Source organism: Taibaiella chishuiensis, assembly GCF_003014535.1.
Classification (GTDB): Bacteria; Bacteroidota; Bacteroidia; order Chitinophagales; family Chitinophagaceae; genus Taibaiella; species Taibaiella chishuiensis.
Window position 1 is genome coordinate 1 of the sequence record NZ_PYGD01000017.1, and the last position, 49,474, is coordinate 49,474.

General features: G+C 50.6%; 47 protein-coding genes, 2 tRNA genes, 1 pseudogene and 1 riboswitch. Of the genes and pseudogenes, 24 read left to right on the forward strand and 26 right to left on the reverse strand.

What is annotated here, in order from left to right; all coding sequences use genetic code 11:
- Nucleotides 1–772 precede the first annotated feature (772 nt).
- The 6 genes from B0I18_RS24470 (at nucleotide 773) to B0I18_RS24495 (ending at nucleotide 6,580) form a co-directional block, all read left to right on the forward strand.
- A complete protein-coding gene (locus tag B0I18_RS24470) occupies nucleotides 773–1,690 on the forward strand; it encodes an ABC transporter ATP-binding protein (RefSeq protein WP_106525411.1) in 918 nt (305 codons plus the stop codon).
- On the forward strand, nucleotides 1,677–2,441 hold the full coding sequence (locus B0I18_RS24475) for an ABC transporter permease (protein ID WP_106525412.1): 765 nt from the start codon (nucleotides 1,677–1,679) through the stop codon (nucleotides 2,439–2,441). Before B0I18_RS24470 ends, B0I18_RS24475 begins: the two co-directional genes overlap by 14 nt.
- Before the next feature lie 28 nt (nucleotides 2,442–2,469).
- A complete protein-coding gene (locus B0I18_RS24480) occupies nucleotides 2,470–4,236 on the forward strand; it encodes a serine hydrolase domain-containing protein (protein ID WP_106525413.1) in 1,767 nt (588 codons plus the stop codon).
- Nucleotides 4,237–4,272: 36 nt separating this feature from the next.
- The gene (locus tag B0I18_RS24485; RefSeq protein ID WP_106525414.1) at nucleotides 4,273–5,340 is read left to right on the forward strand and encodes a sensor histidine kinase; all 1,068 of its coding nucleotides are present in this window, start codon (nucleotides 4,273–4,275) and stop codon (nucleotides 5,338–5,340) included.
- On the forward strand, nucleotides 5,330–6,025 hold the full coding sequence (locus tag B0I18_RS24490; protein ID WP_106525415.1) for a LytR/AlgR family response regulator transcription factor: 696 nt from the start codon (nucleotides 5,330–5,332) through the stop codon (nucleotides 6,023–6,025). Before B0I18_RS24485 ends, B0I18_RS24490 begins: the two co-directional genes overlap by 11 nt.
- Before the next feature lie 117 nt (nucleotides 6,026–6,142).
- Nucleotides 6,143–6,580, forward strand: a complete 438-nt coding sequence (locus tag B0I18_RS24495; protein WP_106525416.1) for a hypothetical protein — start codon at nucleotides 6,143–6,145, stop codon at nucleotides 6,578–6,580.
- 225 nt (nucleotides 6,581–6,805) lie between these two features.
- On the opposite strand, the gene B0I18_RS25455 is transcribed toward B0I18_RS24495, so the two are convergent.
- The 5 genes from B0I18_RS25455 to B0I18_RS24515 all read right to left on the reverse strand — a co-directional run bounded on the left by B0I18_RS25455 (nucleotide 6,806) and on the right by B0I18_RS24515 (nucleotide 9,456).
- Entirely contained in the window at nucleotides 6,806–6,928 is a 123-nt protein-coding gene (locus B0I18_RS25455; RefSeq protein WP_281258016.1) for a hypothetical protein, read from the reverse strand.
- Nucleotides 6,929–7,031: 103 nt separating this feature from the next.
- The gene (locus B0I18_RS24500; protein ID WP_106525417.1) at nucleotides 7,032–7,430 is read right to left on the reverse strand and encodes an OsmC family protein; all 399 of its coding nucleotides are present in this window, start codon (nucleotides 7,428–7,430) and stop codon (nucleotides 7,032–7,034) included.
- Nucleotides 7,431–8,324 (reverse strand): pirin family protein, encoded by an 894-nt coding sequence (locus B0I18_RS24505; RefSeq protein WP_106525418.1) that lies wholly within the window; start codon nucleotides 8,322–8,324, stop codon nucleotides 7,431–7,433. It abuts the gene before it with no gap.
- Nucleotides 8,325–8,656: 332 nt separating this feature from the next.
- Nucleotides 8,657–9,094: a hypothetical protein gene (locus B0I18_RS24510; protein WP_219906046.1), complete on the reverse strand. Its 438-nt coding sequence runs from the start codon at nucleotides 9,092–9,094 to the stop codon at nucleotides 8,657–8,659.
- Complete coding sequence (locus tag B0I18_RS24515; protein WP_106525420.1) at nucleotides 9,091–9,456, reverse strand: hypothetical protein; 366 nt, start codon at nucleotides 9,454–9,456, stop codon at nucleotides 9,091–9,093. Before B0I18_RS24515 ends, B0I18_RS24510 begins: the two co-directional genes overlap by 4 nt.
- Before the next feature lie 188 nt (nucleotides 9,457–9,644).
- Here B0I18_RS24515 and B0I18_RS24520 point away from each other — a divergent pair, with 188 nt between their 5' ends.
- The gene (locus B0I18_RS24520; RefSeq protein WP_106525421.1) at nucleotides 9,645–10,856 is read left to right on the forward strand and encodes a phosphoglycerate kinase; all 1,212 of its coding nucleotides are present in this window, start codon (nucleotides 9,645–9,647) and stop codon (nucleotides 10,854–10,856) included.
- An 87-nt stretch (nucleotides 10,857–10,943) separates the two neighbouring features.
- Nucleotides 10,944–12,038, forward strand: a complete 1,095-nt coding sequence (locus tag B0I18_RS24525; protein WP_245882155.1) for an MBL fold metallo-hydrolase — start codon at nucleotides 10,944–10,946, stop codon at nucleotides 12,036–12,038.
- Between the two features lie 47 nt (nucleotides 12,039–12,085).
- Here the strand turns inward: B0I18_RS24525 and B0I18_RS25550 are convergent, their stop codons facing one another.
- The 15 genes and pseudogenes from B0I18_RS25550 to B0I18_RS24595 all read right to left on the reverse strand — a co-directional run bounded on the left by B0I18_RS25550 (nucleotide 12,086) and on the right by B0I18_RS24595 (nucleotide 30,841).
- Entirely contained in the window at nucleotides 12,086–12,577 is a 492-nt protein-coding gene (locus B0I18_RS25550; protein ID WP_425444934.1) for a TOBE domain-containing protein, read from the reverse strand.
- Nucleotides 12,577–13,066: pseudogene (locus tag B0I18_RS25555) on the reverse strand (ATP-binding cassette domain-containing protein); the annotation flags it as partial. The gene B0I18_RS25550 and the pseudogene B0I18_RS25555, both read right to left, overlap by 1 nt.
- A 41-nt stretch (nucleotides 13,067–13,107) precedes the next feature.
- Entirely contained in the window at nucleotides 13,108–13,506 is a 399-nt protein-coding gene (locus B0I18_RS24535) for a YybH family protein (RefSeq protein ID WP_106525424.1), read from the reverse strand.
- A gap of 123 nt (nucleotides 13,507–13,629) precedes the next feature.
- The gene (locus B0I18_RS24540) at nucleotides 13,630–14,172 is read right to left on the reverse strand and encodes a DinB family protein (protein WP_106525425.1); all 543 of its coding nucleotides are present in this window, start codon (nucleotides 14,170–14,172) and stop codon (nucleotides 13,630–13,632) included.
- 1,333 nt (nucleotides 14,173–15,505) lie between these two features.
- A complete protein-coding gene (locus B0I18_RS24545) occupies nucleotides 15,506–17,035 on the reverse strand; it encodes a TSUP family transporter (protein WP_245882156.1) in 1,530 nt (509 codons plus the stop codon).
- Entirely contained in the window at nucleotides 17,032–19,824 is a 2,793-nt protein-coding gene (locus B0I18_RS24550; RefSeq protein ID WP_106525427.1) for a TonB-dependent receptor, read from the reverse strand. The genes B0I18_RS24545 and B0I18_RS24550 overlap by 4 nt, the downstream gene beginning before the upstream one ends.
- A gap of 153 nt (nucleotides 19,825–19,977) precedes the next feature.
- Nucleotides 19,978–21,642 carry an assimilatory sulfite reductase (NADPH) hemoprotein subunit gene (cysI, locus tag B0I18_RS24555; protein WP_106525428.1) on the reverse strand — a complete coding sequence of 555 codons (1,665 nt, stop codon included), beginning with the start codon at nucleotides 21,640–21,642 and terminating at the stop codon, nucleotides 19,978–19,980.
- Between the two features lie 34 nt (nucleotides 21,643–21,676).
- Complete coding sequence (locus B0I18_RS24560) at nucleotides 21,677–23,365, reverse strand: diflavin oxidoreductase (protein ID WP_106525429.1); 1,689 nt, start codon at nucleotides 23,363–23,365, stop codon at nucleotides 21,677–21,679.
- 12 nt (nucleotides 23,366–23,377) lie between these two features.
- The gene (cobA, locus tag B0I18_RS24565; protein ID WP_106525430.1) at nucleotides 23,378–24,184 is read right to left on the reverse strand and encodes a uroporphyrinogen-III C-methyltransferase; all 807 of its coding nucleotides are present in this window, start codon (nucleotides 24,182–24,184) and stop codon (nucleotides 23,378–23,380) included.
- Between the two features lie 20 nt (nucleotides 24,185–24,204).
- Entirely contained in the window at nucleotides 24,205–25,116 is a 912-nt protein-coding gene (gene cysK / locus B0I18_RS24570) for a cysteine synthase A (protein ID WP_106525431.1), read from the reverse strand.
- A 13-nt stretch (nucleotides 25,117–25,129) separates the two neighbouring features.
- Nucleotides 25,130–25,963, reverse strand: a complete 834-nt coding sequence (gene epsC / locus B0I18_RS24575) for a serine O-acetyltransferase EpsC (protein ID WP_106525432.1) — start codon at nucleotides 25,961–25,963, stop codon at nucleotides 25,130–25,132.
- Between the two features lie 11 nt (nucleotides 25,964–25,974).
- The gene (locus B0I18_RS24580; protein WP_106525433.1) at nucleotides 25,975–27,228 is read right to left on the reverse strand and encodes a sulfate adenylyltransferase subunit 1; all 1,254 of its coding nucleotides are present in this window, start codon (nucleotides 27,226–27,228) and stop codon (nucleotides 25,975–25,977) included.
- A gap of 34 nt (nucleotides 27,229–27,262) precedes the next feature.
- Nucleotides 27,263–28,171: a sulfate adenylyltransferase subunit CysD gene (cysD, locus tag B0I18_RS24585; RefSeq protein WP_106525434.1), complete on the reverse strand. Its 909-nt coding sequence runs from the start codon at nucleotides 28,169–28,171 to the stop codon at nucleotides 27,263–27,265.
- Between the two features lie 28 nt (nucleotides 28,172–28,199).
- Nucleotides 28,200–28,922, reverse strand: coding sequence for a phosphoadenylyl-sulfate reductase (locus B0I18_RS24590; RefSeq protein ID WP_106525456.1), 723 nt, complete (start codon nucleotides 28,920–28,922; stop codon nucleotides 28,200–28,202).
- Nucleotides 28,923–29,305: 383 nt separating this feature from the next.
- Nucleotides 29,306–29,412: riboswitch (SAM riboswitch) on the reverse strand.
- A gap of 187 nt (nucleotides 29,413–29,599) precedes the next feature.
- Nucleotides 29,600–30,841 (reverse strand): Na+/H+ antiporter, encoded by a 1,242-nt coding sequence (locus tag B0I18_RS24595; protein ID WP_106525435.1) that lies wholly within the window; start codon nucleotides 30,839–30,841, stop codon nucleotides 29,600–29,602.
- Between the two features lie 135 nt (nucleotides 30,842–30,976).
- On the opposite strand from B0I18_RS24595, the gene B0I18_RS24600 reads away from it, so the two are divergent.
- Entirely contained in the window at nucleotides 30,977–31,399 is a 423-nt protein-coding gene (locus B0I18_RS24600; RefSeq protein WP_106525436.1) for a hypothetical protein, read from the forward strand.
- Nucleotides 31,400–31,503: 104 nt separating this feature from the next.
- On the opposite strand, the gene B0I18_RS24605 is transcribed toward B0I18_RS24600, so the two are convergent.
- Nucleotides 31,504–31,866 carry a winged helix-turn-helix transcriptional regulator gene (locus tag B0I18_RS24605; protein WP_106525437.1) on the reverse strand — a complete coding sequence of 121 codons (363 nt, stop codon included), beginning with the start codon at nucleotides 31,864–31,866 and terminating at the stop codon, nucleotides 31,504–31,506.
- 78 nt (nucleotides 31,867–31,944) lie between these two features.
- On the opposite strand from B0I18_RS24605, the gene B0I18_RS24610 reads away from it, so the two are divergent.
- The 6 genes from B0I18_RS24610 (at nucleotide 31,945) to B0I18_RS24635 (ending at nucleotide 35,691) form a co-directional block, all read left to right on the forward strand.
- Nucleotides 31,945–32,823 carry an NAD(P)H-binding protein gene (locus B0I18_RS24610; protein ID WP_106525438.1) on the forward strand — a complete coding sequence of 293 codons (879 nt, stop codon included), beginning with the start codon at nucleotides 31,945–31,947 and terminating at the stop codon, nucleotides 32,821–32,823.
- A 223-nt stretch (nucleotides 32,824–33,046) separates the two neighbouring features.
- Nucleotides 33,047–33,496 (forward strand): SRPBCC domain-containing protein, encoded by a 450-nt coding sequence (locus B0I18_RS24615; protein ID WP_106525439.1) that lies wholly within the window; start codon nucleotides 33,047–33,049, stop codon nucleotides 33,494–33,496.
- A 51-nt stretch (nucleotides 33,497–33,547) separates the two neighbouring features.
- Nucleotides 33,548–34,054 carry a DinB family protein gene (locus tag B0I18_RS24620; protein WP_106525440.1) on the forward strand — a complete coding sequence of 169 codons (507 nt, stop codon included), beginning with the start codon at nucleotides 33,548–33,550 and terminating at the stop codon, nucleotides 34,052–34,054.
- A 61-nt stretch (nucleotides 34,055–34,115) separates the two neighbouring features.
- Nucleotides 34,116–34,562, forward strand: a complete 447-nt coding sequence (locus B0I18_RS24625; RefSeq protein WP_106525441.1) for a VOC family protein — start codon at nucleotides 34,116–34,118, stop codon at nucleotides 34,560–34,562.
- A 187-nt stretch (nucleotides 34,563–34,749) separates the two neighbouring features.
- Nucleotides 34,750–35,208, forward strand: coding sequence for a hypothetical protein (locus tag B0I18_RS24630; RefSeq protein ID WP_106525442.1), 459 nt, complete (start codon nucleotides 34,750–34,752; stop codon nucleotides 35,206–35,208).
- Nucleotides 35,209–35,262: 54 nt separating this feature from the next.
- Entirely contained in the window at nucleotides 35,263–35,691 is a 429-nt protein-coding gene (locus tag B0I18_RS24635) for a hypothetical protein (RefSeq protein ID WP_146146868.1), read from the forward strand.
- A 72-nt stretch (nucleotides 35,692–35,763) separates the two neighbouring features.
- On the opposite strand, the gene B0I18_RS24640 is transcribed toward B0I18_RS24635, so the two are convergent.
- A complete protein-coding gene (locus tag B0I18_RS24640; protein ID WP_106525444.1) occupies nucleotides 35,764–37,341 on the reverse strand; it encodes a Na+/H+ antiporter in 1,578 nt (525 codons plus the stop codon).
- Nucleotides 37,342–37,586: 245 nt separating this feature from the next.
- On the opposite strand from B0I18_RS24640, the gene B0I18_RS24645 reads away from it, so the two are divergent.
- A complete protein-coding gene (locus B0I18_RS24645; RefSeq protein ID WP_106525445.1) occupies nucleotides 37,587–38,885 on the forward strand; it encodes a M20 metallopeptidase family protein in 1,299 nt (432 codons plus the stop codon).
- Between the two features lie 194 nt (nucleotides 38,886–39,079).
- Entirely contained in the window at nucleotides 39,080–39,592 is a 513-nt protein-coding gene (locus tag B0I18_RS24650) for an alpha-ketoglutarate-dependent dioxygenase AlkB (RefSeq protein WP_106525446.1), read from the forward strand.
- A 611-nt stretch (nucleotides 39,593–40,203) separates the two neighbouring features.
- Here B0I18_RS24650 and B0I18_RS24660 read toward each other — a convergent pair.
- Nucleotides 40,204–40,288, reverse strand: a tRNA-Leu gene (locus tag B0I18_RS24660).
- 219 nt (nucleotides 40,289–40,507) lie between these two features.
- Between B0I18_RS24660 and B0I18_RS24665 the strand changes: the two genes are divergently transcribed.
- The 7 genes from B0I18_RS24665 to B0I18_RS24695 all read left to right on the forward strand — a co-directional run bounded on the left by B0I18_RS24665 (nucleotide 40,508) and on the right by B0I18_RS24695 (nucleotide 45,139).
- Nucleotides 40,508–41,317 carry an outer membrane protein assembly factor BamD gene (locus tag B0I18_RS24665; RefSeq protein WP_106525448.1) on the forward strand — a complete coding sequence of 270 codons (810 nt, stop codon included), beginning with the start codon at nucleotides 40,508–40,510 and terminating at the stop codon, nucleotides 41,315–41,317.
- Nucleotides 41,304–41,633: a DNA-directed RNA polymerase subunit omega gene (locus B0I18_RS24670; RefSeq protein ID WP_106525449.1), complete on the forward strand. Its 330-nt coding sequence runs from the start codon at nucleotides 41,304–41,306 to the stop codon at nucleotides 41,631–41,633. The genes B0I18_RS24665 and B0I18_RS24670 overlap by 14 nt, the downstream gene beginning before the upstream one ends.
- Before the next feature lie 113 nt (nucleotides 41,634–41,746).
- Complete coding sequence (gene coaBC / locus B0I18_RS24675; RefSeq protein WP_106525457.1) at nucleotides 41,747–42,967, forward strand: bifunctional phosphopantothenoylcysteine decarboxylase/phosphopantothenate--cysteine ligase CoaBC; 1,221 nt, start codon at nucleotides 41,747–41,749, stop codon at nucleotides 42,965–42,967.
- On the forward strand, nucleotides 42,960–43,874 hold the full coding sequence (porD, locus tag B0I18_RS24680) for a type IX secretion system protein PorD (RefSeq protein ID WP_106525450.1): 915 nt from the start codon (nucleotides 42,960–42,962) through the stop codon (nucleotides 43,872–43,874). Before coaBC ends, porD begins: the two co-directional genes overlap by 8 nt.
- Before the next feature lie 48 nt (nucleotides 43,875–43,922).
- Nucleotides 43,923–44,444, forward strand: a complete 522-nt coding sequence (locus tag B0I18_RS24685) for a DUF4296 domain-containing protein (protein WP_106525451.1) — start codon at nucleotides 43,923–43,925, stop codon at nucleotides 44,442–44,444.
- Complete coding sequence (gene gldD / locus B0I18_RS24690; RefSeq protein WP_146146869.1) at nucleotides 44,441–45,037, forward strand: gliding motility lipoprotein GldD; 597 nt, start codon at nucleotides 44,441–44,443, stop codon at nucleotides 45,035–45,037. The genes B0I18_RS24685 and gldD overlap by 4 nt, the downstream gene beginning before the upstream one ends.
- A gap of 30 nt (nucleotides 45,038–45,067) precedes the next feature.
- Nucleotides 45,068–45,139: transfer RNA gene (locus B0I18_RS24695), tRNA-Arg, on the forward strand.
- 245 nt (nucleotides 45,140–45,384) lie between these two features.
- Here B0I18_RS24695 and B0I18_RS24700 read toward each other — a convergent pair.
- The 3 genes from B0I18_RS24700 to B0I18_RS24710 all read right to left on the reverse strand — a co-directional run bounded on the left by B0I18_RS24700 (nucleotide 45,385) and on the right by B0I18_RS24710 (nucleotide 49,138).
- Nucleotides 45,385–46,428: a DUF7638 domain-containing protein gene (locus tag B0I18_RS24700; protein ID WP_106525453.1), complete on the reverse strand. Its 1,044-nt coding sequence runs from the start codon at nucleotides 46,426–46,428 to the stop codon at nucleotides 45,385–45,387.
- Nucleotides 46,429–46,489: 61 nt separating this feature from the next.
- Entirely contained in the window at nucleotides 46,490–46,894 is a 405-nt protein-coding gene (locus B0I18_RS24705; protein WP_181358611.1) for a DUF4844 domain-containing protein, read from the reverse strand.
- Between the two features lie 87 nt (nucleotides 46,895–46,981).
- On the reverse strand, nucleotides 46,982–49,138 hold the full coding sequence (locus B0I18_RS24710) for a T9SS type B sorting domain-containing protein (RefSeq protein WP_106525455.1): 2,157 nt from the start codon (nucleotides 49,136–49,138) through the stop codon (nucleotides 46,982–46,984).
- Between the last annotated feature and the right edge of the window lie 336 nt (nucleotides 49,139–49,474).

Sequence of the window (49,474 nt, forward strand, 5' to 3'; positions counted from 1 at the left end):
TCCGTTAAGATCCTTCGCTGCGCTCAGGATGACAATCGGAGTAGCAGGTATCAAGTATCAGGTAGCAAGACCAGGAGTGTTTGAAGAAAAGTAGCAAGCGTTTACGGATCATGCTAAGCGCAGCGAAGGATGACATCAGTAAGCAGGCTTTGTCAAAGGGCGCATGTTGCGCGAGTTGTACTTATCGCTTATTTGCAGTTCCTCTCCCTCCGTTAAGATCCTTCGCGTGGCTCAGGATGACAAGCGTCTTCCCTGATATACTACCGCTCATTTTTTTACTTTCCCCTCCCTCCGGTAAGATCCTTTGCGAGGCTCAGGATGACAAGCGTCTTCCCTGATAGACTACCGCTCATTTTTTTACTTTCTCCTCCCGCCGGTAAGATCCTTCGCGAGGCTCAGGATGACAAGCGTCTTCCCCCATAGACTACCGCTCATTTTTGCACTTTCTCCTCCCTCCGGTAAGATCCTTCGCGTTGCTCAGGATGACGATCGTCTTCCCTGATAGACTACTGCTCATTTTTGCACCTTCTCCTCCCTCCATTAAGATCCTTCGCGAGGCTCAGGATGACATCAGATTAGCAGGATGACCTTCATCTAACTTCTAATATCTAACATCTAATATCTCAATACTCAATACTCACATCTCTCTTTGCAGAACCTTTTCCCGCTTTTGCAGACAAATACTGGCCCGTCACCAATCGCGTTTCGCGGGCTGTAGGCCTGGTGCTACTTTTGTTCTGTTGCCAGGTATACAAACAATGGCACAGGACCTATGTACCACGTTATAGAAACCTCCGGCCTGAATTACCGTACTTCGGGAGCGACCATTCTCCAGGACATTAACCTGCAGGTGCCCTATGCCTCCATTTACGGTTTCCTCGGCCCAAATGGCGCCGGTAAAACAACGACCATTAAATTGTTGTTGGGATTACTCAAAAAACAACAGGGTAATATCCGGATCAAAAACAGGCCCTTCGACGGCAACCGGGTAGCCCTGTTGCGCGGTATCGGCGCACTGATCGAATCGCCATCGCTTTACCCCAATCTTACCGCCCGGGAACACCTGCAGCTGATGCGCCGGGTATATCAATGCCCGGAAAGCCGTATTCAGGAGGTATTACAGCTTGTCGGGCTTACAGATGCCGAAGGTAAACGTACCGGCCATTTTTCACTGGGCATGAAGCAACGCCTGGCCATCGGTATGACTTTACTACACCGTCCTTCGTTACTTATCCTGGATGAACCCACGAATGGTCTCGACCCGCAGGGGATTATCGAGATGCGGGAGCTCCTAAAAAAACTCAACGAAGAAAGGGATATGACCATCCTGGTGTCGAGCCATATGTTGGCAGAGGTTGAAAAGCTGGTTACCCATATCGGTATCATCAACAAAGGCAGCATGCGTTACCAGGGGCCCCTGAAAGACTTACAGGCCGGGCCTTTCGAGCGGCTTACCGAAATTACGGTCAACGACCCGGTAAAGGCCGCAGGAATTGCTGCAGCCTCCGGTATTCCCGTCAAGATTGGCGAAAACCATATCCTGTGGCCGGCTGCAGACCCCGACCTTATCGCCGGGCTTAACAGTCGCCTGGTACATGCCGGGCTGGAAGTAAGCCAGATCGCTACACGCAACAATGATCTCGAATCTGTTTTTATAGACCTCTTAAATACACCTCATGCAGTTCATTAATGGCATCCGTATCGAATGGCTGAAAACCAAAAGGAGTGCGGCTTCCTGGCTGTGCCTGGTCGGCGGTTTTTTCCTGCCGCTCATGAGTTTTATCGGTTTCCTGAAAGACCATAAAACCATTGATAATTTTTCAGGACCGGTTAACAGCTGGCTGGTTTACTTTGTACACCTGCGCGAATTCCTGGTCATCGCGCTCCTGCCTATGGGCATCATTCTCGTTACCAGCCTTATTACCCAGGTCGAATACCGTAACAACAGCTGGAAGCTGGTGCACACCTTACCGCGTACCTGGTTGCATACTTTCAGTACCAAGCTGGCGGTACTGTTGCTGATGGTGTTTAAGTTCTTTATTTTCTTTAATGCCGGTATGCTACTGGCTGCTCTATTACCGGTGTTACTATTCGAACATCGTTTACCACGCGATCCTGTACCCGTAGTGGCGCTACTCCGCGCCAACCTGCATATTTTTATCGTATGCCTACCGGTCATCGCCTTACAATACCTGTTCAGCCTGCGTTTTCGCAACTTTCTTGTCCCGCTGGGACTGGGCTTACTGTTGTGGATCGGGTCGCTGATCCTGGTACAGAACTGGTCTTATGCCTGGATCAGTCCTTACAGTTATACGGGTTTGCTGACCCAGCCTAAAGCCAATACCGCGGGCATAAATATTTTTGCGCTGGCCCTGGTTTATTTCCCCGCCATTACGACCATAAGTTTTTTATTATACTATTTTAAAAGAGATAAATCCTGATATCTTTAATCCCAATCCTCATTATACAATGAAGCCAAAAACTGTCTATACCATTGCCCTGATCGCTGCTATTGCAGGCCCTGTAAGGGTTATAGCGCAGGCTCCTGACCGGATCCCCGTCGAAAAGACCCATTACAGCCCGGCTGTAGAGCAACAGATAAAACAAGTAGAAGAGCAAACCGGCTTTGTAAAGTTTGCCGTAGCCGGTTTGCCGCCACGCACCATGCCCGAAAGGATGGCCTATTATAAGATAAAAGGGCTAAGCATAGCCGTGGTGCATGATTACAAGATCGTATGGACAAAAAATTATGGCTGGGCAGACGAACTGGAGCGAAGGCCGGTTACAGGGAATACCCGGTTTGAACCGGGCTCCATCAGCAAGTCATTAAACGCCCTGGGCGTACTCCGGTTGGCACAGGAAGGTAAGCTGGACCTGGATACCGACATCAATACCTACCTGCGTTCCTGGACTTTTTCCTATGATTCCGTATCGGCAGGCAGGAAGATAACCACGGCACAACTCCTGAGCCATACCGCTGGGTTAAATGTGCACGGCTTCCCCGGCTATTTTCCAGGCGACAGTCTGCCGACGCTACGGGATATATTGAACGGTCAGCCGCCCGCCAAGACAAGGAAAGTAGCATCCATAATGCCACCTGGCACAGCCTTTCAATATTCCGGTGGCGGTACCATGATCACCCAGCAGATGATCGCCGATATAACAGGACAGGCTTACGATGCCTATATGCAAAAGGCTATATTGAAGCCCCTGGGCATGAACCACAGTTTTTTTACACAGCCTCCTCCTGCAAAGCTGCAATCCTTACTGGCTACGGGTTATGACGCCTCCGGCAATACGATGCGCGGCAAATATCCAATACTCCTGGAACAGGCCGCGGGCGGACTCTGGACCACCGCTGCCGACCTGGCAACGTTTATGATCGAAACGCAGTTGTCACTAAAAGGACAATCGAACAAAGTACTGTCGGCCGCAATGACGAAACGCATGCTCAGCGGGACGATTGATTCAGCGATCGGGCTCGGCGTGTTTATCGAGAACCGGGATGGGCATAAATATTTTACGCATAGCGCAGGCAACCAGGGTTTCAGGGGTAACTATACCGGCAGCTTCGAAGGTGGCAATGGGGTAGTGGTACTCATTAATTCGGATAACGACGGACTGATCCAGGAAGTGATCAGAAGTGTTGCCCGTGTGTACCGCTGGGAAGGCATGCCGCAGGTTACACCGGTTGTCAGGGATACGGTACGCCCCTCACTGTCCCTCCTGCAACAGTATACCGGCGATTACCTGCAGGGCACGACGGTAGTTCGTTTATTCCTGGAAAATAAAGAACTTTGGTACAAGGCAGGCGACCAGGTTATGAAGGTATATTTCAGTGCTTCGAACCGTTTTTTCAATCTCGAATCGGAATCGGAGAAAGAGTTGTATGCCGATAAAGACGGACAAATAAAGGGCATCAGCCGTAAGACGGCCACCCAGGACCTGGGCAAAATGGAAAAGACAGTCCCGGTAACTTTAAGTCCTGAACAAATGGACCGGTATGCAGGTGCTTACATCGAAGAAGACGGCAGCCAGGTTGCCATAAGCCGTTCGGGCAATAACCTCACGATGAATGCCGGGGGCGGACCAATGTACATGAACTTTATTTCCGACCAGGCATTTTATCTTGCAGAGGATTTTGGCGCTGTCTATAAATTTAATAGTACTTCGGAAGTGGAGGGTATTACTGCGCAGAAAAACGATCAGAGGAAGGTATTGCTCCGGGTAAAATGATTGTAATAGAGACGTACCGATCACCAAACTATAAGTATGAAGAAAGCTGTCATCCTGTTTTTACACCTGGGCTACTGGATTATTTTTCTCCTGTTGCTGGCCTTTATTTTTACCTTACTCCGGCCCGCGATCAATAATACCAAACCCCTGGCCTGGAACCCGGTTGTTTTCCGGAACTGGATGATGGTGATGTCCGGCTTTGCCGTGCTGCCCGGTATCGTTTCTTTTTATATGTTCTACACCTTCCTGTTCAACCGTTTTTTTATACGGCGCAGGGTTATCGCATTTTTGCTGGGCGGCGTGCTTACGGTACTGGGTACCGCTGTAGGTGGCGTCTTTTATATGGCCCTTTTGATGCGGCATCTCCGGTACCCTTTTGCGGGTACTTTACGGGCCTATATCGAAGTGATCGTGGTGATTGCTTTCGGAGCCCTGCTCAACGGTATTATAGGGCTTGTTATCAAAGGTTTTGTTACATCCTATGGCGATATACGGGTAAAGGAAGAGCTGAACCGTAAAAACTTCGAAGTAGAACTGGCATTGGTCAAATCGCAGCTGAGCCCGCATTTCCTCTTTAATACCATCAACAATATCGACGTGCTGATTGGTATCGATGCCGCCAGGGCCTCGGCGTATCTCAACAAGCTTTCGGATATCATGCGTTTTATGCTTTACGAAACCAAAACCGAACTGATACCTTTGGAAGAGGAACTGGCTTATATCGAAAAATACATCGACCTGCAAAAGATCCGTACAGCCAATCCCGACTATATCCGGTTCCGGGTACAGGGCCGGGCGCCGGGTCTGCTGGTGCCCCCGATGCTGTTTATTCCTTTTATCGAAAATGCCTTTAAACATGCCGTACCCCGTAAAACGGGCTGTGGTATTGCTATTGAGCTGGAGCTAAAGCAAGATAAGATTATATTTGTCTGTAAAAACGAAACGGCTGTAGCCAGGCAATCTCCTACCGAACCCGGTGGCCTGGGCAATGGCCTGATCGAAAAACGACTGGACTTGCTTTACCCCGGCCGTCATCGGCTTACGGTACACAAAACAGACGACCAGTATACCGTTACGCTTATATTGCATCCGCATGAACATTAGCTGTATTATTATAGAAGATGAACCCCTGGCGCAGGAGCGTATCAAAGGGTATATACCCCGCCTGCCGCACCTCAGTCTGCAGGCCGTGTTCGACAATGCCGTAGATGCACTCGTTTATCTTAAATCGAACAAAACCGACCTGATCTTCCTGGATATCAACCTGGGAACGCTTTCCGGCATCCAGTTCCTGGAGATCGCGGACTTCAGCAGTAAAGTGATCATTACCACGGCCTATCATGAGTACGCCCTTAAAGGATATGAACTCAATGTAACCGATTACCTGCTTAAGCCCTTTACGTTCGAACGCTTCAGCCAGGCGGTGGAAAAAGCGGCGGATGCATTGCAGGTGCAGCGGCCGGTTGCAACGCCGCATTTTATTTTTATCAAAACGGAGTACCGTCTTGAAAAGGTGTTGATCAGCGATATCTGTTTTATAGAAGGCGTACGGGATTACCGCCGCATCCATACCCTGCATAAAAAGATCATGACCCTGCAAACCTTCGGCCAGCTGGAGCAGGAGCTGCCGCCGCACCTGATCTGCCGTGTGCACAAATCGTATATGGTGGCACTGGATAAGATCGAAACCATCGAGGGCGACCGCATCCGTATCGGGCAGACGGTGATCCCGGTTTCTGAAACCTACCGCAAATCCTTCCTGGAAAAGATAAACCGTGCCACGCGTTAGTCGCCCGGCTTTTTTATACCGGGTAGATTGCCTGTACCGTGCCGGAATATTACCGTATAAAAACGTCAACATTTCGGGGGCTTCGCGTGTTTTATAGGCAGTACAAAAAAGGAGTGTATGAAAAAAGACAGCAAACCATCTGACGATCAGTTACAGGATGGCCGCGGCGACAAAGTGAACCGTAAAACGGTATACCTGACTGATAACGATATGGAACGTATCCCTGCCGACGAGGAAGAGGATTATCGCATGCCGCGGGGCTTTCCTAAAGGCGCTGAAATAGAACGCCGTGTACCCGAAGAGCCGCAGGAGGACCTGGTTGCCGATGCCAACTCCAATGTCAGCCCGGAAGAGTTGCAACTGCTGGAACGTACGGAATTTGACTATTCCAGCGACGAAACGCAGGTTGCGGATTTGCTGGACCAGGTCGATGAAGACGGCGATGTACTTAATGAAAACTCTGTGGCTGAAAATTATTTCGATACCGGCGAAGACCTGGATATTCCCAATACGGTGATGAACCCGGATATCAATCAACAGGAAGAAGAGAGCTGATATAGATTTCTCTGCCAAAATTAATCAGCCAAAACCGCTGTGGGTAAGCGTTTGGGCTGGCCGTCCATCCTGGTTTTCGCCTGGCTCCGGCTAGCGTGCCTGACCCGGAGGATTTATTGCAGCAATAACCATCCTGCTTGCTGCTCGCTCGTCAGGATGGTATAAGTTAAGTGCGATGGAAAAATCTGCTTTTCATCTTTGGGAACAATCAATTGATCGCCTGGCTTAACAACCGCTATGGCCCAGTAACCAGTATACCAGTACAAATACGAGGATCGTTCCCAGGCACCCGCCTCCCCATTTCCAGGCCGCAGCGCCTGCCAGCAATGTTTTTAACCAGTTATTCATAGATAGCTTTTTGAGTAAAGAAGTGAAGTATAGCTATATAACAAAATAACCGGGTATAGGTTCGGTACAAGCTGCAGCAGGTACTACATTTATGTCATGGCGGTTAAGCCTGCAGCGTAGTCGTGATCTCGATCGGGTGCATCAGCGTAAGATGCATGGGGCACTTGCCGGCAATGGTCAGCAGGCGCGAACGCTGATCCTCGCTGAGTTCACCTTCGAGGGTTATGGTACGGGTTATATACGATATATTGGCTTGTACATCTCTTTTAAAATCTACATCCACTTTTATTTCGCCGAGTTCCGTCCAGCCTTTGCGGTCGGCATACATACGCAGGGTAGCGCTGGTACAGGCGCCAAGCGAGGCGGCCAGCAGTTCTTCCGGCGAAAAGCCAAGGTCTTCGCCGCCTGCAGACACGGGTTCATCCGAGATCAGCAGGTTGGTAGCGGTTCTTATTTCTGTTTTATAAAGCTGTTTGCCTATTTGAGCGGTAATATGTGCCATCTATTTAATCCGGAGGTTTGAGGGTTCGGGAGGAAGGGGTACAAAATCGGTTTCGCCGGGTACCGGCTCAAAGGCCTGTGCCTGCCACATGGCTTTGGCATGGTCTATATGTTCATGATCGGTCGCTACAAAGTTCCAGTAGATCAGGCGGTCTTCGGGCAGGGGCTCGCCGCCGAATATATACACGGTGGTACCGGCTTCCATTTCAAAGGTGCAGAGTTTGCTGTCTTTGGCCACCAGCAATTGCCGCGGGCCAAAGCGTTCGCCTTCGGCATTTACCGCGCCTTCGAGTATATACAAACCCGATTCGCCGTAGAGGTGATCGCCAAGGCTTACCTGTTGGGCGATCTCCGATTTCAGTTCTATAAAGTAAAGCGGGCTGTGTACCGGTACGGGCGAGGTTTTGCCGGCGAAGGCGCCGGCCACCAGTTTAAAGGCAATCTGGTTTTCTGTCCAGTGGGGCAGCTCCTCTTCATCGGCATGGTAAAAGGAACATTCCATTTCTTCCAGCTCTTTGGGCAATGCCACCCAGATCTGCAGGCCATGCAGGCTCTTCTCGCCATGACGCTGGTATTCGGGTGTCCGTTCGGAGTGTACGATACCTTTGCCGGCCGTCATCCAGTTTACCTGGCCGGGTTTGATCTCTATTTCGGTACCCAGACTGTCTTTGTGCATTACACTGCCTTCGAAAAGGTAGGTAAGCGTCGACAGCCCGATATGCGGGTGGGGCGGCACATCCATGTTTTCCTCCGCAGTCATTTTTGCAGGGCCCATATGGTCGATAAAAATAAACGGCCCTACCATGCGTTTGCTCTGGAAAGGCAGCAGGCGACCTACCATAAAGTTGCCGATATTACGCGGCCGCTCTTCGATGATGAGGTTGATATTGGACATAAAACGGCTTTTTAGCAATGATCCGGGAAAATAAGCATAAATCAGGAACCACAGCTATAGATTGCTGTTAATTCTGTTGCCGTAATGTAAAATTGCTGATGTCCCTTAAAGCCTGTATGACCCATCACACGGTGCATGCAGGTGTCGCGATGCACTTTTTATTCCGGTTTACCCTGGTAACCGATATTACAAATGGCTCCGTTCACATCGGTACGGAACCGGTACCGATGTGTGGGTATATCATAAGTAATCTTGTCTTCGAAAGTGGAAGGCAGCTGCGCAAAAACGCCGCTCGTTATAGCCCATGTATTATTGTACCTCCCATATGCGGGTTAGTAACTGGCCTGCCCGATTTCCAGTTTTTCGATCTTACCTGCGTCGTCGATATAAAATTTGAAATAGGTTTTAAAATCGCCCCAACGGTCGGAATGGAAGCGACCATAGATATCGAGTCCTTCGCGCGCTACCTTGTCGATAGCGGTAAACCGTTCGTGTCCGAGCGCCTCCTGCGAAAAATGGCCCAGATCGATCTTCCTGCCATCGTCCCAAAGGCTGGCCCCTTTGCTGAATAAGGCATTCCAGGCCTTGAGGTCGCCGGCTTGCAAAGCGTCGATAGCTTGTTTTACTACAGGATGTTTTAAGGATGCAGTGATCATCGTTGTTGTTTTTTGTGGGAGATGTATGGGAGTGGCAGTTGTAGCAGACTGGCCCTTGGCGCAGGCGCCGTTAACCAGCAGCAGGCAATAGACTAAGGTCCTAGCTGGTTTCATGGGGTCGTTTTAAAAAGATCAGGAAAAGGATGACGCAGGTAAATGATCAGTAATGATAAAAGCAGGAAGGGCAGTTCGGTCGCTACGCCTTTCAGGTTACGGTCCGACAGGTGGAAGGCCATGATGAGCAGGATGCCTGCCGCGGTTATAAAATTACCGTAGACAAAGGTTTTGGTAAACACCGTAAGCAGTGCCCCGGCAAGGGTACAGAGGCCCAGCAGCATCACCCCCGTATCGCCGATGCCCCATTTGCCAAAGAGCCCGAGCATGGCGGGTTTGCCGGAAACCATTGCGGTGCCTTGTTTTACCCCCATATATACCGCGAAAAGGATCAGGAGGCTACTTATAATTTTTATCACCATGACATTACTCATTTTATACCTAAAGATGATAAAGTTTCTGCCTGTTTTCGTGGTGAGCTTTTCACAATTTGTGCGAAAGTGCTCATTTTTAACAATCTTCCGCCCCGATCCGGCGGAATCCGGTCGTTTGATCGCCAGCTTTTCCTACTTTTGCAACCCAAAAACTACCCTAAATTTTAAAAAAACATATGAGCACATTCAGCGTACACAATTTTAAAGGCGAAAAAGCTTTGATCCGGGTCGATTTCAATGTACCGATTAAAGAAGGTAAAATTACAGACGATACCCGTATTAAAGCAGCATTACCAACCATTAAGAAAGTGTTGCAGGATGGCGGCAGCGTAGTGCTGATGAGCCACTGGGGCCGCCCCATCAAGGATATGGCCAAGAAGCCCGAGCTTACCCTGGCCGACTTTTCCCTGGGCCGTATCGTAGATCACCTGTCTGCGCTGCTGGGCGTACCGGTGCAGTTTGCCGACGATTGCATCAGCGAAGATGCACAGGCTAAAGCGGCCGCTTTACAACCCGGCCAGGTTTTATTGTTGGAAAACCTGCGTTATCATAAAGAAGAAGAGAAAGGTGATGCTACATTTGCCAAACAACTGTCCGGGATGGGTTCCGTTTATGTAAACGATGCCTTTGGTACGGCCCACCGCGCGCACGCTTCCACAGCTGTGATCGCCGATTATTTCGACCGGGATCATAAAATGTTTGGCCTGCTGATGGAAGGTGAAGTACTGGCTGCCGAAAAAGTAATGCATACCGCTGAAAAGCCTTTTACCGCTATCATTGGCGGGGCCAAGGTTTCCGACAAGATCATGATCATCGAGAACCTGCTGGAAAAAGCTACCGATATCATTATCGGTGGAGGTATGGCCTATACTTTCTTTAAAGCGAATGGTGGCCACATCGGCAACTCGCTGTGCGAAGACGACAGGCTGGAGATGGCCCGCGAACTGCTGACCAAAGCAGCGGCTAAAGGCGTAAACATACACCTGCCTGCCGATAGCGTCACAGCTGATAAATTTGCGCCTGATGCCAATACCGGTATTGCCGACAATACAGCTATTCCTGACGGGCTGATGGGCCTGGATATCGGTGAGAAAGCGATTGCAGCATTCAGCGAAGTAATCAAAGCTTCCAAAACGATACTCTGGAACGGTCCTATGGGCGTATTCGAAATGGAAAAATTCCAGGCCGGTACCAAAGCTATAGCTGAAGCCGTTTGCGAAGCCACGAAAAATGGTGCGTACAGCCTGGTAGGCGGTGGCGACAGCGTTGCAGCGGTTAACAAATTCGGTATGGCCGATAAGGTAAGTTATGTATCTACCGGCGGCGGCGCTATGCTGGAGTTCTTCGAAGGCAAGGAACTGCCGGGCATTGCAGCCATCAACAAGTAAAATAAATGAGTAGGGTATAGTTGGGAACAAAGCACGATGAAAGGAAGATCAAAAACTATGCGTTTAAAGAAAATACTCAAACGAACTATGATCATTTTATGTACAATAGTGGCAGTCCTCGTACTGGCCACTATTTTATTTATGCAGCAGGCCTCATTTGGCAAAGCGCCTTCCGGCGCCAGGCTCGAGCGGATGAAAAAGTCGCCGCAATACCGCGATGGCGCCTTCCAGAACCAATCCGAAACACCTGCATTGACCGGCGGCGCATCCTACTTTACGGTAATGAAAGACTTCTTTTTCGGGAAGCATGACCGTAAAGCGCCCGACGCTGCATTGCCCGCGATCAGGCGCGATCTGCAACAGCAGCCCTCGCTTAAGCCGGAGCTTACCTGGTTCGGGCACTCCTCGTACCTTTTGCAGGTCAACGGGCTGAACATCCTGGTAGACCCGGTTTTCAGCGGCCGTACATCACCGGTAAGTTATGCCGGTACCAAGGCTTTCCCGGGCACGGACATTTACAAGGCTGCCGATATGCCGCGTATCGACGTGTTACTTATTACCCACGATCATTACGACCACCTCGACTATCAGACCGTATTACAACTCAAAGACCGGGTAGGGACCTTTGTAACTTCGCTGGGCGTAGGCGCGCACCTGGAGTACTGGGGGGTACCCGCCGAAAAGATCAAAGAACTGGATTGGTGGGAATCAGCGCCGGTAAGCGATAACAGCCGTTTTACCGCAACCCCGGCCCGGCACTTTTCCGGCAGGGGCTTTAAACGCAATGGCACCTTATGGTCTTCTTTCGTGTTGGAAACAGGAGCGTACCGGATCTACCTGGGCGGCGACTCGGGGTACGACCGTCACTTTGCCGAGATCGGCCGTAAGTTTGGCCCCTTCGACCTGGCCATACTCGAAAACGGGCAGTACAATGCCTATTGGTCCAACATACACATGATGCCCGAAGAAACGGCGCAGGCTGCAGTGGACCTGGGCGCCAAGGTATTGTTCCCGGTGCATTGGGCCAAGTTTGCCCTGGCTACGCATCCCTGGGACGAGTCGATACAGAGGGTATTGAAAAAGGCCGGTGCCTTGAAGATGAAAGTAGTTACCCCGCTGATCGGCGAACAGGTAATCCTGGATAGTATCTACCCGGAGACACAATGGTGGGTTAAAAAATAAAAATAGTGAAATGCAGTACTGAGCCTGTCCCGTAATGCGGGACAGGCTTAGTTTTTAAAGAAGTCGGGGCGCAGGGAAAGGCTGATCGCATCGCCTCTTTTGATCCGGAAATTCATCGTCCGGAGCATAACCGGGTAACCACCGGGCAGGCTTGCGCTCACTTCGAGGTAGCTGCCGCAGAAAGCGGTATGCGTTACTGTTGCTGTTGTATCTTTATTGGCCGTGGTAATAATAAAATCTTCGGGACGTAAGAAATGTGCTGCCGGTTCGGGCAGGGCGCCCAGTGCCGGGAACAGCCTGATCCAGGTGGCATCTACAGGATAACAAACGCCGAACAGCCCTGCCACATAGGCATCGGGCGAGTGGCGGTACACATCGCGCGATGCGCCGCGATGATGCAATAGCCCATCACGCAGCACCAGGATCTCTTCGGCCCAGGAGAGAATGTCGAGCGGATCATGCGATACCATAAGCGTACTGATGCCCAGTTCGTGCCCGATATCCCTGAGCACGGTTTTCAGTTGGTTCTTATGGATCATATCCAGGTTGGAAAAGGGTTCGTCGAGCAATAGCAGGCGGGGCGAGGATACCAGCAGCCGGGCCAGTGCCATGCGTTGTTTTTCGCCGCCCGAAAGCTCATTGCTTTTGCGTTGCAGCAGGTGGTCTACCTGGCAGATCTCGCAGATGCGTCTTGCGGCTTCTTCACCCAGTATATTAGCATACCCGAGCAGCTCTTCCATACGGTAATGATTACGCAGCTCGAAGTGTTGCGACAGGTAGGCAATGCCCGGGTGGCCCGGAATCAGTTTTTCTTCCGGCACTTTTTTTACCCTTGTGCCTTCGAAGTATACGGCGCCGGTTTCCGGCGAGATGATACCGCCGATGATCTTCAGCAGGGTGCTTTTGCCGGAGCCCGTCTCGCCCGCGATGGCAAGGTGTTTAAACTGTTCCTGTTCAAAGCTGATGTCTTTCAGTGCAAATGTGGGCCCTTCTGCTTTCCCGATTCCCGATACCTGTAAAAAACTCATGGTTCCTGTTTTTTTGTTTCCCAACGCTCTTGTAAGCGTCTTTAGTCCAGGGCAACGAATAACTCCGACTGGGTCATCCACTTGCCGTTTATCTTGCGCCACATGGCAGCATAGTTACCGTGCATAGGATCGTTGGTACAGCGCCATATGCCCTGCTCCCAGGCCAGTATACCCCCTTCGCCGATCCTGATCTCCGAAGGCAGCCGTTCGAAAATAACGGCCTGCGCGGCAAACATCTCTTTCCACACTTTCATCAGCAGTTTCTTACCGGCATATTGCCCGCCTTCGCCGGATATCACTACGATATTATCCATCCAGTATTGGGCTACGCCGGCCACGTCGAGCTTGCTGATAGCGGCATTGGAGGTTTTGCGGGCTTCGCGGATATAGTTTTCGTCCTGTTGTTGCGCAGACAGGGCGGCTATGGTGTTGTCAGACATAAATGGCTACTGTATTGCCGGCAAAGATAAGCCATGCGCCGGCAAATAACCGGTTGGAGGGGGAGAATATACAGAAAGGCAATACCGGGTAGGTATTGCCTTGCACAGAAAATAAAGACGCGCCTAATTAGTGGAAACGCCGGCGCCGTATATCTTATAGTAGTTGTAGTCGGTCATGGGAGCATCGGTAAAGCCCAGGTTGCGGCCTATAGTTACGATCTGGCCCCTGTGGTAGGTACTGTGGTTCATGATCTGCATAATGTATTCGAAGTTCTCGAAATTACATTCGAACCAGGGACTCACCACAAGGGTCTTATCTGAAATATCCTCGGCAGTCATTTCGCTGATATAACGCGCCAGGGTCTCCGAATGCTCGAGCAGGGTAGTAAAGGCTTTCTCTGCGTCTCCTTTAAAATCTACGGGTACAAACTCTTCTTTACTCAATATAGTCAGCCAGTAGCGTTGTACCTGCCAGATGTGTACGATGGTCAGCTTAATGGAAGGAAAGCTGGACGCGACTTCCTGTTCGATGGTTGCCGGGTCCTTGCTGCGCAGCCAGTTGACCAGGGTGGTATTGGCCCAGAGGTTATAGTGGGCATAGCTCTGCATCAGGGATGCCAGGGAAGTGGTTGCGCCGGTGGCGATTGGGTTTTGTTGCTCGATCATAAAGAAGGTTTTAAAATAAAGGTACAGCGATAAGACAACAATGTTTGTTGCGAAGAGTTCGCTTATCCGGCTGTGTTATGATGAGACAAAGTAACGAATGTGTACTGACAACAGTATGGCAGTGCTGTTTTGCGGGATGAATTTTTTTGAAAAAAGTGTGTTTCCAATAAAGCCGGCTAACCGGTGAGATCCTTCGCTGCGCTCAGGATGACAGCAGTCCTCCTGGTACTTGATGCTTTACACGCTAATGAAGCCGGCTAACTGATGAGATCCTTCACGATGCTCAGGTTGACAGCGGTCTTCTTGGTACCCGATGCTTCACACGCTAATAAAGCCAGCTTACTGATGAGATCCTTCGCTGCGCTCAGGATGACAACGGTCCTCTTGGTACCCGATGCTTTACACGCTAGTGAAGCCGGCTAACTGATGAGATCCTTCGCTGCGCTCAGGATGACAGCGGTCCTCCTGGTACGCGATGCTTTACACGCTAATAAAGCCAGCTAACTGGTGAGATCCTTCGCTAGGCTCAGGATGACAGCGATCCTCCTGGTACCCGATGCTTTACACGCTAATGAAGCCAGCTTACTTGATGAGATCCTTCGCTGCGCTCAGGATGACAGCATTCCGCTCGGTACTTGATGCTTTACACGCTAATACGGCCAGTTTACTGATGAGATCCTTCGCTTCGCTCAGGATGACAGCATTCCGCTCGGTACTTGATGCTTTACACGCTAGTGAAGCCAGCTTACTTGATGAGATCCTTCGCTGCGCTCAGGATGACAGGCTTCCTCCTGGTACCCGATGCTTTATACGCTGGTAAAGCCGGCTTACTTGATGAGATCCTTCGCTACGCTCAGGATGACAGCGGTTCTCCTGGTACTTGATGCTTTACACGCTAGCAAAGCCAGCTAGGGGATGAGATCCTTCGCTGTGCTCAGGATGACAACGGCCCTCCTGGTACTTGATGCTTTACACGGTAATGAAGCCAGTTAACTGATGAGATCCTTCGCGATGCTCAGGATGACAGCGGTCCTCCTGGTACCCGATGCTTTACCCGCTAATGAAGCCAGCTAACTGATGAGATCCTTCGCGGTGCTCAGGATGACAGCGGTCCTCTTGGTACCCGATGCTTCACACGCTAATAAAGCCAGCTAACTGATGAGATCCTTCGCGATGCTCAGGATGACAATTAACCCTCTAACCTCTAATATCTAACATCTCAATACTCGCGACTCACTACCCGATACTCAAAATTAAAAGACGGGTTGCCATGGCAGCAGCAACCCGTCGTGGTGCAGGTAGAAAAAGAAGTAAAACAACTGCACCATTATTGTCAGGATACCAGTACCCGGATTAGGATATTCAGGCTCCATATAATGATCAGGAAACCCACGCTGAGGAACATGGTCTTTAAAGGCAGCTTACCCGCCAGCCGGGCGGCAAAGGGCGCCGCAGTAAGGCCGCCGATCACCAGTCCCAGGATAATTTGCCAATGGCTGATGCCGATAAAGGAAAAGAAGGCGAGGGCGCTGGCCAGCGTCACGAAAAACTCGCTGAGACTTACCGTACCGATCACATAACGTGGTGTTCTGCCTTTAGCTATGAGTGTGCTGGTTACCAGTGGTCCCCAGCCACCGCCGCCAAAGGAGTCGAGAAAGCCACCAGCGCCGGCCAGCCAGCCCACATGTTTCAGCTTTTTCCGGGCGCCGATATTCTTTTTAAAAGCATTGCGTAAGATGCGTATACCGAGCAGCAGGGTATACACCGCCAGCAAAGGCCGGATAACGGAGGCATATTGCTGTCCCAGCCAGGTAAGCAAACCCGCGCCTGCTACAGCGCCCAGTACGCCGGGCACAAGGATGAGCCGGAACAGTTTTTTATTGACATTACCAAACTTGTAGTGACTGAAGCCCGATGCGCCACTGGAAAACATTTCGGCGGTATGGATACTGCTGCTGATCGCAGGCAAAGGCACCCCGGCAGACAGCAGCACCGAAGTACAGGTAACGCCATAACCCATACCCAGTGCGCCGTCTACCATCTGCGCCAGGAAACCGGCCAGCAGCATCCAGTAAAACTGCCGGTCCAGTTGACTGCCGTAGTGTACAATGCCCGCACCGATATCGCTGATCGAAATATAGGATCCGAGCAGGGTACCGGCAAAGAGAAAGACAAAGGCAAAAAAGAACCCGTAGGCCACGCGTTTCCATTGGCGCTTCTCCCTGCCAAAGTCGTTGTTGTTGCGCTGTACCAGGCTGCCGGTTAGCCGGTTCAGGCGTCTTACTTTTTCCGAAAAGTCGCCTTTGATCCGGTGCCGCAACTGGTGCATATGCTGCAGCAGCGGTTCCATTTCGTCGGGCAACGATTCCTGCAGCACTTCCTTCATACGTTTAGCCACCGTGGGCGATTGCCCGTTGGTGGATATCGCGATCTTCAGGCTGCCTTTATGGACGATAGAACCCAGGTAAAAATCGCAGAGGTCCGGCTGGTCGGCCACATTGACCAGGATACCCGCCGAACGGGCATCGCAACAGATTGCCGCACTCGTAGCCGGATCGTCTACCGCTACGATAACAAGATCGGCAAAACGCAGATCGGCCGGTTCGTAGGCCTTCTCCTGCAACTGCAACAGGTCTTGTGTTGCGGCCAGCGCCCTGATCTCGGTATTGATCGTGCGGGCTACCAGGGTAATCTCGGTAGCAGGCGACTGTTGTAATACGGCCTGCAGTTTTTCGAGGGCTACCGCTCCGCCGCCAACGATCAGCAGGCGCAATTGCTGCAGTTTCAGGAATACAGGGAACAGGGTATTGCCCTGTACGGCAGGCGCCGGCTGTATTGTTTGCATATCAGGACTTCGGCTCATTTCTTTTTGAAATTTGGATCGTATACAAGGGTCACATAGTAGAAGCCGTCAATTACCGGGCCGCCTTCATACTGGTAATATCTTTTGTTGAACAGGTTGGTGGCGCCCAGCTTAATAGAGGTGCTGAGCTGGGGCACCCGGTAGCTGAACTGTGCACCGGCTGTGGCATAGGCCGGTATAGTGCCATTGGCCAGCGGGCTTTGCCAGTCGAATGCACTTTGCCAGCGCCAGCTCAGGTTGAAGCCGGCGTTTTTAAATACTTCGTTGTTGCCCACCGAAAGGTTGACCATCCATTTGGGGGTATTGAACGCAGGAATCAGGGCATCGGCCTCCGAAACCTTGACCAGGGTGGCAAAAGCGGCATTACCCGAAACCTGGTATTTACGATAGACCGCATAACTGATACCCAGGCTGGCGCCCTGGTTGCTTACGATACTGGTCGAGTTGGTCCACATCCGGTAGATCTTCGACTGGCTTTTATCGTAGGCTGCATAAATGGTACTGTCGTTCGCACCGATGGTTCCGTTATTGGGCCGGGTAAGCTCCACCTGCCCGATAAAGTCTTTGTAGATATTGAAGTAATAGTCGGCATCTACAAACAGGCGGCCACCCAGGAAACTGCCTTTGTAGCCTGCTTCAAAGGAGTTGATCTGTTCGGGTTTGATGTACCCGTAATTACTTTTTACCAGGAGGTCTTTGTTCTTTAATATGGCGGCGTCCTGGCTCAGCCCGTTTTTGTTGACATCGGTATTGACCGCTTTGATAAAGGCATCCTGGGAGCTGCGCAGCCAGGAGTTTTCAATCACGCCAAAGTACTCCGACATTACTTTCAGGCCGCCGAGCCTTTTAATACCGCCATTGTCTACATAAGAAAAGCTCTCGAACAGGGTGGGGAAGCGGAAACCGTTCTGGTAAGAGATGCGTACATTATGATCGCCGGCAAAGGTGTATACGGCGGCTATCCTGGGGTTGAGTTTGGGACTGTAATACTGTACCTTGTCGGCCCGCAGCGAACCTATCAACTTTAGCTTTTCGGCAAACAGCAGTTTGGTGACCTGTACAAAACCACCATAGCTGTAGTAGTTGAATTGGGTATTGGTACGGCTCACATCCAGGTAAGAGGCGGGGTTGACATAACTGTTGCCATCGGGTTCGATAAAATAATTGCGGTAGTTGAATCCCGCCAGGGTCTGGAAGCCTGGCGTATAGGTCGAAAAGTCGTATTGTCCTTCGAGGTGTGCAAAGGCCGTATTCATGATCAGCGCTGCGCCCTGGTCCCAGTTATTGATTTTGATCAGTTCCTGTTTTTTCTGCTCGAAGGCGGCGGTACCCGGTTGGTAACGGCCCTGGTCGGCAAATGCGCGTGCAGCATGCTGTGCGGCTGCATCGTTCTGCCCGCCTGCGATCGCACTCAGGTAGCCGGTTTTGTAGTCGTTAAACCAGGTATCATTGTTCTTAAAGGCTTTGTCTATATTCTCACCCAGCGGACGAAGGTTGTAGGAGTTGCCGGTGTTTTCGCGGGTATAATAAGCCCGTACAAAAAATCGGTCGCCTTTGAATTCCAGGTTATGTTGCTGGATCTGCAGACCATCAAGCTGTATACGGTTGCCCCGCTGGTACAAATTGCTTACACGGCCTATGCGGTAGGTATAACTGATCTGTTTGTCCCCGTCGAATTTATAATACAGGCCGAGATCCGCTTTAAGATTGCGCAGATGATAATCAGCCAGGTCTTTTTCTGCATAACCCGTGCGGCTTACGCTATAGTTTTTGCCGTTCAGGGTCAGGGTCTTTCGGTTGCTGCCCTCGTCGCCGTATACATTAATCAGGTCGCTGCCCGGGTTGTCGCTGCCGGTAAGGTTTACCGAAGTATTGGCATCGGGATTCTGATCGCGCAGGTTGTTGGCGATACCGTCATAACCCTGTGCATAGTCAGCATTTATCTTAAACGCAAACCTGTTTTTGAAGACCCGCGCGTAACGTACGGAGGTTTCCGTAAATAACCTTGCGGGTTGCAGCGGATCGTTGATATGGTTGACCCCCGTTTTTTGTGCTACGCTAAGTCCGGGGTAGTCGAAAGGCGACCGGGTTTTCATATTGGAGATGCCGTTTACCGCGTTCAGCCCGTAGAGCGCCGAAGCTGCACCGGGTATAAGTTCTACGCTTTCGATATCGAGATCGCTGGGGCCAATTGCATTGGCTACCGGTGCGCCTATGCCCGGGGAGATATTATCTACGCCATCGACCATTTGCAGGAAGCGGGAATTGGTGGTGCCGCTAAAGCCACGCGTATTGGGTACTTTATACATCAGGCTCAGGGTGGTCATCTGTACGCCTTTCAGGCTTTCCAGTGCATCGAAGAAGGTGGGCGCCGGGCTTTCTTTAATGGCTTTGATATCGAGTTTTTCGATCGTTACCGGCGATTTCATAAAGCTCTCGGGCCGGCGCGAAGCAGTAACTACTACCTGTTGGCTGATGAACTGCTGTGGGTTTAAGGACAGCGAAAGCGTGCCCGGGCTGCGATCGGCAATCGTAAACTCCTGGCTGCTGTACCCCAGGTAGGTAACGAGTAGTACAAAGGGAATTTTGGCATTTGTCGTTAAGGAAAAATGACCGCCGGCATCCGTGGTTGTACCGGTAGTAGTGCCTTTTACCGTAATGGTAGCGCCGGCCAGCGGCTCGCGGTCCAGCGAATCATAAATGCCGCCGGATACCTGGTAGGCGTCCTGGGCATAGACCTGCAGCCAGCCGGTAAGCAGCAGTATCAGGAGTGTATATTTTTTCAGCATAGTTTAAAAATCGTTGTATAAATAAAAGGATGTCCTGGTGATAACATGTTATTCCTCGTCCCCGGCGGGACAGGTATGGAGCCCAGGGCTGCTCCGGCTTACCGGCTGTGCGGGTTGTATTTTTAAAACTGCTGTTGTCACGGGTATAAAAGATCAGGATGTTGGAAGGGTTCTGTGATAGAAGTCGCCGAAGGTTTCCCCGGCTAAGCGGTTACCACTGTAGTGCTCTAAAAGCAGGTCCAGCTCATGCAGTATCTCGGCTTCATTCAGATTGGTTTTATAAATGCGGTTTAAACGCAGGCCTTGCCGGTCGCCACCCAGGTGCAGGTTGTACCGGCCGGGACCCGTGCCTACAAAACCGATCTCGGCTACATACGAACGGGCACAACCATTGGGGCAACCCGTCATGCGGATACTGATCGGTTGGTCGATCAATTGGTATTTCTGCAACAGGGGCTCTACTTTGCCGATAAGCGCAGGCAGGTAGCGTTGTGCTTCGGCCAGGGCCAGGGGGCAGGTGGGCAGGGCTACACAGGCCATGGAGTTGCGGCGGGCCGCGCTACTGGCTTCTGTATGCCTTATTATACCATACCGCTGCAGGATGCTATGAATCTCGGCTTTGTCCTTATCCCCGATATCGCTCAGTACCAGGTTCTGGCTGCAGGTAAAACGGAAGTTGGCTTTGCCGGTAGCGGCTACTTCAAGCAGGCCCGATTGTAAAGGCAGGTCGGCTTCGTCGGTTACGCGGCCGTGCTCTACAAAGACAGTATAATACCAGAGCCCGCGATGGTCCTGCTCCCAGCCATAGTAATCGGTCCGTTCGGTAAGCTGGTAAGGCCTTGCGGGTTGCAACACAAACCCGGTGCGCTTTTCCAGCTCCTCGCGGAAAGCCGCTATGCCCATCTGGTCTACCGTATATTTAAGCCGCGCCAGTTTGCGGTCGCTCCGGTTGCCGTAGTCGCGTTGTATGGTCAGTACTTCGTACACGGCTTTTAAAGTCTCGGCTTCGGTAGCGGTAAAGCCGATAACCGTGGCCAGCCTTGCGTAGGTATCCGGGTTGCCATGTGTAGTCGACAGGCCGCCTCCCACCGCGATATTGAACCCTTGCAGCTTGTTGTTTTCTATAACGGCAATCAGCCCGATATCATTGGCAAATACATCCACATCGTTGTTGGGCGGTATGGCGATTGCAATCTTGAATTTTCGCGGCAGGTAACGGTCTTCATACAGCGGGTCTTCTTCCGAACGGTCGGCAATTTTTTCTTCATCCAGCCATATCTCGTAATAGGCCCGGGTCTTGGGTTTCAGCAGCTCGCTGATCTTGTCTGCATAGGCAAATATTTCGCTGTGCAATGCCGATTGGCGCGGATGGGTGCTGCAGAGCACATTGCGGTTTACATCGCCGCAGGCTGCAATGGAGTCCAGGCCTGCTTCGTTAAAAGATTGCAGCGTGGGTTTGATACCCGATTTGATAATGCCATGTAATTGTATGGTTTGCCGGGAAGTGATCTTGATCACGCCGGTGGCATGTTGGCCTGCAATATGGTTACAGGCGATCCATTGCTGCGGGCTCAGCAGTCCGCCGGGTAGCCGCAGGCGAACCATGAAGGAATAAAGCCGGTCGAGTTTTTTTACGGCTCTTTCGGCCCGCCGGTCGCGGTCGTCCTGCTGGTACATGCCGTGAAATTTAATGACCGATTGGTCATCTTCCCGGATACTGCCTGTTATTTCGTCGCTGAGACTTTCGGTAAGCGTGCCGCGCAGGCCGCGGCTTTTCTGCTTGATATGCTCTACGGCCGATAATTTTTTGTTACTCATAAAAAAAGTTTGTTATGCCCGGGGCATGGTTCGGTTAGTATACGTCCTTGTGGTAGCGTGATGTTACTTTCAGTTGTTCGAGATAGGCTTCGGCGGCTGCATCGGTATGCCCGCCCTGTGCTGCGATGATCTGCAGTAATGTTTGTTCTACATCTACGCTCATGGGCGCTTTGGCGCCGCAGATATACAGGCTTGCGCCTTCTTCCAGCCATTGGTAAAGCGCGGCTGCATGTTCCCGCATTTTGTCCTGCACATAGATCTTGTGTTCCTGGTCGCGGGAGAAAGCTACGTTTACACGGTTCAATAAGCCGGTTTCGTGCCAGCTCTGGATCTCCGATTGGTACAGGAAATCGGTGTTGAAATGCTGGTCGCCGAAGAACAGCCAGTTGCGGCCATTGCCCCCGCTGGCTTCGCGTTGTGCCAGGAACGAGCGGAAGGGCGCTATACCGGTACCGGGGCCGATCATGATGATATCGCGATCGGTTTCCGGCAGGCGGAAGGCTTTATTGGGATGCACGTAGAAAGACAGTTCGTCGCCTTCGTTTAACCCCGACAGGTAACCCGAGCAAAGCCCGTATTGTTCCTGCCCGTTAAGCTGGAACCGGTCTTTACTTACGGTAAGGTGTATGGTACCCTCATGCGCTGCCGGCGCCGAGGAGATGGAGTATAACCTGGGGGCTACCGGTTCCAGCAGGCCGATCACGGCTTCAGGTGGAGTGCCCGGTGGCAGCGGGTAGATCTGTAACAGGTGCGCCAACCCGATCTTTATTTCGGGTATCTCCTGTTTGCTGAGCGCTGCATAACCCCGTACCACGCGGCCCGGCAGGTAAGTAATATTGAGCTTGCGGTGCAGCAGCTCGTAGAGTGTGCTGTCCTGCCCTTTATAGGTAATGCGTGTGTCCGGCTGCAGGCCCAGCAGGTCGATGATCCCGGTTACCAAAGCCCCGGGGTTAGCCGGTACAATCCCCAGGGCATCGCCGGGCTCATAGTAAACGCCTGCTGCTTCCAGTTCTATATGATAGGTCTCTTTGGCAGAGCCGGTATCGTTCAGGTTAATGTGACTGCGTACCCTGCCGCTGTGGATCGCTTTGTTATGCCCGGTTGTGTTAGCGGCCAGGGTTACGGGCTGCGGCTGTTGCTGTCGCAGTTGCTGCAGGGTAGTGGCAAACCAGGTAGTAGCTGTTGTTTCGTAATCGGTATCGCATAGTTGCAAAGGCGCCAATCGTTGGCCACCGGCGCGTTCCAGCTGCCGGTCCACATCGATGCCGGTCTGGCAGAATAAGGGGTAGGCGCTGTCGCCCAGGCCCAGCACGGCATACTGAAGACCGGGCAGGTTAGTGTTGGTGTCGTGTATATGATCGTAGAACGCCCGGGCCTGTGCGGGTGGCTCGCCATCGCCCTGGGTGCTGATCACCACGATCAGGCGGCTTTCCTGTTGCAGATCGGTAAGCCGGTATTGATCAAGCGCGGTAAGTTTTACGATATGGCCTGCTTTACGCGCTGTGGCGGCCAGTTTGGTGGCCAGGCTTTTGGCATTGCCGGTCTCGGTGCCGAACAGGATGCTCAGCTTTGACGGAACAGCTGCCGGTATGTTGTGTTCCGGTTGTACCTGCTGTGTTGCGGCCAGCAGGCCTTCGAGATAGCCGTTCATCCAGGCCAGTTCGGATGGACTTGCGTTTGCGGTAAGTTCGTTCCATGCGGTACGCTTCATTGCTGCCAGCATAATGAATATTTTTTAGAGTAATTGACGTTCGGGTTCTGTGGCCCGGATACGCCTGAAATAGCTGCCTTGCAGTTTACTATTGGCTTTCCAGCGGAATGCCGGGTAAAGGTTTACCACGCGGCCTATAATGATCAGGGTAGGCGAGGTATAGGTGTCCCGGATATGTTCCGTATCGGTAAAGCGGCGCAGGATCACTTTCTGGTAAGGTGTGGTAGCCTGTTCGATCACGGCTATGGCCTTATCGGGCGAAATGCCCTGCCGCACCAGGTTTTGGGCCAGGGTATGCAGTTTTTCACCCGACATATAGAAGACCAGCGTATCATTGGTCTGCGCCAGCTCCTGCCAATAGCTCTCGGGCTCTTCCTGTTTGTTGTAGAATGTGACGAAGCGTACCGAATCGGCATAACCCCGCGCAGTAAGCGGTATGCCGCAATAGGCTGCAGCGCCCGAGGCGGCGGTAATGCCGGGTACGATCTCGTAAGGGATCTGGTGCTCCTGCAGCGTACGGAGTTCATCCAGTACATTGGCGTAAAAGGCGACATCGCCGCCCTTGAGTCGTACCAGCAGCTGACCGGGTTGGTAGTATCGGACCAACAGGTCGTTGATCGAAGCCTGGCTGGCCGAGCCCTCGGCATAACCTTCCTTGCCGGCAAAGATCACGGTGGCCCCGGGATTCACATAGGCCTGGATCAGCTCTTCACTCACGAGGCGGTCAGTAATCACTACGTCCGCTTGTTGCAGGTAGCCGGCCAGCTTTACGGTAACCAGTCCGGGATCGCCGGGTCCGGCTCCTGCAAGTATTATTTTTCCTGTATGCATATTGTTTTTGATTTTATAGATTAATACAAGCCTTCGACCGAAAGGTACCTTTCACCGGTATCGTAGTTGAACGTGAGGACTGTAGCGCCTTCCGGGATATCGTGGAGCTGTTGGGCAACAGCTGCCAATGATGCGCCGGTAGAAATGCCGGCAAAGATGCCTTCCTCTCTGGCCAGGCGTTGCGCATAATGAAAGGCATCTTCTTTACCGACTTTGATAATGCCGTCGAGCAGGGCAGTATCGAGCACCGAGGGTACGAAGCCCGCTCCGATACCCTGCAGGGGATGCGGCGAAGGCGAGCCGCCGCTCAGCACCGGCGATAGTTCGGGTTCAACGGCATATACTTTCAGTTGGGGGAAATGCTGTTTCAATACGCCGGCTACACCAGTAATATGGCCGCCGGTACCCACGCCAGTAACCAGGTAGTCGATACCATCCGGGAAGTCGGTAAGGATCTCCTGCGCTGTGGTGGCGCGGTGTATGGCTGCATTGGCTGCGTTGTCGAACTGCTGCGGGATCCAGGAACCGGGTATCGTCGCAGCCAGTTCCTGTGCCTTTGCTATGGCGCCTTTCATGCCCAGTTCCCTGGGGGTAAGTTCGAAGCTGGCGCCATAAGCGGTCATGATGCGCCTGCGCTCTGGACTCATCGATTCGGGCATCACCAGGATGAGCTTATAACCTTTTACGGCAGCCACCAGGGCCAGGCCTATGCCGGTATTGCCCGAGGTGGGTTCGATAATTACACTGCCGGGTTGCAGCAATCCCTGCTGTTCGGCATCTTCGATCATAGCCAGGGCTATGCGGTCTTTAATACTGGCGCCGGGGTTGTTGCGTTCCAGTTTGATCCATATGGCATTCCTGTTGCCGAATAAACGGTTGATCTGTACATGTGGCGTATTGCCTATAGTTTCGAGAATGTTGTTCGCTTTCATTTTTTGTGTTTTTTTAAATGATAAAATTGAGCGGCTCTGGCAGCGGGAATTTATCCCTGACGATGACTTCGCTTTTTTGATACACAACGGAATAAGGCGCTACGGGCTGCGTAAGCCATACATTACCGCCGATAATGCTGTCGTGACCGATCAGGGTATCGCCGCCCAGTATGGTGGCGCCCGAATAGATGATCACGTTGTCTCCTATCGTCGGATGCCTTTTGGCGCTGGCCAGGGCCTTGGTTACGTTGAGCGCGCCGAGGGTAACGCCCTGGTAGATCTTTACCTGGTCGCCGATCGTGGTAGTTTCGCCGATAACGATGCCGGTACCATGGTCGATAAAGAAAGAAGAGCCGATGGTTGCGCCCGGGTGGATGTCCACGCCCGTTTTGCTGTGTGCATATTCCGACAGGATGCGCGGCAGGGTAGGGATCTGTTGCCCGTACAGCTGATGGGCGATGCGGTATACCGCTGTTGCAAAAAAGCCGGGGTATGCTACGAATACTTCTTCGATCGAAGTGGCCGCAGGATCAAAATTGACAATAGCTTCTGCATCCTTTACCAGCAAGGCATACAACCCTGGCACTGCCTCGAAGAAGCGCTGCGTATGGGCTTCGACCTCGTCCTCCTCGTGGATCACATCGAAGATCAGGGTGGAAAAGGTATTGCGGATACGGGTATATTCTCTTTGCAGGCTTTCCCGGGTATCGTATTTGCCCCGGGCCGGCGCAAACAGGAAATGGAACAGGCTGTCGGTAAAATGTATGCCCAGTTGTTTATCCGGGAAGCTCGGCGCATTGGTATGACTGCGTTCGAACAAGGTCCTTATGAAATGGTCTTGACTCATAATATTGAAATTTACAGGGCTGTTGCAGCCCGGATGATGCCTGCACCTGCGGTCAGGTTACTGGTCTCGTCGATCAGAATCAGCCGTCCATTGCTGCTGAGCTGTTCGTAGGTATCATAGGCGAGCGGGCTTGCAGTACGCACCCTTATTTTTACGATCTCGTTGAGTTGGGCTTTGTCGGCCGGCTGCTCTTCGAGGTTATGTACATCGAGTTTGTACAGGATCTCCTGTACGCTGCATTTTACACGGTTGCTGTGTTGTTGCAGCAGGTAGCTGTTGCCGGCTGTCAGCGGTTTATGGTCGATCCAGCAGACCAGTAGTTCCAGCTCTTTACTCAATGCGGGGGCTTCGTCCGGTTTTACGACCAGGTCGCCGCGGCTGATATCCAGGTCGTCGGCCAGGCGCAGTACGATGCTCTGCGGGGCAAAGGCTTCTTCAACTTCGGCGCCGTCCGTTTCGATCGCAGTTATAGTACTGCTATACCCGGAAGGCAACAGGGTTACGCTATCTCCTTTGCGGTAGCTGCCGCTGGTAATACGGCCGGCATAACCGCGGTAATCGTGCAGCTGTTCTGTTTGCGGCCGTATGATGTACTGGACCGGGAAGCGCGCGGGCTGCGGCTTTTCGTCGTTCAGCAGCGATACGGTTTCCAGGTGCTCCAGCAGCGGCTTGCCGGTATACCAGGGCAGGTTGGCTGAAGGATGTACGATATTATCGCCCTGCAATGCGCTGATCGGTATGTAGGTTACCGTTGGCAGGTTAAGGTTGCGGGCAATACCCTCGTAATCGCTTTTGATCTGTTCGAATACCTGTTGGGAATACCCGGTCAGGTCCAGCTTATTGATGGCGACCACGATATGGGGGATCTGTAAGAGCGAGGCGATCAGCGAATGCCTGCGTGTCTGTTCCTGTATGCCGTTGCGCGCATCGACCAGGATAATGACCAGGTCGGCATTGGAAGCGCCGGTAATCATGTTGCGGGTATATTGTACATGACCCGGGGCATCGATAATGATAAATTTACGTTTGAGCGTGGCGCAGTATTTATAGGCGACGTCGATGGTAATGCCCTGTTCGCGCTCGGCACGCAGGCCGTCGGTAATCAGCGCCAGGTCGGGTATGCCGTTTTCCTGCGGCCTGCTTGCCCTTTCTACAGCCTCCAGTTGATCGGCCAAAATATTTTTGCTATCGTAGAGCAGGCGCCCGATCAGGGTGCTTTTCCCGTCGTCGACGCTGCCTGCGGTAATGAAACGAAGTATATCCATGTTGTTTTTTTTATTGGGGTTAAAACTGGCGGTTTTAGAAATAGCCGGTCCGCTTACGGTCTTCCATAGCGGCTTCCGATACGCGGTCGTCAATGCGGGTTTCGCCGCGTTCGCTGGTGGCGGTAGCCGTAATCTCGTTGATGATGTCGTCGATGGTAACGGCTTCTGAAGCTACGGCTGCGGTGCAGGTCATGTCGCCTACGGTACGGTAGCGTACCCGCCGGTTTTGTACCTGGTCGCCTTCGTCGATGCGGATAAAGGGCGATAACGCGATCAATTGCTGCTGGTGCTGCAGCACTTCGCGTTCGTGGGCGAAGTAGATCGAAGGCAGGTCTATCTTTTCTCTGCGTATATAATGCCAGATATCCAGCTCGGTCCAGTTGCTGATGGGAAATACCCGTACATTTTCACCTTTATGGATGCGGCCGTTAAAGATGTTCCAGAGCTCGGGCCGTTGTAGTTTCGGATCCCATTGCCCGAATTCGTTCCTGATGGAAAAGATGCGTTCTTTGGCTCTTGCTTTTTCTTCATCCCGTCTTGCCCCGCCGATGCAGGCGTCAAAGCCAAACTCGGCTATCGTATCGAGCAGAGTATAGGTCTGCAGCGCGTTACGGCTGGCAAACTTACCTTTGTTTTCGGTCAGGCCTTTGGCTTTAATAGTGTCTTCCACCTTGCGTACGATCAGTTGTTCGCCGATGCGGGCGGCGAGCTCATCGCGGAAGTCCAGCGCTTCGGGGAAGTTGTGACCGGTGTCGATATGCACCAAAGGAAAGGGAAACTTGCCCGGCCGGAAGGCTTTAAGCGCAAGGTGTACGAGCGTTATGCTGTCTTTGCCGCCGCTGAAAAGCAGGGCTGGCCGCTCAAACTGGCCTGCGGCCTCGCGCAGGATGTGGATCGCTTCCGACTCCAGCTGCCCGAGGTAATCTAAGGAATAATCTGCCATGTTTTTTGTTTTATAGAATTACGAATGCTTAAGTAGAAATGGAAGGGTGCCGGTGTAGCCCGCATTCCTTTTTGCTGTTGTCCTCCCACCACCAGCGGCCGGCCCTGAAGTCCTCGCCGGCTTTGATGGCCCGGGTACAGGGCGCACAGCCTATGCTTACATAACCCTGGTCGTGTAAGGTGTTGTAGGGCACATGGTGTTTGCGGATATGTTCTTTAACAGCGGCTGTATCCCAATGCAGTAAAGGGTTGTATTTGATGATGCGGTTATGCTCATCCCATTCGAACAGCCCGAGGTTTTCGCGGTTGGGCGAGTGTTCGGCCCGCAGGCCGGTAACCCATACGGCATGACCGCTGAGCGCACGTTGCAGCGGCGCTACCTTGCGGATATGGCAGCAGTTTTTGCGGTGTTCTACGGATTGGTAAAAAGCATCGGGGCCATTGGTCTCCACGAAAGCCTCCAGTACAGCGGCATCCGGGTAGTAGGCTTTTATGGACAGGTCGTAAGTCTGCCGGGTAGTTTGCCATAAGGTATAGGTCTGGCTGAAGAGCCGGCCGGTATCCAATGTAAATACAGACACCGGCAGGTTATGCGCGGCAATGATCTGCGTAATGACCTGGTCTTCGTAGCTGAAGCTGGAAGAGAACGTAACGGCGCCCGGGTGGCGCTCGGTGAGCCATGCCAAAGTTGCGGCAATAGATAGCCCTGCTGTCTCCGCATGGAGCTGAGCGGGCGTAAGGAAATGATCCATAACGGCCTGGTTGAAAAAAACGGGAAAAATAAAGGAAGGCCCGGGAGTGATGCAGCTGTAAATGCTTTTATCCCGCAGGGATAAGCATAACAAGGACTACATCAATAAAAAACGGGCGGAAATGTTGTGCAGGAGATTAGCAACAACAGCAAAAGCAGGAACAACAACAAGCCATCATCAATGCTGCGTGGGTAGGAGCATGTAATGACTGCAGAGCGGCTGTTGTTTGCTTGTTCATTGCTTTTAAAAAATTTATAAGCCCGGAGGCTGGTTTTTGTTATACCGGTAGACGCTTTGTTGCAATAAAAAAGCACTTCCGGAGGTAGTTCAGAAGTGCCTGGTATCTGGAATGCCGTTGCCGGTCTATCGATTAACTGAGCATCTTCTTATCTATCCTTTTCTGGATGGAGTTAGCACCTTTTACTGTCGTTGCCGGAGTCGGTTGCTAAGGCTTCACAGGGCCATTTCCCTCTGCCTTTCTGGATAAGTGATGTGCAAATGTAGCGGTATTTTTCAAACTGCCAAATTTATTTTCGTTAGTGCTTTGTAAATTGATAATTATCAATGATGGCCTTTTGCGTGTCATTCTGTTAAATGCTGCATGGGCTGAAAGCCTTTACAGCAGCCATATACAGCCTGTGTGTATTTGTGTTTTGCCTCGATGCTTTAGGGGGAGGCTAATGACTGCCCAGCCGTTTTATGATCCAAGGCAGGGTAAGGCCCTGGCCGATAATGGTAAACAACACTACCACCGTTGAGATAAAAATGATGGCATCTCTTTGTGGAAAAGGACTGCCGTCTTCGAGGGTACGCGGCAAGCCCAGGGCTATGGCCAGCGACACGATGCCACGCATGCCCGCCCAACTGATGATCGCGCTTTGCTGGCGGCTGAGTAATGCGCCTTCGGTTATCTTTCCTTTCCTGGCCTGGAAGGCGCGCTGCAGGTTTACCCGCTGCATCACCATCCTGGCCATTCGGATCAGCAAGGCCGCAAGCGTTATGATAAAAGCATAACCGATATAAGGCCAGATATTTTCGGCGGGTATACTACGGATTACCAGCGGAAACTCGAGCCCGATCAGGATAAAGATAAGGCCGTTGAGCAGGAACACGATGATGTCCCATATGGTCCGCGACTCTTCTTTGACCCGCTGGGGAAATACTTTTTTACTGAGCCGCGATATACTTAAGCCCAGTACCACTACCGCTATAACGCCCGATACATGCAGCTCTTCGGCGATCAGGTAGGTGGCGAAGGGCATCAGCAGGATGAAGCTATAAACCACCATGGTGTTGTTCTGTACCGCGCGGAGCACATAACCCAATAGCTTGCCGATTACGAAGCCCACCACAAAACCGCCGCACATCAAACCTATAAATTGAAGCGAAGCCTTCCAGAAGATAAACGCAGAGCCGGTTACAGCCGCTACGGCAAAACGGTAGGCCACCAGCGCAGAGGCATCGTTGACCAGGCTCTCGCCTTCGAGTATGGTGGTGGTATGGTGCGAGAGCTTTAAGTCTTTGGTAACGCCGATCGCGGCCACGGCGTCGGTGGCGGCCAGGATGGCGCCCAATACGAACGATAGCGGCCAGGTAAGACCGACAATGTAATGGGCAATTACCGCAATGCCGCAGGTGGTAAGGAATACAAGGCCTATGGCCAGGGTGCCTATGGTATTGATATTGGTCCTGAAATCGGGGAAGGAAATATTGAAAGCCGCATCATAAAGCAGCGGGGGCAGGAACAGCAGGAAGATCACTTCGGGATTGAGCTCGATGCCCGGCATTGCCGGTATAAAGCCGAGGGCGATACCCGCAGTCACCAGTAAAACAGGATAGGGCAACCGTATCTTATCGGCCACCGCCGAAAGGCCGATCATGGCCGCCATGATCAGGATGATGATGGTATAGTTTTCCATACAACGAAAAGCAGGGTGGTGTAACGGCAACAATATTACGGGAAATCAGCTTTTATAAAAAGCCTGCGGTTACGCTTCCGGGGGCATTTTATGATACCGGGGCGACCGAACTTCGAAATCTAAAAAACGAATTTTATGAAAAAGATCCTTTTGCTCCTTTTGGCTTTTTGTAGTCTCTCGCTGTCTTATGCAGGTACCATCACCATTGAGAATAACTCCGGGTACAAGTTTGGAGATGCGGTACTGCATATTTATACTTCAGTCGGTGGTGTGATAAACGGTTACCCGGCGCCGGCATTTTCGATCCCGACGGGGGTAACGGTACTCAATTACACCGATCCCGAAAACTTCCTGGTTTCAGCAACGGGCTCGGGCTCGGGGTTCCCTTATACGGCTGGCACCTCGTACCTGTATGAATTGGCGCTCAAAAATTCGGATGCGCCTTGCGGTATCGGTTTTATGGTCCGGCCAACCGACCCGGTATATATGGGTTGCGGTTTCCAGGTTAAATACATTGTTTCCGGTCCCAATAAGGACGTATTGATCCGGATTGATTAATATCGCCTGATTGCAGCGGATTTTATCCGCGAAAGGCATGCCCGTGGGCATGCCTTTTTACATTGTTTTAAGCGCAGAACAACCGGTTCCTGTTGCTGCAGGTATCAGCTAAAGGCGCCTTCCATATTCTTCATCGCCCAGGTGGCCATGGCATCGATTACAGGCAGCAGGCCCTTGCCTGCATCGGTTAAGCGGTAGGTTACAAAGGGCGGTACTACCGGCCTGGCCTCACGGATTACCAATTGGTCGGTCTCCAGTTGTTTCAGGTGCTGGATCAGCATTTTCTCGGTTATAGCGGGTATGGCCTTACGCAGTTCGCTGTAGCGCCGGTCGCCGTGCGATAAGTGGTACAGGATAATGGGCTTCCAGTAGCCGCCTATCCGTTCCATGACATAGGTAACGGGGCATGCAGCCAGCGCGTACTGCTTATTTTCCTGGATGGTGGATGTTTTTTTAATAGCCGTCATGATACATACTTTGGGGTAAGTACTTGTATAAAAGTAAGTACAAATATACTTTTGCTCCTGTAACTAAAAAAATAAAAAATGAAAATCACCATTTCAGGTTCCCTGGGCAATATCGGTAAACCCTTAACACAGCAACTGGTTGCTGCCGGTCATGAAGTAACCGTAATCAGCAGTGAGGCTGCACGTCAACCGGCTATCGAGGCGCTGGGCGCTAAGGCGGCTATAGGCTCCGTAGCCGATGCGCACTTTCTTACACAAGCCATAAGCGGCGCTGATGCCCTTTTTGCCATGACCCCGCCGAATATGGGCGACGCTGATATCGTAGCCAATACGGCCGCAGCTGGCCAGGCTTATGCCGATGCGATAAAAGCTTCGGGCCTGAAACGCGTCGTTATGCTGAGCAGCGTAGGGGCCGATTACCCGGAAGGTACCGGGCCTATACGTGGCCTGCATCTTATCGAAGGCATTTATAGCGGCCTTGAAGATGTGGCAATTACTTACCTGCGCGCCGGTTATTTTTATACCAATTTCTTTAACGATGTGCCCATGATCCAAACGGCAGGTATTATGGGCGGCAACTTCCCGGCGGCGAAAAGCCTGCCCCTGGTGCATCCTGAAGATATCGCCACCCTGGCTGCCGAAGAGCTGACACAACCATCTACGGGTAAAAAGGTACGGTACGCGGTAAGCGACGTGCGTACCCCCGCCGATGTGGCGCAGGTGCTGGGTGCTGCCGCAGGCAAGCCGGAACTGCCCTGGGTGGAGTTTACCGACGAGCAATCGCTGCAGGGTATGACGGGCGCAGGTTTACCCGGAGAGATGGCCGGGCTGTATACCGAAATGGGCACTGCGATCCGCGCCGGTAAGCTGCAGGCCGACTTTACAGCGCAGGGCGCGCCGGTAGCCGGCAAGATAAAACTGGAAGATTTTGCGCGCGACTTTGCCGCTAAGTTTTAAGCGGCCCGGGTTAATGATGGTAAAAGCAGATGAAGGAAACCTTCGTCTGCTTTTTTTGTTGTAGGGAAACGCCCGTGTTTTTCGTAAAATATAACAGGAAATAAATGACCGCCGGTTTGTCTTGCGCCGGAATTTATCTTAGTTTGGCATGCGGAAATCAGACACCGTTTTTCGATGTGTATTGATTGGTGTTTATCTGTAAATAATTAATCCATCCCATTGTATGAGCCAGAATTTTGCCAGGGCGGAAATGCTGATCCGCAAAGAGATTGCCGTTGTGTTTGAGGCCATCGTAAACCCCGAGATCACGACGCGCATATGGTTTACCAAAAGCAGCGGCCGGCTGGAAGCGGGCCGGGAAGTGGAATGGGAATGGGAGATGTACAACCATCGGGTACGGGTTAAAGTACTGGAGCTGGTGCCGGAGCTTTATATCAAAATGGACTGGGGTAATTACGAACAGCCTTCGCTGGTAGAATGGCATTTCAAAACCCTGAAAGAAGGCACCTTTGTATCGGTGGTGAATACCATGGAACAGGCGGACCCTGAAAAACTGGTCGCCGAAGTACGGGACTCCACAGAAGGTTTTACCCTGGTACTGGGCAACCTGAAAGCCTTGCTGGAACATGATATTATCCTGAACCTCGTTGCAGACCGCTTCCCCGCTGAATAACACCCCTTCTTTTTTATCCTGCCTTTTTTTTTAACGCCAAAAATAAATGCCATGATTGTACAGTCCTTACTGGGCGAGTTTATGCATGAAGCAGAAAACACCCGCAAGATCCTGAATGCCATTCCCGACAGTGCGCTTGAATACCGGCCGCAGCCCCATCTCTGGTCTACCGGGCAGCTCGCTTCCCATATAGCAGAGGTGTATAATTGGTACGATCCTACGTTTAACCTCGACGAGTTTGATATGGGCACGTATAAATATGACAAGGGAGATATCTCGAAAACAGCGAATATTGTGGCCCGTTTTGAAGAGAACCTGGACAATGCCCGCAAAGTACTGGAAGGCGCTAAAGACGAAAACATGATGACGACCTGGAGAATGACTATGGGTGGCCAGGATATTTTTCCGGCAATGCCCCGCGCAGTAGTGGTAAGAGGCTTTTTATTCAATCACCTGTATCATCATCGCGGCGAACTGGTAATGCACCTGCGTGCCGGCGGCCACCGCGTACCCGGGCTTTATGGGCCTACCTACGAAGAAAGTCAGCAACAGCAATAAGGCTATGCGCGACCATCCTGCAATAAATTTCTTTTACTCCAAATTATAAAAACGCAAAACAATGGCAACAGTAAATGTTTATCTCACCTTTAACGGCAACTGTAAAGAAGCATTCGACTTCTATAAATCCGTATTCGGTGGTGAATTTCCTTATGTGGGTACCTTTGGTGATATGCCACAGGAAGGTGGCATAGAAATGCCCGAGGCAGATAAAAATAAGATCATGCACATCAGCCTGCCCGTAAGCCAGGAAACGATACTGATGGGGAGCGATACCGGTGGCGAATGGGCTTCCGGCTTCCAGCAGGGCAATAACTTTTCTATTTCTGTAAACGCAGGCAGCAAAGAAGAAGCCGATAAACTGTTCGGCGGCCTCTCTGCCGGCGGCCAGGTTACGATGCCTATGGCCGATACCTTCTGGGGCGCTTACTTCGGCATGTTTACCGATAAGTTCGGGATTAACTGGATGGTAAATTATGACGATCCTGCAAAAATGCAGCAGGGATAACCGGCTTCGTGAAAATAATAGAAAGCTATCCTTCGGGATAGCTTTTTTTATGCCCTCCAGCCGTCCGGAATGTGCCGGTAAGGGTGAAGCGCAGCATAATTTTTGCCTTTATAAATATAGTTTATGCAAGTACAGTTTATTTTAAATTATATGTTTATATTTGTTTGTTCCTAAAAATTACACTGGTATGAAGAAGTATATATTGTTAATTGTATCTGCTTTTGCTTTTTCTGCTGCAAGGTCGCAAACAAATCACGTCCAGATCTGCAGTTCCCGTTCCTGCGATGTCTATATCGTGCTCTTTGCCGGCCTTTGCCAAAATCCCGGGTATAAAATTCTTTCTGATACCATCCGCGTAACCCCGGGCACCAATAAAAATGAATACCTTACAGGCGGTACCCTTGGTTGGCATGGCCCCATTTTCCCGGGTTACGGCATTACCGGTTTGCGGGTTTATTCCGACGATCCATCGTCGGGCTGCAGTACACTTACCTACCAGGATATTATGGCGCCGGTTTCCGGCCCCTTACCCGGTATCGTCAGTACCCTCATCGCGCCGACCTGCAGCGCGCCTTGTCCGCCGGTGACCGTATTTTTCGAAACTTACTGCAGTACGCCTACCAATAATATTTTCTGTCTCTGGTAAGGAGGCGGGCAAGATCGTACCTAACCATTTTCACCCAAACCAATACCCATGCTTATGAAAAGAGCTCTGCTTACGCTGGCGCTGGCTGCCGGCGCCCTGTTTACAAAAGCCCAAACGACCACGATGCATGTTCAGAATAGAAATGCCTGTATTGTCGGTTTCCAGTTTATCGGGGGAGACTGTGGTAACACCCAGTCGGTTACTTATTCCACCATAATCCCTTCGCCTGCCGGGGTAAATACGTCCTGGCCTTTATCCTCTATTCCCTGGATGGGACCGCCGCCTCCCGGTATTATCGGGGTACGGGTGTATAATGATTATACCGGATGCAGCCCGGCCTATACCGATATTTTTATACCGACCGGAGGCCCTACGCCTTTGTTCGGTCCGCCGGTGATCCCTATGTGCACCTCCTGTCCGCCGATTAATACTTTTTTTGAAATTTATTGTGGCCAGCCGGTCAACTATGTAATGTTCTTCTAACCAACTCCTAACCAAGAGTAACACAGAAAGCCCCGCAGAGCGGGGCTTTCGCCGTAAATTGTAAAGTAGTTTTTACTGCATCCTCAGCCGTTCCTCCTCGAGGTCGATCTGGAATAACTGTTTCCGCACGATATCTTCGTTTACTGCCGGATCTTTATTGTATTCGACGACGTATTGACGCTGGCTTTCGAGCAGTTCTATAAAGATGGCTTTCGTGTCGCCGGTCATCCAGCTGTCGTTGGAAGCTTTCATTTTCTCTTCCCAGTGCTGCAGCAGCAATTGCAAGCCGGCATGATGCTCATTGTCGTTTTCGTACCGTGCTCTCAGGAACTGGAGCGAGTGCTCTTTAAGGCCTTTCCGTAGTTTTTGTAATGCTACTTCCTCCGGCTCGTCGGTATAGCCATCGAACAGGCGGCCATACCGGATAAGATAGGGTAGTGTAAGCCCCTGTACCAGCAGGGTAAGCAGGATAACTATAAAAGTGATAAACAAGATCAGGTTGCGGTGCGGGAAAGCGGTACCGTCGGACAGGGTTACCGGTATAGCCAGTGCGGCCGCCAGCGAAACCACGCCGCGCATACCGGTCCAGCCCAGCAATATCGGCATCAGCAGCCGTCTGCGCCTGGTGCCGGGCGGAACCACGCCTGGCCTGAAGATAATTGTAGCCAGCATGGCGGCATAGGAACTGATGATCCGGGCTACGATCAATATACCGGTAACCAGCAGTCCATATTGAATAGCCGTACGCAGCGGTATACCATTGGCCCGCAGGCCCTCAACGATCTCGGGCAGGTCGAGCCCGATCAGCAGGAACACGATGCCGTTAAGGATGAAGACGAAACTCTCCCAGACGCTGAAGCCCCGGATACGGCTGGTGCTGCTTAAAAAAGCCAGCCGCCTGTTGGCCATAAACAGGCCGCCGCTCACTACGGCCAGTACGCCCGAACTGTGACATTGTTCGGCCGCCCAGTACAGCAAATAAGGTTCGATAAGGGTAAGAGCAATATCCGAAGGGGCATCGGTAGGCAGTCGCCGGTGCGCCTGTACAAAGAGCCAGCCCAGCAGGAGGCCGATACCCACACCGCCGATCACCATCCAGAGGAAGGTAAGCGCGGCCTGGTGCCAGATAAACTGCCCGGTGCCTACCGCTACCAGCGCAAACCGGAAAATGATGAGGGAAGAGGCGTCGTTCAACAGGCTTTCTCCTTCTAAAACGGCCACGGTAGATTTGGGTACTTTTACAAAACTCATAATGGCCCCGGTGCTTACCGCATCGGGCGGCGAAACGATACCGCCCAACAGGAAACCCAACGCGATGGTAAAACCGGGTAGAAAATAATTGGTAACGACCGCTACGGATAAAGCCGTAAAGAACACGACGAGAAAAGCAAAACTGCCGATGATGCGCCACCATTTTTTCATTTCTTTAAAGGAAATGGACCAGGAGGCTTCAAACAGCAAGGGGGGCAGGAACAGGAAAAAGATCAGGTCAGGGTTGATCTTAACTGCCGGCAATCCGGGTATAAAGCTTACAAGCAATCCGGCGACAACCAGCAGGATGGGGTAGGCCACCTTCAGCTTTTTGGCCAGCATCCCCAGGAGCACAATGGCTGCGATCATGGCCAGGAAAAAAGGTAAAATGGTATGCATGGTACAGCTTTTGGATAAAGAGTAAAATAAAATATTATTATTGATTATTGTATAAACTGCTGCGGGCTGCTCTGTTAATCTATGTAAAAACCATATGCAGGACGCAAAATAATAAATAGCCCTCTTGCGTATTTTAAGTTTTTTTAAACACGGTCGTATCCTGGTTATGCCTGGCTTTTAATCCCTAATTTGCGCCGGCTTTTACAACGTACATACACATTAAAGAGAAAGCCGGAACCGGAATTATGAAAAGAACACTTCCCCTGATGATATTGCTGGCGACCCTTACTGCGGGCCCGCAACAAACCTTTGCCGGCAAAGGCAAAACGACTCAGGAATTATTAACCGCGGCAACCATTGCCCGGGAAACCGACCTGATTTACGACAAACTGGTAACGATCAGGCGGGATCTGCATGCGAATCCCGAACTGGCGGGAAATGAAAAACGCACCCAGGATGTTATCAAACGGTATTTATCAGACCTGGGCCTCGAGGTGCAAACGGGGACCTACGGGCACAGCGTTATCGGCATCCTGAAAGGAGGTAAGAAAGGGAAAAAGATCGCCTGGCGCTCCGATATGGATGCTTTACCCAATGACTTTGCCGACGAAGAAACCTTCCGCTCGGTGATGAAGGGCGTACAGCATGGTTGCGGTCACGATGTACATATGACGGTAGCCCTGGGTATAGCCGAAGTGCTGTCGCGGCATAAGGCATCCTTGGCGGGAACGGTTTATTTTATATTCCAGCCGGAGGAGGAAACCTTTGCCGGCGCCAAAAATATGGTAGACCATGGCCTGCTGTCAACGATACAACCCGACGAAATCTACGGTTTGCATGTAACCCCCTTACCGGCAGGAAAGATTATGGTCAAGCCCGGTGAGGTATTTGCCTACCAGCGCCAGGTAAGGATTGAACTGAAAAATGAATTGACCAAAGACGAGGCCAAAGCCCTCGCGGGGCAAATCCGGTCTGCACTGGTCCGTTCGGTAAAAGGTAGTAAACCCTGGGAAATACAGCAGATCAGCGATCCGGTTACCGGCCTGGCCAGTACAAATACCATATTCAGGGATTACCTGATCATGGACGAACGTTTCCATATCCGTTCCGATAAGGACAGGCTTTTTTTAGAAGCCTATTTATACGAGACCGATCCACAACAGCTGGAGCGGATCCTTCCGCGTATTCAAGCGCTGATCGGCGAAGGGCCATACAAAGACAAACTGCTCGCTGTTTCCTATATACAGGGAAATCCGACGGTTATTAATGACAAAGAACTCACGGGTAAAGCAATAGCGGTATTGCAAAATTGTTGTGGTAATGACGTGTTGTTGCCGGATTATGGCCTGGTACCGTTTTTTAATGACGACTTCGCTTACTTCCAGCAAAAAGTACCCGGTGTTTATTTTTTCCTGGGGGGCTCTGATGTGGGAAAAGGCATCGTGGCCATGAACCATGCGCCTGGTTTTCGCGTAGCCGAAGAAAGCATCAGGACTGGCGTTAATCGTTTTGCCACCTTATTGGCAGAACGATTAAAACCTTAATTAAACACATAAGCATATACGGGGCTGAGCGATCAGCCCCTTTTTTAATTGCGGTAGTGCTGCTGCTTACCTGTAAAGATTGACCTGGTACGCCCGGGCAAACTCAACTTTTAACCCGCGTATTCGGAAGTCTGCAGGGTTAGGGGTATATTTGAATGGGCGGTAGCCAACAAAAGCGCATAATAAATAACAACATGGAGGGTATAACATATATCAGGCAGTTTATAGACGAGCCCGCAGCATTATTTGAACTGTTGACCCGGGTGGTAATATGGGACGAACGTATGGCGGCCCGTAAAACGGCGAGTTTTGGTAAAGCCTATAACTATTCCCAGATTGCGTATCCTTACCAGGAATTTCTGCCGGAACTCAACGCGATCATTAAACAGTTAAAACCGTTGACCGGCTTTGAACCCAATAATTGCCTGATCAATTATTATATAGACGGGAAATCGAAAATGGGCTATCATTCCGACCAGACAGACATTTTAGAAACCGGGACGGGTATTGCGATCGTCTCTGTGGGGGCGACAAGAATGCTGAACTTCAGGAATATTGAAGATCCTGCGCAAACCCTGGCTTACGAGTTAACCGCGGGCAGCCTGGTTTATATGACCCAGGAAATACAGGCGGCCTGGCAACATGCCATTCCGAAATCTGATACCGAAGCGGGGCGGATCAGCCTGACTTTCCGGCAAATGCTTTGAGGATATATCTCTTGCTTAATGAGGATATATCTCTTGCTTAATATTAAAACAAACCCGGAATTCCGGATAGAAATCAATTACCAGGGCTGGGATGATCAAACGGAAATATACCGTGTTGACATTGCTATGCCTTTAGTGAAGCTCTTTGAAATATGGGTTGCAAAATGTACCCCTGTACTTGGTATAGGTTTTAACGCAGCTTCCTCCTGGCTCCCGGAATGTGCACAGTGGAAAATAAATAACTGTTGAAGCAGGGAAGCAACGAAAGAAAAATATATTTATATTTTCATTATATAAAAACTTTATAAAAAATGGTGATATACTAGTAATGGTTATTCCATTTTTTATAGTAGTCAAGGTTGCGGGAGCAATCTACTACGCAGTTGATATATTAGAAAAAGTATTAGTGATCGTTACTATATGCCGTATGGTCCGCATATGGTGGCGCAAGAAAACGAGATAATCGTGGTGCATGAAAATGGGTTCATGCTTAAATTCCAGAGAACCATATCGGGATGCCTGTTATAATACTGTTCGTTGTTCGTAGTGTGTAGCTACGAACAGCGTTCAAAAAGAAAAAGGGCTGTTCTTAAAGAACAACCCTTTCCGTGTGCGGCAGAGGAGATTCGAACTCCCACGCCCATGACAGGCGCTACCACCTCAAAGTAGTGCGTCTACCAGTTTCGCCACCGCCGCTTGAGGGCTGCAAAGTTGTTATTTTTTTTCTGAACGGACAAATATTTTTGCATCTTTTTCTGATTTTCTTTTTTTTAGCTGCCTGGTGCTCATGGAGAAGAGGTATCTCCGAAAATAAAACCGCCCGGCGGTTCCGGTTTTCATACTATTCCGGTCCTGTCCCCGTTATGGAAAAGATTGATTTCAATTCAAAATAAATTCATTATTTTTGCACTCCTTATGCGGAAAATTTCAATTTTTATTCCCGTAATTATTATCCTGCTCAGCTCATGCGCCAGCCAGCACGAAAAAGTGCTGAGAAGCAAGGACGTTAATTATAAGCTGACCAAGGCCAACGAGTACTACGACCAGAAAAAGTGGTATAAGGCGAATGAGCTCTATGAGATACTGATGCCCTCGATGCGCGGAACCAAAAATTACGAAGAGCTTTACTATCGTTACTGCTATTCTTTTTACAACCAGAAGGACTATATCAGCGCCTCTTACCAGTTCAAAAACTTTACCGAGAATTTCCCGAAAAGTCCGCGTGCCGACGAGTGCGAGTTTATGCATGCCGTTTGCCTGTTTAAGGATTCTCCCAAATATCCCCTCGATCAGTCCAATACCATCAAGGCTATGGAGGCATTACAGACTTATGTAACTACCCATCCGGAGTCTAAAAACCTGACGGAGGCCAATAACGATATCGATATCTGCCGGGCCAAGATCGAACTGAAAGATAGTAAAGCGGCTCTGCTTTATTATAACCTGGGTCAGTACAAAGCTGCTTCAGTGGCCTATAAGGCGCTTATCCAGGCTTATCCCGAATCCAAAACGCTGGATCTCTATCAATATATGGTCATCAAAGCATATTACGAATATGCTGATGCCAGTATAAAAAGTAAACAGGAAGAACGCTTCGCCGAAGCCGTAAATGCCTATACCGAACTGGTAGATTATTCTCCGCATTCTTCTTACCTTAAAGACGCGGAAAAGCTGTATACAGCATCACAAAACCACATAAAACAATTACGCAATGAGCACAAATAAAAAAATGGTTTCTTCCCTGAACCCGCTGATCGAAACACGTGATGTAATTGCCGTTAAGAACAAGACCGGCAATATTTATGAAAGCATTGTTGTAGCTTCAAAGCGCGCCAACCAGATCAATATCAGTATGAAAGAGGAATTGCACCGCAAACTGGACGATTTCGCCAACCATACCGACTCCCTGGAAGAAGTTCACGAAAACAAAGAGCAGATCGAGATCTCCCGCTTTTATGAGCGTATGGCCAATCCCGTACTGCAGTCGCTGAACGAGTTCATGAACGATAAGATCTATTATCGTAAGAAAGACCAGGAATAATTTGTTGAACCCGCTGATCTGCTTTTTGGCTGTTGTCATCTTGGGATAAAACAACGCAGGTTGTTTCTTTACCGGGCCTGCCATAGGCTAATTGGCATTTGAGCGATTCTACTATGTCTCTTAAAGACAAAAAGATAATACTTGCCGTCACCGGTAGCATTGCGGCGTATAAAACGCCGCAATTGGTGCGTTTATTGGTCAAGGCCGGCGCTGAAGTGCAGGTCGTTATGACGGAAGCGGCCAAGGATTTTGTAACACCGCTGGCGCTCGCCACGGTTTCCACCAAAGAGGTATTTTACGCCGTAAGCAATGGTGCGCACTGGAATAATCATGTGCACCTGGGCCGTTGGGCCGATGTGTTGCTGGTTGCTCCCTGTACCGCCAATACCCTGGCCAAAATGGCGCAGGGGCTTTGCGACAATATGGTACAGGCCATTTATCTTTCGGCTGCCTGCCCGGTTGTGTTTGCCCCGGCTATGGACGAGGATATGTGGCTGCACCCGGCTACCAGGGCCAATGTACAACAGCTGCAATCCTACGGGCATCACCTGATCCCGGTGGAAAGCGGTCCGTTGGCCAGCGGGCTTACAGGGCCGGGACGTATGGCCGAACCCGAAACGATCGCAGCCTGGCTGGAACACTTTTTTGCACCGGAACAGCAGCCGGTTGCCATTCCCCCGAATACCAAAGCCCTGATTACTGCGGGCCCTACATACGAAGCCATCGATCCTGTACGTTTTATCGGTAATTTTTCGACCGGTAAGATGGGTATTGCCCTGGCGGAAGCCCTGGCGGAACGCGGAATACCCGTGGATCTTGTACTGGGGCCCAGCAAAGAAAGTACACAGCACCCGCTCATCACGACGCATAAAGTGGTAAGCGCCCGGGAGATGTATGATGCCTGCGAACGGCTTTTCCCTGAGGCGGCTATTTCGATATTATCCGCTGCAGTGGCCGATTTCAGGCCGCAGGAAGCAGCTGCGGAGAAGATCAAGAAAGGCAGTGAGGACACCATGCAGCTTACCCTGGTAAAGAACCCGGACATTCTCGCACACCTGGGCGCCATAAAAAATGCCGGGCAGACGGTGGTTGGTTTTGCGCTGGAAACAAACAATGAACTCGAACACGCGCTGAAAAAGCTGAAAGCTAAAAACGCGGACATGATCGTGCTCAACTCGCTGCAGGAAGCAGGCGCCGGCTTTGGTCATGATACCAATAAAGTGACCCTGTTGTCGGCAGATGGTACGCAAACAGCGCTTCCGTTGCAATCGAAAAAGGAAATTGCCAAAAGTATTGTAGATTGCGTACTCGCTTTAAAATATAACAATGCGTAAATTCTTTTTCTTTTTGCTTTTAATGGCTGCGGTGCGCCTGCAGGCGCAGGAGCTGAACTGCAAGGTAGATGTATCGTTCGACAGGATACAGAACGTGGATCCGAAAGTATTCCAGGCTTTGAAAAAATCGCTGAACGAATTTGTAAACAACCGCAAATGGACCAATGACAACTTTAAAGTATCGGAAAAAATAGACTGTACTTTTTTCCTGAACCTGACCGAACGCACGCCCAACGATAATATTTACAAAGGAACCCTTAATATCCAGGCTTCACGCCCGATATTTAATTCCGGGTATAATTCTCCTACCGTTAACTTTATCGATCGCGAAGTGGTATTCCGCTTCGACGAAAGCCAGACCCTCCAGTACGACGACAACCGGGTTGCCGGTAGCGATGCGCTGGCCTCTAATCTTACTGCTATTATCGCTTACTATTCCTATGTTATCCTCGGTCTCGATTACGACTCTTTTTCGCCCAAGGGTGGGGATGAGTATTTTAAAAGAGCGCTGAATATTGTTAATAATGCTCCGGAAGAAGGCAAAAGCATCCGGGGCTGGAAAGCCGCCGAAGGCAACCGTAATCGCTATTGGCTGATCGATCAGATCCTGAGTCCGCGTTTCGACGCCTTCAGGCCATATTGGTACCGGTATCACCGGTTGGGGCTCGATGTGCTGAGCCAGAAGCCGGAAGAAGGCCGCAAGGTAATACTGGATGGCATTCCAACCCTTACCAAAATCAACAACGATAACCCGACTTCTATCCTGTTCCAGTTTTTCTTTAATGCCAAGTCTACAGAGTATGTCAACGTACTGCAGCAGGCCACGAAAGAAGAACGCAAGGATTACATCGATCAGCTGTCCAAAATGGACGTTCCCAACATACCCAAATACAGGGGTGTAAAATAGCAGAAGCGCTGTAGTCAGGAATGACCTGCAGCAGTAAATATTTTTCTTTTGAAACTACCGGTATCTTATTTCCTGGTTATTTTGATGGCGGCTTTCGCATCCTGCAAGGCGCCCAAAGAAGAACCGCCCATACCTGCCGCCAAGATGGAAGCGGTAATATTCGATATTCACCTGGCCGAGACCTATAGCCAGGGCCTGGGCGATACTACCGGCAACAGGTTTGATAAGAACTACGATAGCCTGGCCGTTTTTTATGCTTCCATACTGAAGCACCACCAGCTCAGCTTCGATGAGTTTAATGAAGCGATGCGCTGGTACCGTAAACATCCCCAGCAAATCGAAACTTTGTATACTCATGTAATCGATAAACTGAATAACCTGAAAGCCAAAGAGGGGATAAAGGATATCGATGATAACAGCCCGCCCTGGATCCAACAGGCGAAAGACAGTAGTAAGAAAGCCGGTGCAGCAAAAGATACCACACTTAAACAGAATACGGCTCCGGCAGAGCGGGCCAACGATACGGCACTTAAACAATTCAAGCAACCTACAATACAGGCAGAACCATGATGAACCGGAACATGATTATCCCCGCGGTCTTACTGGCCGGGATGGCTATAACAGGCTGCAGGCCCAGTCCGCCGGTACCCAAGCCCAGGGCTTATTTCAAGATCGACCTGCCGGAACACCGGTACCGGCAGTTTGACAGTACCAGTTTCCCGTTTACGTTTGAGTTTCCTGTATATGGCCGTATATCGCAGGACCGCGACCTGATCAAAGAGCAACATTCTCCTTACTGGATCAATGTAGATGTACCCGAACTGGATGCTACTATATATTTGAGTTATAAAGCCATTACCCCGCAGGAACCGCTGGACCGGCTGATCGACGAGTCCTACAAGCTTTCGTATGCGCACGATATCCGTGCCGACTATATCAAGACGCCGCAGTTCCGCACACCCAACGGCCTTGTTGGCGTGTACTATTATGTAGGGGGCAATGCAGCTTCGTCCTACCAGTTCTTTATTACCGACGAACAGAAGAACTTTATCCGGGGCTCGTTATATTTTAATGTTACTCCCAATGCCGACAGCCTTAAACCGGCCAGCGACTTTATGAAAAAAGATATGGAACATCTCGTACAAACATTTCGTTTTAAATAAGGAAATTACTTACCTTTGCCGTCCCTGAGCGGTTTCGTAGTTCAATGGATAGAATAGGAGTTTCCTAAACTCTAGATACAGGTTCGATCCCTGTCGAGACCACTGCCGAAGCAGACAAGATTTTCTTGTCTGCTTTTATTTTTTCTCGCAGCGGCGCGACGTTGCGGAAAAATATGAAATTCACGGGATCTCATTCGCCCGCAAGGACCTGGCATTATGGTGTGTTTGTCTGTCCCTGGATAGTTTAAGCACTCCCTATTTATTTCCATTGAATTGAGTAATATAGGGACGAACGCATCAGCAGACAGGTGCACTACTATCGGGATGCTCAACAATCACCGGTCCTGTTATTCGTCAACGGGTTTGGGCATATCGGCGTAAGGGTAAGGAAATCCATAAGCTTCTTGCCATTCCTTTTTTATGCTATCGCCATAAATAACCTGGCGGACTTCATAATCTTTCGTATCCATGTTGCCCACGAACATCCTCTGGTGCTCTGGCACGGCTTCGTAGGCTTCCTTAAGCTCGTTTTTTAATTGCAGGGTAGGTGTTGCTTTGTACGCCTCAAAAATTCTTGCACATTTGGTTATGCTGTTTTCCTGCCCGTTAAGTTCCCTGAATTTATCCGTCAGCTCATTCAGCTTATCCAGGATATCAACCCCTGCTCCCGATACTATTTTGAACGATCCTAAATTCAGTATTGTCACTGTTTCTCCGGGATCTAAGGTGGTGGTGATCGTTTTTTTATCGACTAGTTCCCGGATATCCTCAAATGAAAAAACTTTTTGCCCGGGCAGATTGGTTATTTCGATACGCCCGCTTTCGTACAGGGATAATTGGGCCAGGTAAGTTTTGGTATCCGTATCCCGGTAGAAGCAATGAAATTGCGCTCCATGAATCCTGTCGGGAAAAACCGTACCCGGATTATCCAGGTAGAAGGGTTTGGCATCGGGTATACTATGTTTCGCAACATTTATATTGCCTACTTTCCTGGTACTGCTGCCGTGGCAGTTTTGCAGGTTTTCAAGTGCTGGGTTAAGCTGTTTTACCAGTGCATAAACATACTGGTATAAAGTCGCTTTCGTGTGTAGCCATACGCCTTGTTCGATATACCAATGCCCGAGGCCAAAGATGGAGATTGCCGCTCCGTCGGGAATAGCGGTAACAACCCAGCCCTGGTCCAGTTTTTGTTTGAACATCGCCAGGTCTACCATTTCCCAACAATAGATAAGCCCGTCGCTGTATACCTGCAGGTTGGTAAAATGATACTGCATATTGTTGATGATCCCCGGGATGGCAAAACCTTCGAGCACCTCGGTTCTTGTTATCCGCGTCAATGCTCCGGGATCGCTCGCCCTGCCGGAATTGAATATTTTGCTGAATAATTTCATGTTTGCGGTTTTACCGGCTCCCCGGATCATATGAGCTGCAGTCCATACTGCATCTCTGCTCCTACTCGGGGGCAAAGTTATATAACCATTTATTTAAGTCGCCCTTCATGTCGATTTTAACCGTTTGCGCAAGCACCAGGTACCAGTTTGCGATGGCTTCCCGGTCTTCGGTATCGAGTTCTGCTGTTTTTAGCTTTTTCAGACCGGACAGGAGCCGGTTTTTTATCAAAGCCGTATCGGTATTGTTTGCGCAAAAGGTTATGTCTTCGATAATGGTTTGGCTGTAAGTTATATACTCTTGCCGGGTCAACCGCTTTTCGGATAACAGCATATTGAACCTGTTCAACACCTGCCGTTTGATTTCCGCATAGGTGGTTGTCATAGCTTGTACTTTGTTTTTGTTGCTGTTACAGGCGGTACCAAAAGTAAAGAGCGCGAGTAACAAGGCGTGGAATATGGTTTTCATGGATTGTAGCTTCGTATTAATCGGGTGATTGGGTTGTATTTCCTGCATCGATATCGCTCCCTGCGTATTGTCCCTGGTTTATTGTGCTTATCGTACCAGGATCAGCTCACCCTTATGGTAATAGTTGTCGGTTCTGTAGGGCGTGTTGAACCGGAGTTCGTAGAAATAGCTGCCTATATCGGCAGGTGTGCCGTTATCCGTTCTACCGTCCCAGCCCCTGTCGAATTCGTTATTGGATTTATAAACGAGCTGGCCCCAGCGGTTATAGATACGCAGGCTGTACTGTGCCGGCACACAACCCAGGCCCATAACGGGTTTGAAGTAGTCGTTCAGGCCATCATTGTTGGGACTGAATGCATTGGGTACCGAAACATTGCAGGGGCACAACATGCCGCCTACACGAAGGGTGTCGTACTGTTTGCAGCCCAGGGCTTCGAAGATAACGGAATACGTGCCGGGCTTGAATATCCTGCGGTCCTGCGCCGTAGAATTATCATCCCAGAGATAAAACTCCGCCCTGCCGATCCGGACATCAAACGGGAAACGCTGATCGCAGATCACCGTGTCAGGAGGCATAATGCGTTTCCTTTCCCGGAACCGCAGCCTGAAGGAATCTACGCGGGTATTACAGGGGCCTGTATAATAAACCCAGTAGGTGCCCGATTGGGTTACCGTTTTCGTAGGGCCGGTAGTGCCATCATTCCATACATAATTGGTGTAGCCTGCTTTGGCTTCGAGTGTTAGCTGGGGGAAAGGGGTAGTTGGATCGAAGCAGAATACGGAATCGAGGTAGATATCGGGTAAGGTATCGGCAGGGGTGTAGGGGTATACTATATCGCAGCCGATATGGAAGCGGTTCTTGGCCGAAAGCATGATCTCGTCTGTGCTAAAGCTGTTGACGTCCCAGCCCCGGCCACCTTGTGGCGTGAGGCTCCTGATCGCGGTCAGATCCTTAGCGACGATCTTTGTACCATCGGCTCCCGGGCAACCTTCTTTTCTACCGAAGGGGATATTGAAATAAAGGTTGTTGTGGTAAGGTTTAAAATAAATGGTGGGTGGTACACTTAAACACCCGCCTTTCTCCTGTTCGCGTAGGATCAGGTAATTGAGGGCAAAGGGCACTTCTTCTTCATTGTAATGATTAGCATAGGCGCTTAGGTCGTACCGCCTTAGGTATAGTTTCCGGTCTGCGCGATAGTCGTTATTGCTGATCATATAATAGCCGTTATCCGGTGTGAAACTACCATGAACATTCAGTCCGAATTCTTTCAGGGGGATGTCGATAGCGGGCAGGTGACTTTGGCCTGCAGCGCCTGTTTCAGGATTGAAACTCAAAAAGTTGGCCTGGGACGCTTTCCGGGTAAGGGTATCTTCGGGTGTGTGCAGGCTGATACTGGCAATCGTCTTCCGGTCGGGCGATACCTGGTAGTCCCATATCATCTGTGGCCGGAGCGCTTTGTTGATAGTGGTTGTTATAGGATTGGGTGTGACGCCGTTTTCCGTGATCCGGTATGCATAGATGTTGAAACTGCTTTCTGAAATCAGGTTTTCGGCGATCAGCAACCAGAGATCGCAATTGTTACCTGGAACGATGCCGATAACTTCCTGCTTCGACGAACTATATTGCCACTGTCTTAGCGGAATGGCTTTTGCGTCAGGCTCGATATCACCCAGGCCGCCTTGCAGGCGTTTATCCATTACCGAATAGACCAGACCTGTACCTTCGGGCCCAAGGTTAAAGATATAGTAACGATTGGTATCGCTGATAAAAGGGGCAACGGCGATATGTTTATCAGATGTAGCCGGATCGAAAGTCGAGGCATCGAACTCCCCGTTGGGCATCATTTCGAAGTTGCGGTTATAAACCCGGTCGGCAAATACCATAAACAGGAATTGCCCTGTATTCGGATCGGATACGGGGATTACATTGGTGCTCCGAACGCCGGCCGATATTGTTTCAAAAGGACCACTGCCTTCATACGTTTGGGCCACCGGGTAATACTCGGGTGCTTCTATGCTTACCGGCGGCTCCTGGTTTGCGTCTATGCGATGCTCGCCTAAAAACCAATTGCTGTTGGCTTTCAGCTCTTGTTTGCGCTGTGCATGGAACTGTGCCCGGGCACTCAAGCCGGGCAGCAGCAGGAGTTGTAATACTAAGATTGTTAGTTTGTAACCGGTCAGTGTGCATTTTTTTAACCACCGGCCCATGCTTTGGAGATTTTTAGTCCAGGTCTGTTCTTTCATTTGCCTTTCTGTTTGTCTTTGTACTTGATCTAAATTTTTTGCCTATAGATATCACCATTTAGTGATATAAAAATAAGGATTTAATGCTACATTGATATGCGGGGGGGTGTGAATTAAAATAAGAAGACAGTGAAATGGCATTAAAACGATGGGTTCGGGTTGTTATCTGCCGGGCGGCAGGATTATCGCAGGTGGTGTTGGAAATGCAGCTGTTTGCAAGCTGTTCTCTTTTCGTGTTCTAGGATCAAGCGAAAAAGTTGGGGGACTCCGGTATACTTACCCAGATTTTTTATTCTTCTTTGTCTTAATACAAAGAAGCAAAAATCAAGACTGTAG

Bases quoted from the DNA above. Each gene is read 5' to 3' on its own strand.
- B0I18_RS24630 (WP_106525442.1), top strand. From the start codon at position 34,750: ATGAAGAAGTATATATTGTTAATTGTATCTGCTTTTGCTTTTTCTGCT.
- B0I18_RS24485 (WP_106525414.1), top strand. From the start codon at position 4,273: ATGAAGAAAGCTGTCATCCTGTTTTTACACCTGGGCTACTGGATTATT.
- B0I18_RS24540 (WP_106525425.1), bottom strand. From the start codon at position 14,172: ATGATCGAGCAACAAAACCCAATCGCCACCGGCGCAACCACTTCCCTG.
- cysD (WP_106525434.1), bottom strand. From the start codon at position 28,171: ATGGCAGATTATTCCTTAGATTACCTCGGGCAGCTGGAGTCGGAAGCG.
- B0I18_RS24625 (WP_106525441.1), top strand. From the start codon at position 34,116: ATGGCAACAGTAAATGTTTATCTCACCTTTAACGGCAACTGTAAAGAA.
- B0I18_RS24560 (WP_106525429.1), bottom strand. From the start codon at position 23,365: ATGCTGGCAGCAATGAAGCGTACCGCATGGAACGAACTTACCGCAAAC.
- B0I18_RS24595 (WP_106525435.1), bottom strand. From the start codon at position 30,841: ATGGAAAACTATACCATCATCATCCTGATCATGGCGGCCATGATCGGC.
- B0I18_RS24620 (WP_106525440.1), top strand. From the start codon at position 33,548: ATGATTGTACAGTCCTTACTGGGCGAGTTTATGCATGAAGCAGAAAAC.
- B0I18_RS24470 (WP_106525411.1), top strand. From the start codon at position 773: ATGTACCACGTTATAGAAACCTCCGGCCTGAATTACCGTACTTCGGGA.
- B0I18_RS24475 (WP_106525412.1), top strand. From the start codon at position 1,677: ATGCAGTTCATTAATGGCATCCGTATCGAATGGCTGAAAACCAAAAGG.
- B0I18_RS24480 (WP_106525413.1), top strand. From the start codon at position 2,470: ATGAAGCCAAAAACTGTCTATACCATTGCCCTGATCGCTGCTATTGCA.
- B0I18_RS24515 (WP_106525420.1), bottom strand. From the start codon at position 9,456: ATGGTGATAAAAATTATAAGTAGCCTCCTGATCCTTTTCGCGGTATAT.
- B0I18_RS25455 (WP_281258016.1), bottom strand. From the start codon at position 6,928: ATGAATAACTGGTTAAAAACATTGCTGGCAGGCGCTGCGGCCTGGAAA.
- B0I18_RS24520 (WP_106525421.1), top strand. From the start codon at position 9,645: ATGAGCACATTCAGCGTACACAATTTTAAAGGCGAAAAAGCTTTGATC.
- B0I18_RS24700 (WP_106525453.1), bottom strand. From the start codon at position 46,428: ATGAAATTATTCAGCAAAATATTCAATTCCGGCAGGGCGAGCGATCCC.
- B0I18_RS24505 (WP_106525418.1), bottom strand. From the start codon at position 8,324: ATGTCCAATATCAACCTCATCATCGAAGAGCGGCCGCGTAATATCGGC.
- B0I18_RS24605 (WP_106525437.1), bottom strand. From the start codon at position 31,866: ATGACGGCTATTAAAAAAACATCCACCATCCAGGAAAATAAGCAGTAC.
- cobA (WP_106525430.1), bottom strand. From the start codon at position 24,184: ATGCATACAGGAAAAATAATACTTGCAGGAGCCGGACCCGGCGATCCC.
- B0I18_RS24665 (WP_106525448.1), top strand. From the start codon at position 40,508: ATGCGGAAAATTTCAATTTTTATTCCCGTAATTATTATCCTGCTCAGC.
- cysI (WP_106525428.1), bottom strand. From the start codon at position 21,642: ATGAGTAACAAAAAATTATCGGCCGTAGAGCATATCAAGCAGAAAAGC.
- B0I18_RS24645 (WP_106525445.1), top strand. From the start codon at position 37,587: ATGAAAAGAACACTTCCCCTGATGATATTGCTGGCGACCCTTACTGCG.
- B0I18_RS24510 (WP_219906046.1), bottom strand. From the start codon at position 9,094: ATGAAACCAGCTAGGACCTTAGTCTATTGCCTGCTGCTGGTTAACGGC.
- B0I18_RS24640 (WP_106525444.1), bottom strand. From the start codon at position 37,341: ATGCATACCATTTTACCTTTTTTCCTGGCCATGATCGCAGCCATTGTG.
- porD (WP_106525450.1), top strand. From the start codon at position 42,960: ATGCGTAAATTCTTTTTCTTTTTGCTTTTAATGGCTGCGGTGCGCCTG.
- B0I18_RS24580 (WP_106525433.1), bottom strand. From the start codon at position 27,228: ATGGATATACTTCGTTTCATTACCGCAGGCAGCGTCGACGACGGGAAA.
- B0I18_RS24705 (WP_181358611.1), bottom strand. From the start codon at position 46,894: ATGAAAACCATATTCCACGCCTTGTTACTCGCGCTCTTTACTTTTGGT.
- B0I18_RS24710 (WP_106525455.1), bottom strand. From the start codon at position 49,138: ATGAAAGAACAGACCTGGACTAAAAATCTCCAAAGCATGGGCCGGTGG.
- B0I18_RS24635 (WP_146146868.1), top strand. From the start codon at position 35,263: ATGAAAAGAGCTCTGCTTACGCTGGCGCTGGCTGCCGGCGCCCTGTTT.
- B0I18_RS24500 (WP_106525417.1), bottom strand. From the start codon at position 7,430: ATGGCACATATTACCGCTCAAATAGGCAAACAGCTTTATAAAACAGAA.
- gldD (WP_146146869.1), top strand. From the start codon at position 44,441: ATGATGAACCGGAACATGATTATCCCCGCGGTCTTACTGGCCGGGATG.
- B0I18_RS24650 (WP_106525446.1), top strand. From the start codon at position 39,080: ATGGAGGGTATAACATATATCAGGCAGTTTATAGACGAGCCCGCAGCA.
- B0I18_RS24670 (WP_106525449.1), top strand. From the start codon at position 41,304: ATGAGCACAAATAAAAAAATGGTTTCTTCCCTGAACCCGCTGATCGAA.
- B0I18_RS24490 (WP_106525415.1), top strand. From the start codon at position 5,330: ATGAACATTAGCTGTATTATTATAGAAGATGAACCCCTGGCGCAGGAG.
- B0I18_RS24590 (WP_106525456.1), bottom strand. From the start codon at position 28,922: ATGGATCATTTCCTTACGCCCGCTCAGCTCCATGCGGAGACAGCAGGG.
- B0I18_RS24495 (WP_106525416.1), top strand. From the start codon at position 6,143: ATGAAAAAAGACAGCAAACCATCTGACGATCAGTTACAGGATGGCCGC.
- B0I18_RS24600 (WP_106525436.1), top strand. From the start codon at position 30,977: ATGAAAAAGATCCTTTTGCTCCTTTTGGCTTTTTGTAGTCTCTCGCTG.
- epsC (WP_106525432.1), bottom strand. From the start codon at position 25,963: ATGAGTCAAGACCATTTCATAAGGACCTTGTTCGAACGCAGTCATACC.
- cysK (WP_106525431.1), bottom strand. From the start codon at position 25,116: ATGAAAGCGAACAACATTCTCGAAACTATAGGCAATACGCCACATGTA.
- B0I18_RS24545 (WP_245882156.1), bottom strand. From the start codon at position 17,035: ATGAGCCGAAGTCCTGATATGCAAACAATACAGCCGGCGCCTGCCGTA.
- B0I18_RS25550 (WP_425444934.1), bottom strand. From the start codon at position 12,577: ATGATCCATAAGAACCAACTGAAAACCGTGCTCAGGGATATCGGGCAC.
- B0I18_RS24615 (WP_106525439.1), top strand. From the start codon at position 33,047: ATGAGCCAGAATTTTGCCAGGGCGGAAATGCTGATCCGCAAAGAGATT.
- coaBC (WP_106525457.1), top strand. From the start codon at position 41,747: ATGTCTCTTAAAGACAAAAAGATAATACTTGCCGTCACCGGTAGCATT.
- B0I18_RS24525 (WP_245882155.1), top strand. From the start codon at position 10,944: ATGATCATTTTATGTACAATAGTGGCAGTCCTCGTACTGGCCACTATT.
- B0I18_RS24550 (WP_106525427.1), bottom strand. From the start codon at position 19,824: ATGCTGAAAAAATATACACTCCTGATACTGCTGCTTACCGGCTGGCTG.
- B0I18_RS24535 (WP_106525424.1), bottom strand. From the start codon at position 13,506: ATGTCTGACAACACCATAGCCGCCCTGTCTGCGCAACAACAGGACGAA.
- B0I18_RS24610 (WP_106525438.1), top strand. From the start codon at position 31,945: ATGAAAATCACCATTTCAGGTTCCCTGGGCAATATCGGTAAACCCTTA.